Raw genomic sequence first — 57,331 nt, forward strand, 5'->3', positions numbered from 1 at the left:
GTCGCCGTTATCATCGGAGTGAGCGGTTGTACATTGTGCTGGACAACTTTTCCCCTCACCACCATAAGAAAGTCAAGACTTGGGCCCGTGAAAACAACGTGGAGTTGATCTATACGCCGACATATGCATCTTGGTTAAACCGGATTGAATGTCATTTTGGCCCGCTTCGCAAGTTCGTTTTCGAAGGAAGCAATTATTCATCTCATGATGAATTGGCTAAAGCCATCCAAGCATACATCCGTTGGCGCAACAAAAACAAACATCACGAAGCCATCTTAAAAGAACAAAACAAGATCAAGGTTGCCTGAAGGGGCACTAGCTCACGACATCGATTAACCCAATCGCGTGCTTCGCGCGCTTCAGTAGCGAGACATATTTCCGGGATTTGTTCTGCCGGCCAGCAGTAGCCGAGCAAACGCGCTACAGCGACTTGGAGTACGGTATGGGCCTCGGCTTTCGCTGGATGGCCGTGAAATGACCATTGAGTGAGATCTTGACATAAAATGTGCCTAGGATCATCCATCTCTGCCGCGATTCTTTGCCAATAATCGAAATCGAAAAGGGCGGATTCGATTGATTTAATAGCGACACTCACTTTTTTGTCGATCTTCCGAACTTCACGATTAAACTCCGAACTACTTGCAAATGCCCAGAGAGCTTTAAAATATTCTTCTTTGCGAGGAATAATAACTGCAGCCCCATGAGTGAACAACTGTCCTGTATACAAATTAAATGTAATGGTGTTTGGGCCGTATTTTAACGTATGCCTGATCATCGAAAACCCTTGAAATAACGCCATTTCTCAAGGATGAACCATCTTCTGTACAAAGCAATTCTCTCTCATTATCTGAGGTTCGTTTGCAATTTTGTTTGCAATTTCGTTTGCAGTTTTGTTTGCAAAAAGGCCGGGATCATCCCGGCCTTATATGTTTTAAGTTTCAATTCCTCATAGGTAACCTACAACTTAGGAGAGGGGGTACAAATACCTATCCCCGAGGAGAGAAGGGCAAAATGGACGTGCTCTTGTTCATCTTGGTTTCAATTCCTCATAGGTAACCTACAAACGGACCTTGGATGTGGCCGTGATGTTGGAGGGCGGTAAACCCGAGTTTCAATCCCTCATAGGCAACCTACAAACAGCGATGACAAACAAGAAGTGAAAGATGCCGTCTAAGTTTCAATCCCTCATAGGTAACCTACAAACATGCGCCTTGGGGGGTATAGATGGGAATTTTACGACAGTTTCAATCCCTCATAGGTAACCTACAAACCCTGAAAAAAGCCCGCCAAATTCATCATTTACATATTTACACTATAACCTTTGGGAATAATTTCGTCAATTGGGAAAATGGCTATTCCCCTTCTTCCACTTGGCTTTTAAGGGATTGGAAGAAAATGAAAGCGTCGTCGACCTCCAGGGGTTTTTGCATTATCGGAGGTCGACGACACCTAACTTGAACAATTCATCTCACTTAAACAAGCGGGAAAATCCCCGGCTTATTTTTGCTTCCCAATTTCCTCTATGGTCGATGCGATTTGATCCGTCAGGGCTTGCAGGAGCAATCTTCCCTTTTCTGCGGTTGCTCGAGTGGGAAAGCCAATTGTCCCGCTTTTGGTATATGGTTTCATTCCTACGGTTTCCAGGAAAGGACGATCAGGTGAATCACAATCGGATCGTTTGTCTTCTTTCACGGCTTTCGGCATCAGATGCATGATAAGCGAGGTCTCTCCCTCTCCGGCATGCATGTCCCGACTAATGGTCTCGGTGATCCCAGCCGCCTGATAAGCTTGTTCCCAGTGACGGCGGTTGGGAAACGGCCCCCATACCGTTCGTGGATCTTCGACATTCAATTCCTGAACAATATTCCTTAGAAGATGATTCCCGCCGTGTCCGTTGATGATAACGATCCTTGAAATGCCTGACCGTTTCAGCGATTGGACAATATCGGTGACCACCGCTGTCAATGTATGAACCCTAAGGGATATACAACCGGGAAAATCCGCGTGCTCAAAGGAAGCGGAATACGGCAACAACGGAACACAGAAAGAGGATTCAAACCGCTTGGAGAGCTGTTTTGCCAATGCCTCGGCGATGATTCCATCCGTGTTTATGGGAAGATGGTAACCGTGTTGCTCGATGGCTCCGATCGGGAGAAAGGCCAAGTTTACATCTGTCAGTTCGTTCCACGACGAAAAGGAATCCATTATTCACACTCCTGTATGGTGACAGGCTGAGTGTTATCCCATCTTTTCTTTTTTTTGGGATTTTTACTGAGGCGTTCTTATTGTGACGACAAAGGATCGGGGACTCTCCCCTTTGGATGGGAGTTTCAATCCTCTATACTGAGGTGTTCTTATTGTGACAGCAGATGCTGAATTTCTTGGTATAATTGGACTTCTACGCCATTTTGCGAACACCTCCGGGGTTTTGGCCGAAGCTCCCGGTGTTCGCAAAATTCATCCCTCATAGGTAACCTACAAACACGAGCAGATTAAACGGCTGGAGGAGAAAATCTACGTTTCAATCCCTCATAGGTAACCTACAAACGTGGATGATCCAACAGAGGAAGCAGCTGTAACCACAGTTTCAATCCCTTATAGGTAACCTACAAACTTGGTCGAAGTGCGATTGTTGCGGGAATCCTGAAGTGTTTCAATCCCTTATAGGTAACCTACAAACCCCAAATTCTCAAGCCCCGGATAATCGCTGGTGGAGGGTGTTTCAATCCCTTATAGGTAACCTACAAACGCGAAGCGCCGAGCGAGCGACGCAGACCCTTGACGAGGTTTCAATCCCTTATAGGTAACCTACAAACGGAAGCGGCCTCGTTTGTTATTGCAGACAGACTGTAGGTTTCAATCCCTTATAGGTAACCTACAAACGCTCCTAAATGTCGAGAACATTGATTTTAGCGTCCAATGACGTTTCAATCCCTCATAGGTAACCTACAAACCGGGTATGGCCAGGCGGGGCGGGAAGACGGCCAGCCTCGTTTCAATCCCTCATAGGTAACCTACAAACCCCCTGAAAAAGCCCGCCAAATCCATCATTTACATATTTACACTATAACCTTTGGGAATAATTTCGTCAATTGGGAAAACGGCTGTTTCCCTTCTTTCACTTGGCTTTTGGAGATTTGGAAGAAAATGAAAGTGTCGTCGACCTCCAGGGGTTTTTGCATCATCGGAGGTCGACGACATCTTAAGTTGAGTTGATTGAGAACCGTTCATTTTCCCCTTTACAGTAAATCCCCTTTTGCCCTGTATAGCTTGATCCCCTTGATTTCACCTTTTACTAAATTGTGGTTGGACATGCAAACATCAGCGTTACAATGGACATTTACTCTCATGTAATTCCGAGCATACAACGCGAAGCCGCAAAAATGTTCGATCAGATTCTGGATCAAGACGCTTTAACCGACTAAAGGTTAGAAATTCGTTAGAAGTCGGGCCGGGAAATAAAATGACGGGGGCTGAAAACCCCCGTCATTCTTGGTCGGGGCGGCCGGATTTGAACCGACGACCCCCTGGTCCCAAACCAGGTGCTCTACCAAGCTGAGCCACGCCCCGTAAGGAAATTTGATTTTTTGATAAAAAATTGCACCAAAGGCAAAACTGCTTGATTCGGACAAGGGATATGACGGGAACGATTTAAAGGCTTCCTTATTGTCCTCCGCATTATTCGCATAGAACATGATAACACAGGGGTCCAGGAAAGTGAAGCCCCAGAAATTTTCATCAAACGAGTATTCGATGGGGTGTCTTATAAACCAAATGAGACCGGTGTTCATCCATCCGGTATACGCCGGTTGAAGAGGGTAGGGTGCCTTCATCCAAAATGAGTCTGCCCATCGACGGGCGCACCGTTTTCATTCCACCCGATCCATCCAATCTGCCGCGGGAGGCCCGGCTCACCGCTTGATGTGAGGAATCGTAAGGGGACCCGATGGCGCCTTCCACCGAGAGGAGGTTTTCCGCAAAAGCGGCCGGGTTCCTTCTCTAGATCCCTTCGGTTCTCCGGACGGCGGTGTTCAGACGCTCTTCATGGGAGACTACAGGGCGCAAAAAATGGCCCGTTCCGGTTCCCGATAAGCTGTGGCGAAGATTGACCAACAAACCTGATGTCCTTGCTTTTTTGCAGTCAACCATCACAGGGAAGTCGGAATGGCGTGTATAAACAGAACGCAACTTGAACTGAGAAAGTGCCGGTGATCGCTTGCGATGCGGACAAAGAAGAAATCAATGCACGACAGACTGGAGTGATGGACGCTTTTGGCATGGGATAGAAAGGCGTGATAAATGTGTTTCGATCCCCGGATAGTCGTTCAAGGGGTTTAATTCTCCGGTGTCCGTTCCGAATTTGCAAGGCCCTGATTTGTCCCCTGTCTCACCTGTTTCCACACTTGCTCCGTGAACTTTTGTCGGTGGCCTGATCTCTGCCAAAAAAATCCCCCGACCCTTTTGTGTAAAGAAAAACAGGCCGAACGCCGAGCCTTGCGAAGGTGGGCTTGGCCGATAGGGTTTACCCGCCCGTCAACCGTCGATGTTTGGCCTGCGCAAGAATCCATTTTGGGCAAAATAAAATTGGGCTTCGAAAGCCCAATTTTAAACTGGTGCCGAAGGTGGGAGTCGAACCCACATGGTCGTAAGACCACACGATTTTGAGTCGTGCGCGTCTGCCAATTCCGCCACTTCGGCATGTCAGGTCTTGTGGTTGTTGGATTTGCCCCTGCTGCACCAGGAATGATCCTCAACCGGACAATGCATAATATAACACGACCGGATATGAAATGTCAACACCCCTCGACAAATCCTTTCCCTGCTTCGGGGTGATTTCCTGCGAAGGCTGCCTTTTTCGGCCACAAGACGCAGAAGTGTAAGGTACACCCTGCTCCCCTTTTACTACTTTTTGTCTAGTCGATTCGCGGTCGATCCCTTGATTTTGCGTCAGTACGCCGATTTCCCGGGCTTTTTTGCTTCACGGCACCGTGATGAACGGCTTCAACACGGATGAATATCTTTCGTCCGATTTGTGATTTCACATCTTGTCTGTTTCGACGTTTCGCATGGCTTCTGGAAAATGCAAGCATTCCGCTTTCGCGGCGCAGTCTTCCCTTCCCTGCCGAGGAAAATTTTTTTGCGACTTTAAAATAGGAAATTTGCGAAGAATGATCCATCCGGTTTTCAATAAATATTCATTGTATGCCCGACAATCTTATACTTACGTTGTATAGCCTATTCAAGGATAACGTGGTACCATGTACCCGGTGACACTGGGGTACTCGGCAGTACTCTTTGTAACGCTGTCGTTGGGGCAAATCCTTCATCCCAAACATCCGTAATTTCATACGTGACAGGCATCGATTCTCCAGAATGTGATCGATGAATCTTTTCATACACGCGTTGGTTCATGAAGGATTTTCCAGGTCCGATGGAGAAACTGAAGAGTGATCGTCCGGCGCAGAGCGCCGCGAGGCAAGGGGGATTTGGTACATGCGATTGAGGGATGAATACCTTTGTACCCTGACGGACTTCCACATTCGTGACGGCTTGGCGGTGGAGGAGCCCGTTTACCAGGAGCATCTGCAACGGTGCCCCCGCTGCCGGGAAAAAATCCGCCGGCACCGGGCGAGGGTGCAACCAAGACCGGCTCGTCGGACAAGCGGACAAGCCCGTTCGATCACCGTCTCCACGAGGCCCGCAGATCCGAAATACTGGGCGCTGCCTCCGCGGAAGGAACGCAGAAAACGCCAGAAAAAATGGGTTCTCGTCGGTTCGACCGCCGCTTCCCTGTTGCTGCTCCTGACGGGGTATTCCCACAACAATCAGGGGGCGTCGAATTACACCAATAACGCCCAGGCGAATCCCATCGTCACGGAAGACGATTTGGAGGGCCTGAACAATGCGGAACGGACCATTCTCATGACGGCGGCTCCGGGAGTCCGCGCGACCGGTACGCTGTACATCCTGAAAACCGACAACCCCGACGAGAAAAAACTGGCCATTGCCATTCGGGGATTGAAGCCGTCCTCCAACCACGTATATCAGGTGTGGAAACACTCCGGCGATCGGGTGGAATCCCTCGGAACCGTCGATCCTTCCGAGGACGGAACGGTCATGTTCGCTTCCCGGTTGACCGATTACGGCTCCATCGAGGGAATCACCATCACCAAGGAAAAACGGTATGAAAAGGAACCGATGGGGCGCGACATGCTCGTTGCCGCCCTGTCACCCACCTGGGAGAAAAACACGTTCCTCAACGGCCGTTATAAAACGGCGAAAAAGAAAAGCGAATCCGTCAGCCGGCAAGGGAAAAACCTCACCCAATCCATCGATGTCTCCCGGATGAGCGACGGCAAGGAAAGCCGGTATTCCTATTCCCACGGAGCGGGCACCCTGAAAAAGACCCGCAGCACCGGCACCAAACAATCCTTGAACCAGGCTCCTTCCCGTTCCAATCCGGTGCAACAAAAGCCGCAAGTGACGCAACCGAAAAACGACGCGAACCAAGCGGACAAAGGCAGCCAAACCACTTCCCCCACCAACAATACGAACAACACCACAAACACTGATAACAACAATACCAACAATAACAATACCAACGCCGGCAGCAACAACAGCGGGAGCTCTTCCAACAAGAGGCTGCTGGACATAAACCTGAATCTGGGCATTATCAAAGTGGGCATCAAGCTGTAAAAAAACCATTGAAGCCTGCTGACGCGATCGGCGGTCAGCAGGCTTATCTTTTGCAAAAAGAGGGGGAACCATCCCCCTCATTTCATCTCTTCAATGCGCCGATGAATTCTCTCCACCGGCAAAATCACCTGAGTAAACGTCCCCTCTCCCACGATGGCTTTGTCATGTTTGGCGACCACCCGGCAAACCACCTTGTTGGGCTTCACTTCCGTCGCCTCGGCAATAAAAGTGACTTGCTTCCCGATGGGGGCGGGAGAACGGTGCTCCACGGTGATGGAACCGCCCACCCCTTCTTCTCCTTCCTCGAGGAAGGGAAGGATGACCTTTCTCCCCACCCATTCCATGTAATAAACCATGGTCACGGTGGATAAGACGGGATGGATCATTTCCCCGCCGAAGGCGGCGGTCATATCCTCCGTCACCGTGATGCTCATCGTCTCCCGATGACCTGGATGAAGTCCCGGTTTCACAGGCCGCTCCCCCTCAAACGCCGAAGGGGTTGAGGGGCTTGGAACCGATGTAGGAAAGGACACTCTTGGTCTCGGTGTACAGGTCCAGCGATTCGATGGCCAGCTCCCGCCCGAATCCGGACTGTTTGTAACCCCCGAAGGGCAAGCCCGGGAAGGCGGAGAAGGGATTGTTGATCATGACCACGCCCGCCTTCAACTGTCCCGCCACGCGGTGGGCCCGGCTGAAATCGCGGGTCCAGAGGGAGGCGGCCAATCCGTAGATGGTGTCGTTGGCCAAGCGGATCACTTCCCGCTCGTCGCTGAACTTCATCACCACCACGACCGGACCGAAAATCTCCTCCTGGGCCACGCGCATGTCGTTGGTCACATCGACGATGACGGTGGGCATGTACCAGTGTCCCTTTTCAAATTCGGGACCCTCCGGCCGTTTTCCGCCGTAGAGCACCCGGGCCCCTTCCTTTTCCGCCAGGCGGACGTAGGAATCGATCACTTCCAGCTGACCCGCGGAAATGACCGCCCCCACATGGGTGTCCGGGTCCATGGGGTCGCCCACCTTCAATTTTTTCGCCTTTTCCACAAACCGCTCCAGGAACTCGTCATAAATCGCTTCGTGGACAAACAGCCGGGAACGGGCTTCGCAGGACTGCCCGGTGTTGTAATAGATGCCGAAGAGGGATCCGTTCACCGCCGCTTCCAGATCGGCATCCTCGAAGATGATGTTGGGCGATTTGCCGCCCAGCTCCAGGGTGACCCGCTTCAGCGTCTCGGAGGCCCGGGCCATGATGTCTTTCCCGGTCTTCGTTTCCCCGGTGAAGGCCACTTTGTCCACGCCGGGATGCTCCGTGAGATAGGCGCCCACATCGGTGCCGCTTCCGGTGATCACGTTGATCACCCCGGCGGGAACTCCCGCTTCGTGACAAATGTCCGCCAGCGTGAGAGCCGTGATCGGCGTCAGGGTGGCCGGTTTCAGCACAATGGTGCATCCGGCGGCCAGCGCCGGAGCCACCTTCCACGCCGCCATCATCAGCGGATAGTTCCAGGGCACGATCTGGGCGCAGACGCCGACCGGCTCCTTCACCGTATAATGGAAAAATCCGTTCGGAACCGGCTTGGTGCTTCCCGACAAGGTGGAAACCGCCCCGGCATACAGCTCGAAGTCCTCAATGGCCTGCATGATCTGACCCCTGGCGGCGGACAGGGCCTTGCCGCTGTTGATGACCTCCAGCTCCACCAGCTCGTTGAAGCGCTCCCGCATGATCGCCGCCACCTTGTTCAGGATCTGGCCGCGGCGGGAAGCCGGCCAACGGGCCCATTTGCTGTTTTCCAGAGCTTCGCGGGCGGCGGAAACGGCTTTGTCCACGTCCTTCCGCGTCGCCTTGGCCACCCGGGCGATCACCTCTCCGGTGGCCGGATTGTAGGTGTCAAAGTACTCGCCGGAAGAACTGGGAACGTGTTCTCCGTTGATCAGCAGGTGATACTCCTCTTTCAACAGTGCGGGCTTTTCCTTCAGCATCCAATCATCCTCCTCTTTTCCGGCTTCCAGCTCGGGCCGAAGCTCGGCCTTAAGATCACTTCCCCTCGGCGACTTCGCCGATCATCATCGTCACCAGGGAACCGGCGAATCCCATCAGATCCTTGGCCGCCGCCTTGCCCTCGGCGGAGGACATCGCCGCGTCCAGGGCCCCGCGGTCTTCGAAATACATCTCGGCCAAAAGATAATAGGGCGCCTCCCCGCCCATCGGCGTCCCCACCAGGCGGGTCACCTCCAGCTTTTTCAGCCCCGGCATTTTCTCGGCCAAGGGAGCGTGCACATTCCAATAATGGTCGTCAAAGGCCTTTTTGTCTTCGGGATGGCGGTAAAGGGCAATCAGTTTGACCATGACAGATCCCTCTTTCCTACGTAGGATGATGCTCTGTCCAATAAGGCAGCCGAAAATCCCTGCTTATCCCTTCATCTTCACCGGATTGCGCCGGTCGATCACCCGGACGGCCTTCCCTTCGCTCCGGGGAATGGTCCGTGGCTCACGCAGGACAACCTCCGTCGTCACGCCGAGCACATCCTTCAACTTGGCACGCAGGCGGAAGGAGAGCTTTCCGCAGGATTCGTGCTCCAGGGAGAAGGAGGGGCCCAGGTGGCGGACAAAGGTTTCCGACAACTCCACCTCGAGAACCAGCTTGTCCATCACCCCTTCCTTCGACACCACCAGCTGGTAGTGGGGCGCCACCTCTTCCATTCCCAGCACCACTTGCTCCACTTCCGAAGGGAAGACATTGACGCCGCGGATCACCAACATGTCGTCGATCCGCCCCTTGATGCGGGACATCCGGACATGGGTGCGCCCGCAGCGGCACGGCTCCGTGTACAGCGCGGCGATATCCCCCGTCCGGTAACGAATGACAGGGTTTGCCTCCTTGGTCAGGGAGGTGAACACCAGCTCGCCGAACTCCCCCTCGGGCAGCGGTTCGCCCGTCTCGGGGTCGATCACCTCGGGCAGGAAATGATCCTCGGCGATGTGCAGGCCGTCCTTCGCCTCCCGGCACTCGATGGAAACGCCGGGACCGATCACTTCCGACAGGCCGTAAATATCGATGGCGTCGATGTCCCAGGTTTCCTCCAGGGTGCGCCGCATTTCCTCGGACCAGGCTTCCGCTCCGAAGATTCCGTACTTCAGCGACGTGTCCCGGGGGTTTTTGCCCGCTTCGATCATCGCTTCCGCCAGGCTCAGCACGAAGGAGGGCGTCCCGCAGATCCCCCGGGGACGAAAATCTTGAATCAGGGTGACCTGCCGCGAGCGGTTGCCGCCGGACACGGGAACCACCGTCATGCCCAACCGCTCGCCGCCGTAGTGAAGACCCAGCCCCCCGGTAAACAGGCCGTAGCCGTAGGCGTTGTGGAGCACATCCCCGGGCTGACCGCCGGAGGCGACAATGGCCCGGGCGCACACGTCCGCCCAATGCTCGATGTCTTTGCGGGTGTATCCCACCACCGTCGGCTTCCCTTTGGTGCCGGACGACGCGTGGATGCGGATCACCTGCTTCAGATCGACGGCAAAAAGGCCGAAGGGGTACTGTTCCCGGAGATCCGCCTTGCGGGTGAAGGGCAGGCGGTGAAGATCCTCCACTCCCCGTATGTCCTCCGGAGTGATGCCCGCCTCGTCAAACCGTTGGCGGTAGAAGGGCACCCGGTGGTACACCCTTTCGACCACTTTCCGAAGCCTCTCCGACTGAAGCCTCCGCAGATCCTTCCGATCCATCGATTCCCATTCCGGTTGAAACACCCGACCATCCTCCTTTCCGGCACTCCCCCCCACTCCCCCATTTTTCCTATGATCTCTATACGGGTTTCATGCCTTCAAAGGGCTGGCGGCAACGCCTGCAGTAGAAAATCGAACGGCACGCCGTCGGCCCGAAAAGGTTGTGGATTTCTCCTCCTTCGGCGCCGCAGTAGGGGCAAGGAGGAACGATATCCATGGGATTTTCCCCGGCGGGACGGGGAGGAGCAATCCCGAAGGAGGCCAGGCGCTTTCTCCCCTCCTCCGTAATTCGATCCGAAGTCCAGGGAGGATCATACACGAACTTGACCTCCACGTCGGCCACGCCTTCCACCTGAAGGAGGCGGTTCCGCACGTCCCGTCGGATGATGTCCAACGCGGGGCACCCGACAAAGGTGGGCAAAATCTCCACCGTCACCCGGTCCCCCTCCACCAGCAGGCGATGAATCATCCCCAGGTCCACCAGACTGATCGTGGGTATCTCCGGGTCTTTCACCTCTTGCAAAGCCTGCCACAGGGCACTCCTGTTGTCGCTCATGCGGATCACCTCCTTCCCCCGATCACCACCGGGCGGCCGGATCCAACCGGAACACCTCCGTCATCGAATCCAGCAAGCGTTCCAAATCGGGGGTGTGCTGCCCCTTTCTCCCGTCCAAATCGGGCGCAGCCGGAGAACCCGGCCAGGGAAGCTTCGCCTCCTCAAAGGCGGGGCGCACCTGCTGCTCCCAACGCCTCTTGAGCTCGGCGGCTCCAAAGGGAATGATGCCGAATTCCAACAGCCGGCTCTCCGCGTCTCCCAGCGAAAAGAGTCCGCCGATTTCCGGCCACAAATCCCGAACCGCCCGGCGCATGCGCTCCGTCGCCTCCCCACCGGCCGACCCCAGCCGGGTGAACCACAGGCGCATGTGGAGGAGATGATAATGTTCCTCCCGCCGGATCTTGGTCACCCCATGGGCCAAGGGAACGTAACCGGAGGTCGAAAGCGCTTCCAATCGAATTTGATCAAACACATCGTAGAAGAAGTGACGGGCGATCGTATAGGCCCAGTCTCCGTTGGGACGCTCCAGCACCACCGCGTTGCGGCGCCGGTTCGCTTCCCGGCCAAAGGCGAGGCGGTCGGAATCGGTTTCCCCCAGTTCGTGGAGCCGCTCGTAGAAGTAAACGGAGTGTCCCACCTCGTCCTGGGCGATGGAGCTGAACGCCACATCCTCTTCGATATCCGGGGCCAATCCCAACCATTCGGAATCGCGGTGCCCCATGACGAGTTCGTCATCCGCCAGCTGGAACAACAGCTCGGTCAGCGCTTCCCGGTACCCACTGATTTTTGCCGCTTCTGACGCTGACTCCACACGCATCGGCCATCACCCCGCTCCCGCATATTCCTCGTGCAAAGCCCGGCCATCCCTTTCGGGAAAAAGCCCCGAAAGGCCCGGCGACAAAGCCCCCGGCGGGGGGGCGGAAGGCGCCGTTGACGTCCGCCTGCGGCGCGCCCTCCCTTCCCCCGCTTCAAAAACGGCCCCGCCGGGACCGTCCGGAATCCTTTTCCCCGTCCGACACGAGGAGGGACTTTCTCCTCTCCGCTTCCTTTTCCTCAAAGTAGCGGATCATCTCGTCGAAATCCGGATTCCCCTCCTTGAACATCTTCCACAGCCGCCCGTTTTCCGAATAACCGGAGACCTTCCGGTATCGGCGGTCCAGCTCCCGGGCGAAATAATCCCCTTCGGAGGGCGCGGCGTGGATGGATTCCCGGGGAACCACCCACAGGTTGACCGCCGGGTCGCGGCGCAGAAAATTCTCCCGGGCCGTAATCAGCGCCACATCCGGGGAAGGAGCGATCACGCTGCCCACATGCTGGTGATGATCCAGGGCCGACTTTTGGACGAACACCTCATAAACGCCGAACTCCAGTTTTTCTTCCCGCTCCTCCATGGCCGAACCCCCTTTCCCTGCTCAAACCGCGGCGGCCGCCCGCGCCGAACGGAGCATCGCCTCGCGCACCCAACGCTGCCCTTCGTGGGCCTGCCTGCGCAACTGGATCCGCTCCTGGGACTTGGGACCGCAATTTTTGCGCACGATCCGGGAAAACTTCTCCCAATCCGGCGGCGTGTATACCCACCGCTTCTTCTCTTCATCGTAGTGAAGCTCCGGATCCGGCACCTTGAGACCGAGGGCGCGGATTTGCGGGACGTACTTGTCCAGAAACTGCTGGCGCAGCTCCTCGTTGGTCTTGACCCGAATCCGGTATTCGAGCATCCGGCGGGCGGCGTCGGTGATCTGCGGCGGACCGAAGAAGAACAGCAGGGATTCCCACCAGCGGTTCAGGGCATCCTGCAGCATGTCCCGCTGCTTTTGGGTGCCCATCGCCATGGCGAGGATGATGTTTTCCCCGTGCTGCATGTGGAAGCTCTCCTCGGCGCAGATCCGCTTCAACACCCGGGCGTAAGGGGCATAGGAGGTCTCCAGCAGCGACACCTGGGTGATGATCGCCGCCCCGTCCACCAGCCATCCGATCAACCCGGCATCCGCCCAGGTTTCCGCGTCCATGTGGAACACGTTGTGAAACTTGACCCGGCTGAGAAAAATGTCCGTTATCAGGTCCTCCCGGTTTTTGCCGAGGGGGGCGGCCAGATCCTCCACCACCCGGAGAAGCAGTTGGCCGTGTCCCATCTCGTCCTGCACCTTGGCCATCAGGCTCAACTTGCGCCGGAGATTGGGGGCCTTGGGAACCCACTGCTTCTCGGGATACACCCCCATGACCTCGCTGATCCCGTGCATGTGGATCAGCTTGATGAGAAGTTGCCGGTATTCATCCGGCATCCAGTCCGTCGCTTCGATCTTTTCGCCCCGCCGAATCCGCTCCATGAACTGGGCATGGCGCTCATCGAGACTCATCCTTCTCCCTCCTTGTGGACAGCAATGCCCGACAGAATGATCTCCGCGAAGCGATCGGCGATCTCTTCCGGGGTCAAGGGCCCCTCCGGCTGGTACCACTGGTACATCCAGTTGGCCGCCGAAAGGACCAGGAGGCGGGCAAATTTGGGATCTCGCCCGCAGAACTCCCCCTTTTCGATGCCCTCTTCAAAGATGCGGGCCCAAAGGGATTCGTACTCGTCCCGTTTCCGTTGAATGATTTCTCTCCGCTCCTTCGACAGAGCCTTCCACTCGTGAAAGAAGACCGTCGCACCCTCCAGGTTGTCCGCCACCACCCTCGCGTGGGCCGTCAATCCCCGCCGCAATTTCTCCCGCGGCGATCCCGGCCCCTCGACAATGGGGCGAAGGGAACCGAGGAAGGCTTCCGCTCCCCGGTCGGTGATCTCGAAGAGCAGGTCTTCCTTCGAGTTGATATGGGCATACAGACTGCCGGACAAAATGCCGCTGGCTTCGGAGATGTCGCGGATCGTCGTTCCGTGATATCCCTTGGTGCTGAAGAAGCGCCGGGCCACCTCCAGTATCCGTTCTTTTCTCCCCACTCGAGGCATTGCAATGACTCCTTTGTCTAAAACAAGCGCTTGCTTGTTTTTAGAATATACCGATGATATTGATTCTGTCAATAAGAAATAACTGAAAAAAATAAAAGAAAAAAGAGGCGAAGGCGCATTTCCCTTTCGCTTTCCCCGGATTTTCTTTAGCGCCTTCATCGCCTCTCACCCGTCCCGGTCCCAGGAGCCGGTTGTCTCCCCGGGCGTCCCGGGGGACCCTTCATGAAAGGCCGCTTGCACCCGCCGGACGGCGCTTCACCGGCCTTGAACAAACGGCATCAGGGGCGGCGCAGGTCGAACTGCATCAGCGGCAGCATGCGTCCCGGAATGGCCGTCGAAGGAACCTCCCCCACCCGTCTCGCTCCCATCGCCCGATAAAAGGGCTCCGCATGGGGATCGCTGTGAATGAGAATCCGGTCGGCTCCCCGGACTTTCGCCGTCCGGACCGCGTGAAGCCACAGGGCCTTTCCGTACCCTTTTCCGATATCGTCCGGCTCCACAAACAGAAAGGACAATTCTTTCCGCGAACCCTCTCCGGTCAGCTCGTAAAATCCCCGTATCCTTCCCCCATCCTCCAGGACAAAAACCCTTCCCTCGGCAATGTTCTCCGGAGAAACCTTCAGGGGATCGCGGCACTTAGCCATAAATCCCTCATCGTATCCCCAGTGCGCTTTGGAGCGAAAAGCCAGGTCGCTGAGCCGCTTTGCCTCCTCCGGCCGCGCGGGGCGAATCCTCGTCCCGGCCCGCATCCATCCATCCACCTCCGAGCCTTTCCTTCTCAAGGGATTCGTGCATAGTTTCTTCCCCGCGCCGATGGCGGCCAAACCGTCTCAACGCGATCCCATCCGCACCGTTTTGGAAGGGGCGCTGAAGGGTAGGAACGAAGAAGTGATGGAAATCACGAAATCATCACCCTGGATCAAGACCAAGGAAGAAACAACGGAGGGATCACCATGACCAGGCCGATCAATCGCCAAATTCGACTCGTCCGCCGTCCCAAGGGAATGCCGGATGAGTCCTGCTTTGAACTAACCGAGGAAGCGATTCCCGAACCCCGGGAAAATGAGGTGCTCGTCCGGACGCTGTATCTGTCGGTCGACCCCTACATGCGCGGACGCATGAACGAAGGAAAATCCTACGTCCCCCCCTTCCCCCTGGGTGAAGTGATCGTCGGCGGGGTCGTCGGTGAGGTGGCCCTCTCCCGCCACCCCGACTTCGCCAAAGGGGATTTCGTGGTCGGCCAGCTCGGCTGGCAGGATTATTCCGTCGCTTCCGGCAAGCATCTGACCAAAATCGATCCCAACCTGGCGCCCATCACCACCGCCTTGGGCGTCCTGGGAATGCCCGGACTTACCGCCTATTTCGGCATGATGGACATCGGCAAGCCGAAGCCCGGCGAAACGGTGGTGGTCTCCGGAGCCGCCGGCGCGGTGGGAAGCGCCGCGGGGCAGATCGCCAAGCTCCACGGCTGCCGCGTGGTCGGCATCGCCGGATCGGAGGAAAAGATCCGGTACATCACGGAGGAACTGGGCTTCGATGCGGCGATCAATTACAAAACCGTCCCCGACATGAGAAAGGCCCTCTCACAGGCCTGCCCGAAGGGGGTGGACATCTACTTCGACAACGTCGGCGGAGACATCACCGACGCCGTCTTGACCAGGATCAATTATCAGGCCCGCATCGTCCTGTGCGGCCAAATCGCCCTGTACAACCTGGAAAAACCCGATGTGGGGCCGCGGAACTTCACCCGGTTGCTGATCAACAGCGCGATGGTGAAGGGATTCATCGTCTCCGACTACGCCGACCGGTTCCCGGAGGGGATGAAGCGGCTGGCCGAGTGGGTGTCCCAGGGAAAACTGAAATACCGGGAAACCATCATCGAAGGGCTGGAAAACACGCCCCGGGCCTTCCTCGGCCTGTTTCGGGGCGAAAACATCGGCAAACAGCTGGTCAAGGTGGCCGACCCGCAGGGGTGACATCCCGCCGTCAGGCGAGGGGCGGAAGCTCCCTCGCCCTTTTCACGCCGGCATCGGCAGGCAAAAACGGAGATGAGAACCGCTTTGACTGGAAAGAAACCGGTGGTCATGCTGGGACTGGTTACGGCGCTCTGCCTCCTGGGCGATTCCATGCTGTATATCGTGCTGCCCATCTACTGGCGGGAAGGGGGCATCGCCTCCCTCTGGGAAGTGGGGCTGATCCTGTCCGTCAACCGGTGGATCCGCCTGCCGATTCATCCGCTGGTCGGGCGGATGTATCGGAAAATCTCCCTTCGCGCGGGGATCCTTCTCGCCGTCGTCCTGGGCAGTCTGACGACCGTCGGATACGGCTTCGCCGACGGTCTGCCGGCCTGGCTGCTCCTCCGCTCGCTCTGGGGGGTGGCATGGTCGCTTTTGCGGATCGGTGGATACTATGCGATCATCCGCGCTGCAAGCGGGAAGAACCGGGGGGAAATGACGGGGACCTACAACGGTTTGTACCGTTTGGGAAGCCTCGTCGGGATGGCGGCGGGCGGCCTGTTGGGTCCCTGGATCGGCCTTCGGGACACGTCGCTGCTCTTTGGAGGCCTGTCCCTGGTCGGAATCTTCCTGCTCCTTTCTTTCCCTTCCGAAACGGTTTCCGGAAGGGAGGCCGAAGCAAAAAAAGAAAAACCGGCCCGCCATCCGCTCGGGTGGGGAAGGGCCTTTCCCGTACTGTTCAGCGTTTTTTGGGTGGCCCTGGTCTTTCAGGGGATTCTCCCCTCCACGCTGAGCGCCTTCATTCTCCGCTTCGGCGAAACGGTGACGCTTATGGGCTTCACCCTGGCCGCCACCGCCTGGTCCGGAATCCTTCAGGGCGCGCGATGGGGGTGGGAACCGTTCCTGGCGGGGCGAATCGGTCGCTGGTCGGACGGCACGTCGGGCAGGATCCCTTTGTTTGTGGCCTCGCTCATCCTTTCCGCCGCGGGGTTGTCGGCAATGTTGATCTCCTCGGCGTTTCCGCTGTGGACGGCGGCAACCCTTTTGGTTCTGCTGACGGGAACGTCCCTCACCACCCTCTCCGACGCCCTCGCCGCGGATGAAGCGGTCCGCACCCGCAACGATTCCCTGTTGCCCCTGACCGCTTTGGCCCAGGATCTGGGAGCGGCGGTCGGACCGGTCCTGGCCTATTTGCTGATGGAATCCGGGGCGGATCTCTGGCGGGTCTACGCGACAGCGGCCGCGGGCTTCGCCGCCATGGCCTGGTTCTGGCACCGGAGTCCATCCTGCGGGCGGGCGGGGAAAAAGGAGAGGGCCGGCGGAGCGGATTCCGCATGCTCCGCCGGTGTCGTCCGCGTCAACGAAATCACTCGGCGCGAGGAGAGAAAAAAGTGAAAGGAATCCGGACAATCGAAAGCTGCACCCGCAGGGGGACGGGCGATTGGAACGAAGACGGGCTGATCCTCCATCCACCCGCCCATCGATACGGAGTGGTGGACGGGGCGACCGGATTCGATCCCGTGCGCGATCCCCTCGGACGGACTCCCGGCCGGATCGCCATGGAAACGGTGGTGAGCACTTCTCTTGGGGAGAAGGATTCCGCTTCCCTCCGCTTTCTCACCCTGGAAGCCAACCGGAGGCTCCGGACCCTCATGCAGTCGTACGGGGTGGATGTCTCCGATCCGTCCCGCCGCTGGAGCGCGGCCCACGCCGTGGTTCAAATCCGGGGGGATCATTTGGAATGGGTGCAAAGCGGCGACTGCAAGATCTATGCCGCAAGCCGCGACGGCGAGGTCCTGTCCCTTGCCGAGGACCGGGTCAAACCCCTGGACGATCTGGTCCTTTCCCGGTGGGTGGAAGAATTCGAAGGGAGCCGACCGGATGGAGTCCTCCCGGAACCGATCCGGGAAGATCTGCGGAAAAACCGCGCACGGGCAAACCGTCCGGGGGGCTATCCCGTGATCAACGGAGATCCCGCCCTGGAGAAGCATTTGCAGTCAGGAACCCTGTCCCTCAAAGGCCTCTCCTTCCTCCTGCTCGTCACGGACGGCATGGTTCCCCGGCACAGGGATGAAGCGGAGTGGGTCCGAAGGATCGGGCAAGAGGGGTTGGCGACGATGATGGATGAACTCTTACGGGAAGAACGTCGGGACCCAACCTGCGCACGGATGCCCCGATTCAAGGTCTCCGACGACAAAGCGGGGATTCTGATCCGATTTGAATGAAAAGGGGCGGGCGCCGTCATACCGGGGGCGGAAAGGGACCTTCCTTTCTCCTCCGGCTTTTTTGTTCTCTCTTTGGCCCGGTTGGGCGACGGCCTAATAGGAATCAGAAATCGTGCCCTCGAGACATCACCGGGGTGAAGAGACGGCCATGTCTCATTTCCTTACCTGAAACGGGTTATACCTGTTGTAATAATAATGAAATTCAATTTATAATTATAAACGAAAGGAGTGGATAAAATGCCAAAAAAGCGGATTTTCACCGCATCGGAGATTCAAAAGTTTTGCTACTGCCAGGAACAATTTCGCCTGGAAAAGCTGGAGGAACAAGGAAAGCTGCATTGGCCGCAAAAGCCGGACACGCACCGGTTGGAAGAGGGAATTGAATACCACAAGCATTTCCGGCAAAGGGAGGCGGCCGTGCCGAAGAGCCAGGTCTTGCTGATCGGTTTGGGGGTTGTCTTCGGTTTGATATGCCTTTGGCTGATCACCCGTTAGGGGGGATGAGGATGGAACTTTTTCTTGCGCTCTTATTGATCGCCGTCCTGATCGGGTATTGGGTCCAAAAGGGAAGAAAACGGAAACCGAAGGGAAAGCTGCTTTACTCCGACATGAACGGATGCGGCCGCGCCTGGGTGGACCCGGAATGGGGAATCAAGGGGAAGCCGGACGAGGTTTGGGAAAACGACGGCCGCTTGCATATCGTCGAGATCAAATCGGGGGCTCCAAAGAAAAACACCGCCTATCGCGGCCACATCATGCAATTGGCCGCCTATATGCGGCTTGCCAAAGTTCGATTCGGCAAACCCGTCGAAGGCGGGGAAATCCGTTATTCCAACGGGAAAACCTTCCGCTACCATTGGGATGATCAAATGAAAAGGGAGCTCCTCGCCGTGTTGCAACAGATGAGACACGTGGAAGAGACGGGAGAAACCTTCGTATCCGCGACGGCAAACCAATGCAGGCGCTGCCTTTACAACCCCGTTTGCGAAAAGAAACGGTACGCATGAAAAGGGCGACAAAGCGCCAGAAGCTTTAGCGGCAGCGCCGTTTCGGGCAGGTTTGGCACAGCTGCCCGTCCCCGACTTCACAATAGAGACAGCAGGTTTTGCGGATCCGCACCGGCTGGTCGCATCCGGGAAGGCAGCACTTCTCGCAGAAGAACCGCTTGAGCGGATTTTTTCGTTCTCCGAACAGCGAAGGATGGGCGCTCAGCAGGCAGTGAAAATCCTCGTTGATGCGACTTCTCTTCTCCTCCCCGGCTTTCCCCGGCATGTAGGTTTCGTACATCCAGTAGAAGTAGATCGACGCATTCTCCCAGAGAACGGTGGGCGACAGGCCGGAGACCCGGGAAACCGTCCGGATCACTTTCGCAAGATGATCCCGGAACACCGCCCCGACAATTTCCTCCCGCCAGGAGGCGCGGTCGCTCCCTTCGGGAGAGGAGACCTCCCGCTCCTTCAGGTGCAATCGGGCCCGCCAGGCGCCTTCCCCGGGAAAAGTGACTTCCAACAGGCAGTTGTCCGCTCCGACCTTGAGTCCCTTATCCAACAGGGTCATGGCATACAAGGTCGGCATCAACAGGCAGTAACTGTATTGTTTGAGGAGCAGGGAAGCGGTGACGTACAGGGAAGGGAACCGCAGCCGGTCCGTCAAGTCGCGAAGCAAGTATGCCGCCTGATCCCCGTCCATCAAGGCGCGGGGGTCGATCCGGCCGGCGTCGGGTTGAAGCCGGACCGCCAGGTTGCAATCCTTTTCGAGGCGGATCACGTCCTCCTCACTGAGTGTCGACAGCACGAAGGTTTTCATCTTCCGCTCGTCTCCCTTTTCCGCATGGAATGCACAACGGTTTTCCGTAAACGGGATCCTTCATGACCAGGCATTCGATGCCGAACACCCTTTTCACCAGTTCCGGGGTGATGATCGACTCCGGTTTTCCGTGGGCATACACCGTCTTGTCGTGCACCACCACCATGTTGTCCGCATACCGGGCGGAAAGATTCAAATCGTGAAGCACCATGATGATGGTCCTTCCTTCGCTTCGGTTCAGTTCGTACAGCAGATCCAGGATGTCGAGCTGGTGGGACAAATCCAGATAGGTGGTCGGTTCGTCCAGCAAGATCGTGTCGGTCTCCTGGGCCAGCACCATCGCGATCCACACCCGCTGCCGCTGTCCGCCGGAAAGGGAATCCACCGTGCGCTCCTCGAAACCTTCCAGATTGGTGATTTTCAGCGCCCTTTTCACGGCCCGCTCATCCTCTTCCGACCATTGCCGCATCCAGTTTTGATAGGGATACCGCCCCTGCTTCACCAGCTGCAGCACCGTAAGGCCCTCGGGGCACTCCGGCGACTGGGGCAGAATGGCCAATTTCCGGGCCACCGCCTTGGTGGACAGGGTGGTGATCGCCTTCCCGTCGAGGATGACGGAACCCTTCCGGGGCTTCAACAGCCGCGCCAGGGAGCGGAGCAGGGTGGATTTTCCGCTGCCGTTCGAGCCGATCAGAACGCTGATCTTCCCCTTCGGGAAGCAGTGATCCAGATTTTCGATCACCGGCTGATCCCCGTAGGCCAATGTGAGGGATTTCGTTTCCAGCGCATTCATCCCCGACACCCCTTCAATTTCGACTCCGAATCAACAGATAGATGAAATAAGGTGCGCCGATCGCCGAAGTAAACACACCCGCGGGGACCTCCAGGGGAGAAAACGCCGTCCGTCCGATCCAATCCGCTCCCATGACCAACAGGCCGCCGATCAGCGCGGACACCGGAATCAGCGCCCCGTAAGAGGGTCCGACCAGCCTTCTCCCGATGTGCGGCGCCATCAGTCCGACAAAGCCGATTCCTCCGGCAAAGGCCACCGCTCCCCCCGCGAGGGCCGTGCTGCAGGCCAATAGAAGCAGCCGCTCCCGCTGAACCCTGCTTCCCACGCCCCTCGCGATATCCTCGCCCAGCTCCTGGACGTTCAGCTTTCGCGCGCCGATCCAGACGAAGGCGACCAGCAACAGCACCCAGGGAAGAAGGGTGGTGACGTGGTTCCAATTGGAACCGTTCACACTTCCGGTCGTCCAAATGTGAACCTGCGTGGCCAGATAGATCGGCCCGAAGATGATCATGATGGTGGTCAAGGCTTGCATGGCGTGGGTCAATCCGATGCCGATCAACACGAGCCGCAGGGGGGTCACCCCTCCCTTCCAGGCCAGCGCGTAGACGACCGCCCCCACGAGAAAGGCGCCGAGGAAGGCCGCCAGGGGCAGCCATTGGACGCTGACGGTCAGGGCGTTCGCCCGGTCGCTGAAGGCGGTGTAAAAACTGACCACCGCAAAAGACGCTCCACCGGTGATCCCCATCAGGTCCGGCGACGCCAGCGGATTGCGGATGATCCCCTGCAGCACGGCGCCGGACACCGCCAGCGCCATCCCCGCCAGCACGGCCAGGAGAATGCGGGGAAGCCGGAAGGAGCGGATCACCAATTCATGCATCCCCTCCCCCGCTCCGAAGAGGGCTTTGACCACCTCCACCGGCGGGATGGCCATATCCCCGGTGCCGAGGCTGAGGACCGCCACGCCGGCGACCAGGACCAAAAGGATCCCCAAAAGGGCGACCGCTTTTTTGTCCATCAGCAGGGAGACCCGTCTCAGGCGAAAGGGAAGATAACGGCTCATAACCGACTCAACCCCCTTCGCGCGATGTACACGAAGAAGGGTGTCCCGATCAAAGCGGTCATGACCCCCACCGGAACTTCATTGGGCATGATGACGTACCGCGCGCCGATGTCGGCGAGGAGCAGCAGGAGCGCTCCGAGCAGGGCGCTGTAGGGAATCACCCAGCGCTGGTCCATCCCCACCAGCCCCCTCGCGATGTGGGGGATCACCACGCCGATAAAACCCACGGGCCCCGCGACGGCGACGGACCCGCCCGCGAGCAGCGCGATGACGACACCGGCGAGAATTTTGACGATGACGGTCCGCTGCCCCAAACTGACGGCCACATCTTCCCCCATCAACAGCACATTCATCTGCCCGGCAAGCAGGAGCGCCCCCAGCCAGCCGGCGGCCAGATAGGGCAGGACCGCCAGGAGCACCTCCAGCTTTCGGCCCTCCACGGATCCCGCCAGCCAGAACAGCACTTCCTCCAGGGCCTTTTCGTTCAAAGCCAGCATCCCCTGGGTCAAGGAGGCGAACAGGAGCCACAGCGACGCGCCCGCCAGCGTCAGCTTCACGGGCGTCAGGCCGCCCTGCCCCGCGGCACCCAGCAAGTAGACGATGAGCGTGGACAAGATCGCTCCGAAAAAGGCGAGCCAGGCAAATTGATGAATGGATGAAACGGAGAAGAAGGTGGCCGACAAGACGATGAAGAAGCCGGCCCCCGCGTTGATGCCGAAAATGTCCGGCGAAGCCAGGGGATTTCTCGTCAGCCCCTGCAACAGGGCGCCGGCGACCGCCAGGCTCACGCCGACCGCCGCCCCGATCAACGCCCGCGGAATGCGGTTTTCCAGCACGATGATGTGCTCCTTGGAACCGTTGAAATCGGTCAGGGACTGAAGCGCCGTCTTCCATCCCACTTCAGTGTAGCCGTACACCACACTGCAGCATGCGAACAGGATGACCAAGGCGCCTCCCAGCACAAGGCCCGCAATTTTTTGCCGCGTGGTCTTGATCCATGCGCTCAACGGATTCGTACCTTTCTGTGAAAGATCTCACCACCAGTCTATACGGGTTTGTTACAACTGTCAATGATAATCATTATCATTTCCCCGTTGACAGGAATCATCCATGCGGTTTATTCTAGTCATCGTAAATGATATTCATTTTCAATTAAATTCAGGAGGGCTACACATGATATTCGGAAAATTTCGCTGGATGGCGGCATCCATCGCCCTGTTGCTGGCTTTGACCGCCTGCGGCACCAATACGGACACCGGTCGGAGCGATGCGGAGGATGCCTCCTCTTCCCTCGTCGTCGAACACGCCATGGGAAAAACGGAGGTCCCTGAGGATCCCAAACGGGTGGTCATCCTCACCAACGAAGGGACGGAAGCCCTGCTCGCCTTGGGAATCAAACCGGTGGGCGCCGTGAAATCCTGGCTGGGCGACCCCTGGTATGATCATATCGCCGATCAAATGAAAGGCGTGAAAGTGGTCGGAACGGAGAGCGACATCAATCTGGAAGCCATCGCCGCCCTGAAACCCGATTTGATCATCGGCAACAAAATGCGCCAGGAAAAGTGGTACGACCACCTCAGCCAGATCGCCCCCACCGTCTTCTCCGAAACCCTCCGCGGCGACTGGAAGATCAACTTCGAGCTGTACGCCAAAGCGGTCAACCGGGAGGAAAAAGGAAAGGAACTGATGGCGTCCTTTGATCAGCGGGTCGAAGAGATCCGGAAAAAGCTGGGGGATCAGGTGAACCAAGAGATCTCCGTCGTCCGCTTCATGCCCGGAAATGCGCGGATTTACTACAAGGATTCCTTCTCCGGGGTGATCCTGGAGCAAATCGGCTTCAAACGCCCGCCCTCCCACGACAAACAGGAATTTGCCGACGAGGTGACCAAGGAACGCATTCCCGACATGGAAGGAGACGTGCTGTTCTACTTCACCTATGAAACGGGGGACGGGGAAGCGGTCAAAACGGAAAAGGAATGGACCGGCGATCCCCTGTGGAAAAATCTGAAGGTCGTCAAGAGCGGAAACGCCCACAAGGTGAGCGACGCGATCTGGAACACCGCCGGCGGCATTCTCGCGGCCAATTTGATGCTGGACGACATCGAGAAGTTTTTCCTGGAAGGAAAGAAATAAGCGGCCAAAAAAGAGCGACCCGGATGAACCGGGTCGCTCCTTTTTCATGCCGCTTTTCCGGTCCGGCGGTCCGCCCCCACCGAAACCGGATAGACGAAGGCCAACAGCACAAAGGTGAAGAAAGCCGTGGCGATGGCGTAAAACAGGCTGCCCCCTCCGATATGATGGATGAGCAATCCGCCCACATAGGGCCCCATCATGCTTCCCACGCTGAAGTGGGCGCCGGCGATGGCATTCGCCTCCGGCAGATGGCTGGAGGGAAGGATGTCCGCCAGATAGGCCAGTCCCAGGGAATAGAGGGAGCCCAGCAGTCCCCCGATCAGGCTGAACAGCCCCAGCAAAATCACCGGCTGTCCGGTAAAGGAGGGTACCGCCGCCAATCCCGTCCCTCCCAGCAGACAGATCGTCACGAGCACGTTCTTCCGCCCGTACCGGTCGCTCAGCATGCCGAGGGGCATTTGCAGAATCAGCCCCCCGCAAACAAAGGCGCTCAGCAGCACGGAAATCCACCCCGTGCCCAATCCCTCCCGGTGACCGTACACGGGAAAGCTGGCCGCCAGCGAAGCGTCGAGAAACCCGTACAAAAAAGCGGGACACAGGGCGACGAGGGCCCAGCGGTAAATGTCCGCCCATTTCCCTCCGGCGCGCGCCTTTGCCTTCCCCTCCTCCGCCGGCGGTTTCCCCCGGTCCAAAAGCGCCGCCAGCAGCACCGCCGCCAGGAGGCACGCTCCCATGAGGGAAAAGGGGACCCACAATCCCCGGTCAAGCAGGTTGATGCCCAGCGGTCCCAAGCCGAATCCCGCCCCGAAGGCAAAGCCGTACAGGGTGATGTGCCGTCCGCGCATCTCGGCCGGACTGGTGGAGGTCACCCACAATTGCGTCGAAAAGTGGAGCAGATAATCCCCCACCCCGACCAGGAAAAGCAAAACGCTCCACACGGGGGGACCGTCAAAGAGCGGAAACAGAAACGCGCAGCAAGCGAGGGATATCAGCCCGGTCAGAATCGCCCTTTTGTATCCGATCCCCCGAACCACCCTTCCGACGAAGGGAGCCATAAGCAGCATGCCCACATAGAGGAAAGCGGCGTTCAGGCCGTTGAGGCTGGAACTGACTCCCCTCCGCTCCAGCATCGTCGTCAAAAGCGGAATCAACAGGCCCTGGGTCATCCCGGCCAGAGCGGTGATCACCAGGAGAATCCGGAACCGGCCTTGAGACCACTGATTCACCATGACTCCCCATCTCCCGTATGCGAACATTCGTTTGCTTTTTATTTTTGCATGTCACGAGTATAACGCTTTTTGTCCGATTCATCAATCCCTCCCCCGGACACACCGCCGCAGGCTGCGAAGGCATGGGCCGGAAGGCGGGACGATGCCCCTCGAGGCCGCCTCCGCCGGGTAGCGGAAGGATGGAAACTTTCCTCGCCCCGCCATATGCCACAGTCTGTTTCGGAAGCGGAAGACCAAAACAAAAGCCGCCCTTCCGCGCACCGCGGCGGCGGTGCCTGCGGAACGGCGGCTTTTCGGCGGCGTTTCGTCCGGGACTTATTCCGGCAAAAACGCCAGCTGCAGAATGAAGAGGATCATGAACAGGTACATCAGCGGATGGATCTCCCGGAAGCGGCCGCGGACCAGCTTAAGCAAGGGATAGGTGATGAACCCGAAGGCGATTCCCGTGGCGATGCTGAAGGTGAGCGGCATGCTCAACATCGTGATGAAGGCCGGAAACGCCTCATCGAAGTCGTCCCAGGCCACTTTTTTCAATCCACCCAGCATGAAGCAGCCCACGATGATCAGCGTCGGCGCAGTGATGGCCGGCAACGCGGCGATCGCCTGCACCAGGGGAGCGAAAAAGAGGGTGAGAAGAAGCAGGATGCTCACCACCACCGCCGTGAGCCCCGTCCTCCCCCCGGCCGCCACACCGGAGGAGGATTCGATGTAGGCGCTGGTGGGACTGGTGCCCATGGCCGCCCCGGCGGTCATTCCGACGGCGTCCGCCAACAGCGCCGACCGCATCCGGGGAAACGTGCCGTTTTTCATCAACTTGGCCTGCTCCGCCACGCCGATCATCGTTCCCGTCGTGTCAAACAGGGTCACCAGCAGGAAAGCGAAGATGACGGCGTAAAGCCCCTGGGAAAAAACGTCGGGAATCGCCACAACCGCCTTGCCCAGGGTGGGCGCCAGGCTGGGCGGCATCGTCACCCACCTGTCCGGCAGCTGAAACAGGTCGAACACCCAGCCGAAAAAGGCGGTGAAAACCATCCCGAAAAACAGCGCCCCGCGGACCCCGAGGGTCATCAGAATCAGGGTGACGAACAATCCCGCCAGGCTGAGCAGCGTCATCGGCTCGTGCATATCGCCGAGCCCCACCAGGTTCACTTCATCCCCCACGATCACTCCCGCCGACTTGAGGCCGATGAAGGCGATGAACAGCCCGATGCCCGCCGTGATCCCGTGCTTCAAGCTTTCCGGAATCGCCCGGATCAGCCCTTCCCGGAAGGGAGTCACACTGAGCAGGAGAAAGATGACGCCGGCCACCAGCACGGCCCCCAACGCCGTCTCCCAGCGGACGCCCGTCTGCCCCACCACGCTGAAGGCGAAATAGGCGTTCAGGCCCATCCCGGGGGCGATGGCGATCGGGTAATTGGCAAACAGCCCCATGATCAGCGTCCCGATCACGGAAGCAAACACCGTTGCCACAAAAACGGCGCCGAAATCCATTCCTGCCTGCTCGAGAATGGCCGGGTTGACCACCACGATGTACGCCATCGTCAGAAAGGTGGTCATGCCGGCGAGGATCTCCGTTCGCACCGTCGTTCCCCGTTCCTTCAACCCGAACAGTCGATCCACGATTCTCCCTCCTTTGCCGCCCGCGTAAAAATCATCCCTGTCCATCATAGTCCGTTCTCCAGTCCGTGACAACCATCCCCCGGCCGTTTTTTCATCCGCCCGGGGACCGCCAGGGAACGGGCAAAAACGCGGCATCCTGCAGGACCGGGCACCTGGGCGTCCTTTCAAAAGGCGGCGGGCCCTTTTTTATGGCCGGACCGGAAACGAAAACGCCTATGACCGAAGCAAAAACCTCCGGCGACCTTCTCGCCGCGGAACCGGTGCACCCTCTCCCGATCCGAGGGTCATTTTCTGGAGAAAAACCGCCACAGTTTGCGGGGGATGTCGTAAAAATAAAATTTCGGAAGCTCATACAGCCACTCCTTGAGCACGCCATACAGCCACAAAAAGGGAGAGGCCAAGAGGATCAGCAGCCACCTTCCCGCGATGCGCCAACCGTACTTCTTCAGGTAGCGCCGCGTCGCCCGCCTTTCCCTCGGATTGGTGGGGATGCCGAAGTTGCGGCGCAGGTTTTTCTTGAATTCCTCTTTTGAAGGAAACAGGGAATCGGAAGGTTTCCCCATAAAACTCCACCCCCTTCAAAATGACTCACCCGGATCATAAAATGATTGTCGCCAAAAATCCATCGGTCGCGCCGAAAAATGCGGCGCCCGCCCCAAGGCTCCTCCGGAAAAAAGGCGGCGCCGCATCCCGCAGGATGCGGCGCCGATGAAAAGCACTCTTGGCAGATGGGGCCCGGTTGATCCATTGCGTCAGGTCCGAAGGGTGCGGTTCGGCGTGCGGAACCCTTTGATCAGTTTCCGGAGATAAGGAAGGACATAATAGTCGAGTCCGATCTTGCCCGCATTGGCACCCGCGACGATGAGGAAGATGCTGAGCAGCACCATTTGCGGGTTGGTGCTGGTGGTGCCGCTGAACAGAAAGGCGAAGTTCATGACCATCCCGAAGAAGGTTGCAGCGGTGGTGAGGCAGCCGAGGATCAACCCCAGCCCGACCAGGAATTCTCCCCATGGCACAAGAAAGTTAAACAATTCCACGTTCGGGATCGCAAAGCCTTCCAGGAACGCGGCCCACCATCCCTGTACGGCCGGATGTTCCCCGACCGCTTTTTCGACTGCGCCATGCAAAAATCCCGTCGCATCAAATCCGCCCACAATCTTTTCCCAGCCTGCAACCAACCACGCATACCCGAGATACAGCCTGATCACCAACAGTACAAAGCTGGCTACAGTGCTTTCCCTCAAGAAGCGGAGCATGGTTGATCAGCCCCCGATTTTTGAATTGTGAAGCGGATCCCCTTCACACTTTCAGTATAAGAGACTCTCGGAAAAGCTTTTGTGAAATATATCACAATCAGGTTGAACAATCTTTGTCCGAAATGGGGAGGTTGAATGAACGCTCACCGCCCTTCGGAAGCATGTCCGCCGCAGGGCGCGGCGCCTTGCAAACTTCCGGCAAAATTGCTACGATGCTGTGGGTATGTACCTTAGGAGAAACCGGACAGGAAGGAATCGGAACATGAAACGACCCGTCATCATTGGCGTGGCCGGCGGAAGCGGATCCGGAAAAACCACCGTGGTCCGCAATGTCTGTGACCGCCTCGAAGGATGTGTCGCCGTCATCGAGCAGGACGCCTATTACAAGGATCAATCCCACCTGCCGATGGAAGAGCGGAAAAAAACCAACTATGACCATCCGCTCGCCTTTGACAACGATCTGCTCATCTCGCACTTGCAACAGCTGCTACAGAGGAAACCCATCGAAAAACCGGTATACGATTACACCCAACATACCCGGTCCCGGGAAACCGTCACGGTGCAGCCCAAAGACGTGATCATCCTGGAAGGGATTCTCATCCTGGAGGATGAAAAGCTCCGCTCACTGATGGACATCAAGGTCTTCGTCGACACCGACGCCGACATTCGCATCCTGCGCCGCATCGAACGGGATGTCAAGTCCCGGGGCCGTTCCCTCGATTCGGTGATCCGGCAGTACCTGGAGACGGTACGTCCGATGCATCAGCAGTTCGTCGAGCCGAGCAAACGTTACGCGGACCTGATCATCCCGGAAGGGGGCTACAACCAGGTGGCCGTCGACCTGCTGGTGAACCAGATCCGGACCATTCTTTCCGCAACCCCCTGACCGGCGGACCGCGCCCGGCTTCCGCCGGGCGCTTTTTTTGGAGGGGTTTTTCCGGAGGCGGCGGCAAAAAGACCCGTGGTATAATAGTTTCCAACGGGAGGGATGTGTGATGTATCACGTGACCGCCTACGACAACGAAGGAAAAAAACTGTTGGACGAGCCCCTGCAGGCGGAAAGCGACGCGGAAGCCCGCGAAAAAGGACTGTCTCTGCTGGCTGAGAAGGAGTATCTGCAACTTCCGTACCGGATCGTCCACACCTCGGGACGCCTCGTGGCCTTCAACAGTCACAAGGGAAAAGGCCCCCAGTGATTGGTGCATCCCCATAAAAAGAAAAGACCGGCTCCCGTCCGGAGCCGGTCGGGCTGTGAAAAAGCATCCGGGGCAGGCGGTTTTCCGCCCGCGCAACCTCCGCCGCGGAGTCGAGGCGGGAAAATCGCCCCCGCAAGTTCCGTCCGAAACCAGTAAGTCCCCTCGCCACGGCAATTCCCCCGCCTTGCCCTCCTCCGGCGGAAAAGCGTCGATCGCGTTTCATTTCTCCTCACCGCAGAAGCCGCAGGCCGTTCAAGATCACCAGGATGGTGCTGCCCTCGTGGCCCACGACGCCGAAGGGGAGGGAGATGTGCCCTCCGAAGTTGGCCAGGATCAGGGAGAAGATCACCAGGGAAGCAAAAACGAGGTTTTGCACGATGACGTTCCGGGTCCTTCGCCCCAGGGAGAGGGTTGTGGCCACCCGGTCCAGATCGTCGTTCATCAGCACCACATCGGCCACATCCAGGGCCACATCGGTGCCCGCCCGGCCCATGGCGATCCCCACGGAAGCCGTCGCCAACGCCGGGGCATCGTTTACCCCGTCTCCCGCCATGGCCACGCGTCCGTATTTTTTCTCCAGCTCCTGGATCAACCGCACCTTGTCCTCGGGAAGCAATTCCGCGTACACCTCGTCCACTCCGATCCGGTTCCCGATCGCTTCCCCCGTGCTGCGACGGTCCCCCGTGAGCATCACCACCCGGATTCCCATGCGCTTCAGACGGGAGACCGCCGCCTTCGCCTCGGGACGAATCCGGTCCTGCAGGGCGATCCAGCCGACCACTCCCTCTTCGGAAGCGATCCCGACCACCGTTTTCCCTTCTCGATCCAAACGGTCGATGATCCGGCCATTTTCTCCGGCCAACTCCCCGCCCTCCACAAAGGCGGGTTTGCCCACCTTCCAGGTTCCGCCGTTCCATTCGGCGACAACGCCCTTGCCGGGCATCGATTCGAAGCGGGAGGGCCGCTTCAGTTCCATGCCCCGCTGACGGGCCTGGGCGACGATCGCCTGGGCGATCGGGTGCTCGGAAACGCTCTCGATGGTGGCGGCGATGCGAAGGATCTCCTCTTCGCCATATTCCCCGGCGACGGGAATCACGTCGGTCACCTGCAGCCGTCCCTCCGTCAGCGTCCCCGTTTTGTCAAAGGCCACCACCTTGACGCCGGACAGCCCCTCGAGGACCATGCTTCCCTTAAAAAGCACCCCTTTTCGCGCACCGTTGGACATGGCCGACAGGACTGCCGGCATGATCGAAGCCATCACGGCACAGGGGGAAGCCACCACCAGAAAAACCATCGCCCGGTAGAAGGCATCGCTCCAGTTCCAGGAAAACAGCAGAGGGGGAACGGTCATCAGAATGCCCGTCACCACCAGCACGGAAGTGACATACCACCGCTCCAGCCGTTCGATGACCCGCTGCGAGCGCGGCACCTCGTTTTGGGCCTTCTCCACGAGGCGGATGATCTTTGAAAACAGACTCTCGTCGGCCAGGCGGGTCACCTCCACCAGCAGCGACCCTCTCCCGTTCATCGTTCCGGCGAACACCTCGTCCCCCTCCCCTTTATCCACAGGCAGGGACTCGCCGGTGATGGAAGCCTGATTGACCGCGGAACGCCCTTCAATCACCCTGCCGTCCACGGGAATGCGGCTTCCCGGCCGGATCAGCACGCGATCCCCGATGCGGAGCTCCTCGATGGGAACCACCTGCTGCCTTTGCCCGTCCACCCGAAGCGCCGTCTCCGGTTTCATCTCCATCAGCGACGACAAATCCTTCCGGCTCTTCCCTTCCGCCACCCGTTCCATGGCACCGCTCAGGGCAAAGATGAAGATGAGCACGGCCCCTTCCAGCCAGTAGCCGATGGCGGCGGCCCCCAACGCGGCGATGATCATCAGAAGGTTGACGTCCAATTTCCGCTCCTGGGAGAGGGTGAGAATCCCCTCTTTCCCCTTGGCATATCCTCCGACGGCATACGCCAGCAGATACAGAAGCGTTGACACCCATCCCAGCCTCGACTCGCCCAACCAGGCAACCAGGGTCAACACCCCGCAAACGGCTGCGGCAATGCCCTCTCCGTAGCGCATGAAAACACTCTCCCGCACTTCCTTCGGTTCTTTGGCAGAACGGAACACCGACGGTTCCGAACACGTCTTGGCCAATCCGTTCACGTTGCCCACCGCCTCCCTACGATTGATAATCATTCTTGCTCTCCCTGAAACGGGGCATGCTACCCGGTGACGGGTAGCACGCCAGATGAAAATGATTATTATTATTTTTATCACCATCAAACATTTTGTCTTCGGTAAACTTATTTATAATCATTATAATCTAGATCCTCCCAAAGGTAAAGGCGTTTTTTCACACGGTCGCTGCCAATTTCTTGCGGCTCGCATGGCTCCGTCCCCTCGCCCGAAGCGCCGCCGCGCAAAAAAGGGACGGCCCCAGCGGGGGCCGCCCCTCTCTTGCGTCCTGCGCTCAACCCGTTTTGGTCCGAAGGTTTTTCCGACGGCGTTCGTACACATGGGGACTGACGCTCGGATGAAACCGGACGGATCGCTCGATGTATATCTCATGCCACAGGATGAAGATCAGCAGCGTCCAGATCTGCCGGCTGTAGTCGAACCGGCCGTCCTTGTGCATCTCCAGCAGGCGGGCGGCCTCCGCCTTGTTGATCCAACGATCCACGCGGCCGCCCATCAGCGTTTCCCTCGCCCAGGCGTAAAACTCCTTCCTCAGCCACTGGCGGATGGGCACCGGAAAGCCCAGTTTTTTTCGGGAATGGATCTCCTCGGGGAGAACATCCTTCATCGCTTCCCTCAGCACCCACTTGGTCGTCCCGTCCCGGATTTTGTATTCGGTGGGGATGCGGGAAGCGACTTCAAAGACCTTGCAGTCCACAAACGGCACCCTGAGCTCCAGGGAATTGGCCATCGTCATCTTGTCCGCCTTCATCAGAATGTTCCCGCACAGCCAGGTGTGGATGTCCAAGTACTGCATTTTCGTCACGTCATCCATGGCGGCCACCCGGGCATAAATGGGCCAGGTCACTTCCCAGGGATGGTGATCCTTCAGGGCGGAGGGATCCGCAACAATCCGCCTTTTCAGGTCTTCGTCGAAAATGAAGGCGTTTCCGAAGTACCGCTCCTCCACCGTTTTGGAACCGCGAAGCAGAAATCCGCGCCCCTTCAGGCCCCGCGGCAGGCGGGAGGCCATTCTCCCCAGCCCCCCGCGGAGGGATTGGGGCATGCGGGAAAACATCCGGAGCGCCTCCGGCTCCCGGTAGATGTTGTAGCCCCCGAAAAATTCATCCGCCCCCTCCCCGGAGAGGACCACCGCCACATGCCGGCTGGCCAGCCGGGCGACAAAGTACAGGGCGACGGCCGAGGGATCGGCCACGGGTTCGTCCTGATGCCAGACGAGGCGGGGAAGCTCCTCCAAATACTGCCGGGAGCCCACCAGCAACTCATGGTGGTCCGTCCCCAGTTTGGAGGCGGTGCGGCGGGCGATTTCCAACTCACTGTACCCCTTCACGTCAAATCCGACGGTGAAGGTCTTCACCTCTTCATGCCTGCGCAAAAGGGCGGCGATCGAGGAGGAATCCACGCCGCTGGACAAAAAGGCCCCCCGCGGCACGTCGCTGATCCGGTGCTTGGCGACGGATTCCGCCAACACCTCTTTGGTTTTCTCGACGTGATGGGAAACGGTGTGATCCCGTTCCGGGAGAAACTGCGCGGTCCAATAGGGGGTGACGGTCAGCTTGTCCTTTTCCACCTTGAACCGATGGGCGGGGGGAATCTTGTAGATCCCCTGAAACATCGTATCCGGATCGGGAACATACTGGAACGTGAGGTAGCGATGGAAGGAGGCCGGATTCACCTCCCGGGAAACCCCGCGAAGCTCCAGCAGCGACTTGATCTCCGAACCGAAGGCGAAGGCCTCGGAGGTCTCCGTCCAATAAACCGGCTTGATTCCGAAATGATCCCGGGCCCCGAACAGCAGATCCTTCCGCCCGTCCCAGATGACAAATCCGAACATCCCCCTCAGAAACCGCGGACATTCAAAGCCCGTCTCTTCGTAAAGGTGGAGAATCGCTTCCGTGTCCGAATCCGTTTTGAAGCGGTGCCCCTTATGTTCCAGCGATCCCCTCAGCTCCCGATAATTGTAGATCTCCCCGTTGAAAACGATCCAAATCTCTCCGGTCTCGTTGGAAAGGGGCTGATCTCCCTTTTCCAGGTCGATGATGCTCAGCCGGCGAAACCCCAAACCGACCCGTTGATCCAGATGAAAGCCCTCGCTGTCCGGCCCCCGATGGAGGAGAACCCCCGTCATTTTTTCGACGGTTTTTCGCTCGACCGGCACTTCTTTTTTATTGAGCAAGGCGACAAATCCGCACATCGAGGCTCTCCCCCCCGGCAATTGAAAATGCTGCAATAGCGAGGGCACGCCAAAACCCTTAAGCCGCACGAAATGGATAATTTTGACCTTTTTTCCTTGTTTAATATATATAAGTCAAAACTGTCATTCAAGTGAAAATAGATGGTTACCATACCCTATGCGCTTTCCAAGGCCGATGGTTCCCGGGCACTTGCCCAATCCTTCACCGGTGAACCGAAGATCTCAGCGCGACGGACGCGGCAGAGCGGGAGAGGAAGATCCGCCTTCCCCGTCGCAAACCCGGACAGGTATCGCCTGCCTCCCGGGAAGGGGCCCCTCGGCGGACGCGGTTCCGTCCCGCCTGGAGCGGACATGATGGCGTTGATCCGCAGGCCGGCCACGCAGTTCACAGCCGGTGCCGCTTCAGCCAAACCCACCGGCTCTCCCCCGTGAAAAAGGCCGCAGGGCGGATGGCGGCGGAAATCGACCGTCTTCCTCACCACCCGATCCGGAAAAAGCTCCACCGGTTCGATTTCCCGATTAATCGATCAGGCACCCACTCCTCACATCCGGCCGCGCACCATCCTCCGCCTTTTCAGGTCGCGCACAGATTTCTTTCGAACCTCCCCATGCGCATCAAAAATATGCCATAATACCTGATTGTAAGGGCGCGGGGCGGACTCTTGAATCAAGGGAGATGTTCATGGGAAGAAATCAAGAGGAAAAAATGGTAAAGTATCAATGATTGCGCCTCCCTGAATCCGATCCGGGCTCAACACAGGGTGGAAAGGGGGATAGAGGATGCAACCGCCAGAACAGAAAACCGCAAAAGAAGAATACGTCCAAGAGCTGATCCGAAGCGGCCTGCTGCGGGAAAAGGAACGCTGGATCACGGAGATGATCCGGCCCGAACGCCTGATGCGCATGCACCAGGTGTTGAACCAACGGACCCGATACATTTCCGTCTTGCTTGAAGCGATCGATGACGGACACAACCAGGCGGCCGTCCTGCGGTCGGCGGATGCCTTCGGAGTCCAGAACATTTCCATCATCGAAGGGGACAAACCCTTTCAACCCAACAAAAAGGTCACCCAGGGCTCCCATAAATGGCTGACGATCCAGAAGCACCCGGATCTTCAGACGGCCCTTCAAAAACTGCGGTCGGAGGGATACCAGATCTGCGTCACATACCTCGGGGACGGCGCGGTCCCGATCGGGGAAGTCGACCTCTCCAGGCCCGCCGTGCTGCTGTTCGGCAACGAACACCGGGGAATCTCGGAGGAGGCGGCCCGACTGGCGGACCAGAAATTTTACATTCCCATGGTGGGCTTCGTGCAGAGTTTCAATATTTCCGTGGCGGCTGCCCTCACCCTGCAGGAAATGACGAAACGGGCCCGCGAAATCGCCGGGCAACGCTATTTTCTGACCGCCGAAGAAAAGCGGGAGCTGTTCCTGGAATGGATCATGCAATCCCTCCGTCCGCCCCTCAGGGACAAGGTGCAGCAGATCCTGGCAAAATCCAAGCGCCCCGGAGGCCAGAAAGAGGACATCCGCTTGTCCGTCTAACATCCGGCGAAGGTTTTAAGGGGCCCCATTTTCCGGGCGCCAATCCCACCGGGCGGAGGCCCGCTTGTCTCACGGGACCGGCGCCGGGTCGGCAAGGCGAAGGCCATCCGCGTGCGACAAGAAGGGGGTTGTGCAAAGGCACAACCCCCTCTTTCTGCACCGGGTCCGCGAAACCAAAGCCCACAATTCCTTGCCCTTTCCTCCCCTACTTTTCGTCGGTTTCCACAAAATCCTTCAACCGGGCGAGCCGGTCCTTCCAAAACCCTTCGAAATGGGAGAGCCACTCCTTCAGCTCGAGAAGGGGTTCCGACCGAAGGCGGTACCGTTTTTCCCGCCCCTCTTTTCTCTCCACAACCAGCCCCGCCTCCGCCAATATGCGCAGGTGCTTGGATACGGCCGTGCGGCTCATGGGGAAATGGGCGGCGATCCTGGTGACGGACATCTCCTGTTCCGCCAGCAGCTTCAGGATCTGCCGGCGGGTGGGGGCGGCGATCGCCTGAAACACATCGTGTTTGGCGGAAGTTCCCATGCTGCTTCCCCTGCCTTTCCTTCCCTGTCGGCCCGAATCCGGAACGGCTCATGACCCGTCCCTTACCATGATAAACGACTCCGGAGAAAAAGCGGAGGGGGGACTCCGCCGGGCGGTGAAAGATTTACCCTTCCACATAGTTGCGCAGATGCACCTGGACGATCTCCTTCCAACCGTGGTCCATCCGCTCGCGGATGACGGCATTCGTATCCCGCCCCTTCGCGATGATCTCCTCCGGGGCTCCCCAGCCGTCATGGACGAGGGTGAACTCCGTCTGATCCCCCCGTTCTTTCAATTCAAAAGTGACGCGCCACCCGGACGTATCCCAGGCGAAAACCAGCCGATGGGGCGGATCCAGTTCCAGCACCCTGCACGGCGACGGGCCGAAGGGCGTCTGCAATGTGAAGGTGCCGCCCGCCTCCGGTTGAAAATCGTTGGGCATGAACCAGGCGGCGATGCCCTCCGAAGTGGAAACGGCCTTCCACACCCGATCGATGAGGGCATTCAGGATCACCGTCTGGCGTATCGCCGGCAATTTTTGTCGATGGTCCATTCCATACCCTCCCGGTCGGATCAAATATGAAACCATTTGGTTTCGTTTCGATTATATGAAACCAAATGATTTCATGAAAACAGAAATTTTTTCCTCGGCTTATATCATTCCAATAAACGGCGAGGTCCACCCGTTTTCACCGTTTTGTACCCGCGGCGATCGGACCCGGCAACAAAAATTTACTAGCTTGCCCACATTGGATAAAATGACCAATAAGCCCGCTTGCCAAGGAAAGGGGGAATGGCAATGGACCACCGACACCTGTTGAAACAGGCGGTCGACATGGCCTGCGAAAACGTCCGCAGCGGCCGCGGCGGCCCCTTCGCCGCCCTCATCGTGTTGGACGGGGAGGTGATCGGCCGGGGCGTCAACGAAGTGACCGCGCTGAACGATCCCACCGCCCACGCGGAGATCCAGGCCATCCGGGAAGCGTGCCGGCGTTTGCAGAGGAGCCGGCTGGACGGCGCCATCCTGTACGCCAGCGGCGAGCCGTGTCCCATGTGCACCGCCGCCATCTATTGGGCGGGAATCCAATCCGTCTACGTGGCCTGCTCCAAACGGGAGCTGCTTGAGGCCGGTTATCCCGACGGACTTGCCCGCTATCATCAGGACATCCGGAAACCGCCGGAAAAACGGTCCATTCCCTTCCACACCATCCCTGTGGAGGGGTATCTGGAGCCGTTCCGGATTTGGAAAGAGCTTGCCGGCTCCGATTGATCCCGAAACCGCAACCATCCCGGTTTCCTTCGGAAACCGGGATCGCCGTATGTTTCCGCGACATCCTCAGCCCCGTCTTTCCAGGGCTTCCCGCAGCGCCTCCGGATCCGTCACCGGCGCCCGGCAGGCATAATTTTCACAGACGTAGGCGGCGGCTTTTCCGCCCTGCGCCCAATACTCCCGGACATAGGGGATGAGCTTCTCCACCTCCGCCGCTTCGGGCCCTTCGGGGCGGCACACCCACACCGCATCGGGCAAAAACATCCGCCCCACCGTCTCCAGCATGTTCCGGGTGTCCGCCTGCTCAGGATCGCCGGCTACGACGATCTCCCGGGTCGGACCCAGGGCGAACTGCACCGCCGTCAGGAAGAAGGTGTGAGCCATCGGCGCCTGCCGGATCGTGCCGGCAAAGGCCCGAAGCTGCCGCTCCGCCTCCTCTTCCAACCGGGGATCGGCCAGCAGCCGGGCCAGCCGGATCAGGTTGTACGCCGCCACCGAATTTCCGGAAGGGGTGGCCCCGTCATAAATCTCCTTGGGCCGGGTGAGCAGCTCCTCCCCGTCCGCGCCGTAGAAGAAAAATCCCCCTTCCTCTTTATCCCCGAACAGGTCGATCATCTCCCGGGTGAGATCCGCCGCCTGGCGCAGATAATCGATCCGCAGGGTGGCTTCATACAGCTCCATCAGCCCCCAGGCGAGAAAGGCGTAATCGTCCAGGAAGGCCAAAATGGCCGCCTCTCCGTCCCGGTACCGGGCCAGGAGCCGCCCGTCTTCCCGGCGCATCCTTCGCAGGATGAAGCGGGCAGCCTTTTCGGCGGCATCGGCGTATCCCTCATCCCCCAACACCCTTGCCCCGCGGGCCAGGGCGGCAATCATCAGGGCATTCCACGAAGTGAGGATCTTGTCGTCCCTGTGCGGGCGAACGCGCCGCTCCCTCGCCCGGAACAGTTTTCCGCGCGCCTCTTCCAGGATCCGTTCCAGTTCTTCCTCGCTCATCCCGTGCCGGGCGGCGACGGAGGAGAGGGAGATATCGATCCGGTGCAGAATGTTCTTCCCCTCGAAGTTGCCCGCTTCGGTCACATCGTAACACTCGCAAAACAAACGGCCCGTCTCTTCCCCCAGCACCTCGCGGATCTCCTCCGGCGTCCAGACGTAGAACTTTCCCTCCTCTCCCTCGGAGTCGGCATCCTCCGCCGAATAAAATCCCCCCTCCGGCGCCGTCATGTCCCGAAGCACATAGGTGAAGATCTCCCGGGCCACCCGGGAATACACCGCCTTTCCCGTCACCTGATAAGTCTCCAGATAGGCGAGGGCCAGAAGCGCGTTGTCGTAGAGCATCTTTTCAAAGTGGGGCGTGTGCCACCGCTCGTCCACCGAATAGCGGGCAAACCCGTATCCCAGATGGTCGTAAATCCCGCCCCGGCGCATCGCCTCCAGGGTTTTCTCCACCATCTTAAGGGCCCGCTCCTCCCCGGTCCGCTTAAAGTGGCGCAGCAAAAAGAGAAAATCGTGGGGGCGGGGAAATTTGGGCGCCTGGCCGAAACCGCCGTATCGCTCGTCAAACTGGGCGGACAGCTGCTGATACGCCTCCTCTAAAACCGCCTCCGCCAACTCCCCCCTGTCCGCGGAATTCATGTAGTCCCGGATCGCCTCCGCCACCCGGTCCCCCGCCCGCAGGAGGTCGCCCCGCCTCCGCTTCCAGGCGTCCGCGACGCGCTCCAAAATCTCAAGAAGTCCCATCCGCCCGTACCTGCTCCGCTTCGGAAAATACGTCCCGGCGAAGAAGGGTTTTTTCTCCGGCGTCATGATCACCGTAAGGGGCCATCCGCCCTGACCGGTCATCGCCTGACACACCGTCATGTAGACGTGGTCCACATCGGGCCGCTCCTCCCGGTCCACCTTGACCGCCACAAAGTCCCGGTTCAGCACCCGGGCCACCTCTTCATCCTCGAAGGACTCCCGCTCCATGACATGACACCAGTGGCAGGTGGAATAGCCGATGGACAAAAAGATCGGCTTGTCCTCCCGCTTCGCCTTTTCAAAGGCCTCCTCGCCCCAGGGATACCAATCCACCGGATTGTGGGCGTGTTGCAGGAGATATGGGGATTTTTCACGGATCAGACGGTTGGGTTTTTTCACGTTTTAGCCCCCCGCGTTCTGATTGGCATATCCTTCCACGTTACAAAGACTGTATCATCTTTTCGCGGTTCATGCAAAGTGCCGTTGCGGCGGATCATCTCCGGCGGTCTCAACCCGGCTCCCCAGGCCTCCCGACTGTCCGGGAGCGGCGTCATGGCCGATGGCCCCCGAAGCTGCGGCGGACGCGGAAAAGCCCGTCTGCGAAGTCGCGCCTCCCTCCCGATTCAGGTGTTTGAACAACTTGTTACCCTTTATAAACAACCGCCTATTTGTTCAATAAATCACATAAAAAAGACATTTTCTTTGCTAATATAAAAGGGGGAAGGAAAGAATGCACCCTATTGATTGTTTAATCTATCACAATAACAGAAATACCGAATGAGGGTCAGGAGACGGAGTTCATCATAAAGCCTTTGCGGTGCGGCGGATCATGCCTTGTCTTCGCGACAAAACTTTCCGGGACGGGGGGCTTCCTGCCGATCGCGGTCACCGGGCAAACATACCGCCCCCCTCTGCAGACGGGAGGGAGAATCGTGGGCACATGTGTCGAGGAGATCGCGCTGGAGAAGGAACGATCAGTCATTGACACCTGGTCGAGATTGTACGGCTTTCAAGAGGAAGATATCCGGAAAGCGATGAAAAAAACCCGGACACCCGTGCTCTGGATCAACGGACTGGACTGCACGGGATGCATGGAATCCTTCCTGCGGGGAATATCGAGCACCACCGAATTGCTGCTGGATTGGATCTCGCTGGAATACAGCGAATTGCTCTCTTCCGCATCCGGACACCAGGCTGAAAGTCACAAAGGAAGAATCTCGGAGGAGTACGACGGGAAATTTGTGCTGGTCATCGAAGGGGCCATCCCGTTAAAGGACGAATATCTGACGGTCGCCGGAAAGTCCGTCCGGGAAGAGATCATCGCCACCGCCCAAAAGGCGAAAGCGGTGTTGGCCTTCGGAAGTTGTTCGGCATGGGGCGGGCTTCCCGCGGCAAAACCGAATCCGACCGAATCGGTTTCCATCCGGGAACTGGTGCCGAACGTGCCCGTCGTCCTGGTCCCGGGATGCCCACCGATCGCCGATGTGATGATCGGGACGCTCCTGCACCTGGCGATTTACGGCGAAATCCCCGAACTGGACAACAAAGGACGGCCAAAGCGGTTTTACCGTCAAACCGTCCACCAGGTCTGCCATCGGAAACCCTTTTTCGACAAGGGCTTGTTTGCGGAGTCCTACGACGACGAAAAGGCCCTGAAAGGATATTGCCTGTTCAAACTGGGATGCAAGGGGCCCTCCACCTTCAACGCCTGCGAAACGCTGGGCTGGAACGGCATGCGCACCTCCCCCATCGGAGCCGGATTCGCCTGCATCGGGTGTTCGGAAAAAAATTTCTGGGACAAGGGGCCCCTGTGCCATCGCAAGGTTCGGGCGGGGGCGAAGATCAAGGCAAAAGCCAGATAAACATCCGGTCACACCAGAAAAGTGGAAACTTCCCTTTTTCCACTCCGCTTCCGCTTTCATTCCCCCCTCCGGCCAGGGCCCTTCCCCCTGGCGATTCCGACGCTGCCCGGCAAGCGTTGTGGGCTGCAAAATCGCCAGGCCTTGTTTTCAAACGGCAATATCCCGCCTGTCAAGCCCCCATTTTCCCCCTTGAACAGGCAAAGGCGAGGCCGCTCGGCCTCGCCTGCCCGATTTTCCTCCACAGCCCGGAACCGCAAAAAACCGGCGCTTACCCCCGGTTTCAAGCGTCCGCGCCTTGCTCGTTCAACATCTGAAACACCTGTTCCACGTCCTTGTCCCCTCTGCCCGAGAGGTTGACGAGGAGGATCCGGTCCCTCCCGAGGGTCGGCGCCAGCCGGATGGCGTGGGCAATGGCGTGGGCGCTCTCCAGGGCCGGCAGGATGCCCTCCGTTTTCGCCAGCAGCTGGAACGCCTCCAGCACTTCTTCGTTGGTGACGGTGACGTATTCGGCCCGTCCCGTCTCCTTCAGATGGCTGTGCTCCGGCCCGATGCCGGGATAATCCAGTCCGGCGGCGATGGAATAGGTGGGGCGCGGATTCCCCCGTTCGTCCAACAGAACGAGGCTCCTGAAGCCGTGAAGCACGGCGGGCACCCCTTCCGTCAGCGTGGCCGCCTGGTCCGGTTCCACGCCGATCAGCCGCACCTCTTCGTCCTCCAGGTAGTGGGCGAAGGCTCCGATGGCGTTGCTTCCGCCGCCGACGCAGGCGATGACGGCGTCGGGGAGGCGCCCCTCCTTCTCCAGGATTTGACGCTTCGACTCCTCACTGATGATCGACTGGAAATGCTTGACCATGGACGGGTACGGATGCGGTCCCACGGCGGACCCCAGCAGGTAGAAGGTGTCTTCGTAGTTGGCGACCAAATCGGCCAGGGCTTCATCCACCGCGTCCTTCAATCTTCCCTGCCCCTTGGACACGGGAACGACCTTGGCCCCCAGCAGTTCCATCCGGAACACGTTCAACGCCTGTCTCTTCGTATCCTCGGCGCCCATGTAGATGGTGCAGTCCATGCCGAACAAGGCGCAGGCGGTCGCCGTGGCCACCCCGTGCTGGCCGGCGCCGGTCTCGGCGATGACCCGCTTGGCCCCCATCCGCTTGGCCAGCAGAATCTGCCCGATCGCGTTGTTGATCTTGTGCGCCCCCGTGTGATTCAGATCCTCGCGCTTGAAATAGATCTTGGCGCCCTTCAGATGTTCCGTCAGATTCCGGGCGTAGGTCAGGGGCGTTTCGCGGCCGACGTACTCCCGCAAGTAATAAAGGTACTCCTCCTTGAAATCCGGATCGTCCTTGTACCGTTCGAACTGCTCCGCCAGGCGGTCCAGCACTTCCTGCAGCTCAGGAGATACGAAGCTTCCTCCAAATTGACCGAAATAACCCTGCTCCACCTCAACTCGGCTCATCTCGATTCCTCCTCGTCCTCTGACATCCTCTGATAAAAAGCAGGTGCTGTTTTTTGCATGATAGATCTTAAGCGCGGGAATGTCAACCGCCCGCAACTTCTTGCAACAGGGGCCGCCGCGCTCTTTTCACGGCCTCCTTGCCCCGGCGCAGCCTGAGAAAGGCCGGACCGACCAAAGGCTAACAAATCCGCGGGAGCATCATGCCGCTCATCCGGCTGAGCCTCCTCGTGCTTCCAAGGGTTGAACGCAGCAACAGCCGTCCCTGCTCCCGGCCCGTCACGCGGCCGATCACCGCCGCCTCCCGCCCCAGGGGGTGGCCGCGCAGAAGCTTCACCACCTTCTCCTCATCCTCTTGGGCGACAATCAGGACCACCTTGCCCTCATTGGCCAGATACAGGGGGTCAAAGCCGAAAATGTCGCATGCCCCGCGGACTTCCCGCCGGACCGGCAATGCGGCCTCGTCCAACTGCACCGTCACCCGGAAATCCTCGCAGATCTCCACCAGGGCGGTGGCCAGACCGCCGCGGGTCGGATCGCGCATGATGCGCACTCCCCGCACGGAGGAAAGCAGCTCCGAGATCATGCCGCTTAAGGACGCGCAGTCGCTGAAGAGGCCGGGAGAAAGGCCCATCTCCCCCCGCGCCGCCAGCACGGCGATGCCGTGGTCGCCGATCGTTCCGCTTATGATCACCGCATCCCCTTCCCGGATCTGCTCGGGATGAAGGCGCCGATCCGGGCGCAGGCGGCCGATTCCCGTCGTATGGACAAACAGTCCGTCCGCGCCGCCGCGCTCCACCACCTTGGTGTCCCCCGCCACGATCCGGACGCCCGCCCGCTTCGCCTCCTCGGCCATGGACCGCGCGATCCGGCGCAAATCCTCCACGGGAAAACCCTCTTCCAGAATAAACCCCGCCGTCAAAAAACGGGGCTCCGCCCCGCTGACGGCAATATCGTTTACCGTTCCCGACACCGCCAGCTTGCCGATGTCTCCTCCGGGAAAAAAGAGGGGCTTGATCACGAAGCTGTCGGTGGAGATGGCCACGTCGCCGCCTTCGAGGGGAAGCAGGGCGGCATCCCAACGCGCCTGCTCCTCATGCCCGAAGGCTTCGACAAACACCTCCCGGACCAGCTGGTGCGCCAGTTCACCGCCGTCTCCGTGAGCCAGGCTGATTTTCCCCTTCAACTTCCATCCCCCGCCTCCATGTAGTGATAATGGGCGGCACAGCTTCCTTCGCTCGAAACCATGCAGGGGCCGATCGGACGGGCCGGCGTGCACGCCTTCCCGAACAAGGGACATTCCGGCGGCGTCGCCACGCCCCGGATGATTTCCCCGCAGCGGCACTTCGTCTTACGCGGCTCTCCCACCTTTACGGAAAAGCGGCGCTTGGCATTCAGATGGGCATATTCCGGACGGATGTCGAGGCCGCTTTTGGGGATGACGCCGATCCCCCGCCAGGCTTCGTCCACCGGTTCCAAATACCTTTCCATCAATTGTTGCGCCCGGATATTGCCCTCCTCGCGGACCACCCCGGAATATTCGTTGACGATCTCCGCCCGGCCGGCGAGAACCAGCTCCAGCAGCCGGTGAATCCCCGCCAGAATCTGAACCGGTTCAAAACCGCTGATCACACCCGGCATTCCGTATTCCTCGGTCAAATAGCGGTATCCTTTTCGTCCGATCACGATCGAGACATGGCCGGGCAGGATCAACCCATCGAGGCGCACCTCCTTCGATTCCAGCAACACCCTCAAAACCGGCTCCACCAGCTTGGTCGTCATCCACATGGAAAAATTGTCCATCCCCCGCTCCTCCGCCGCCTTGAGCGTCGCCGCCAAAACCGGGATCGTCGTCTCAAAGCCGATGCCGAGAAAAATCACTTCCTTGTCCGGGTTTCCGGCGGCGATCTTCAGCGCATCGTCGGGCGAATACACCGGGCGGATGTCCGCCCCCTCCGCTTTCGCTTCCATGAGGCTGCGCCTTGAACCGGGAACCCGCATCATATCTCCGAAGGTGCAGAGGATCCGGCCGTCTCCGTCGGCCAATTGGATCATGGCGTCGATGTCTTTCTGATCGGTGACGCAAACCGGGCATCCCGGACCGGAGATGAGCTTCACGTGCCCCCGCAGAAGGGCTTTGATCCCCGTGCGCGCCAAAGCCATCGTGTGGGAACCGCACACTTCCATGAAGGCGGGCTCCCTCCCCGTCCGGTCCTTGTACTCTTCCGCCAGTTTCCGGATGCGATCCAGCAGCTTCCGGCCGAGGACCGGATCGGAACACTGCTCAAGAATCTCCCGCATCGGCGATCAACCTCCAGGCCTCCATGCTGGCTTTGGCGTACTCCTCGCTGATGACCGACATGGCCTGCCCCGCGTGGACGATCACATAGTCCCCGACGCGCACCTCGGGCACGAAGATGATTCCCACGCGCATCCGCGATCCCATCACATCCACCCATGCGTCAAAGTCCCCTCTTTCCACCACGCGGGCCGGAACCCCCATGCACATCGCCGCTTCCCTCCTCCTCCGAATGCGCCTTGTCCCGACGGGAGGCGATCACCAATTGCCCAAGCGCCAGCCCCCCGTCGCTCGGCGGCACCCGCCGGTGGGTGTACACCCGGAAACCGGCGCGCCTCAACCGGTCCGCAATCGCCTGCGACAGATATTCGTTGTGAAAACTTCCCCCGGACAGGGCGACACTGCGGTTCAGTCCGGGCCGCCTCTCGCTCCAGGACAAAACCCTCTCGACGCACACCCGGGCCACCGTCCGCTGAAACTTCTCCACAATCCTCGCGACCGGCACGCCGGAAAAGCGGTCACGGATCAGTTCCCTGAGCATCGGCGAAAAATCGATCTCCTCCAAACCGCCTTCGCCCGCCCTCAACGCATGCGGATAAACCTCATCCGCCTCGCCGGCCTCCGGATCCTCTGTTTTCCGCCCCAGCTCCGACAGGCGGATCGCCGCTTCCCCGTCGTAGCTGGAGGCGCGGCAAACGCCGAGAAGGGCGCTGACCGCATCGAACAGCCTGCCGCAGGTGCCCGCCAGGGGGCTGTTGATGCCCGAACGGGTCATCTGCGCGATCACGTCGATCTCCCTCATCCGCTCGGGAAACAGGCGTTTCGCCCATTCCACCCCCTCTTCCCCGAACAGATCGGCCAGCATGCCCGCGGCATTGCGCCAGGGCTCGCGAACCGCCCTCTCGCTCCCGGGCAACGGCGTATATCGGAGATGGGCCAGCCGCTCAAAGGAACGGGCGTCGCCATACAAGATTTCAAATCCCCAGATTTTCCCGTCCAATCCGTAACCGGTTCCGTCCAGAATGATCCCGAAACAGGGCTCGTTGACCCCGTTGTCCACCTGGCAGGCCACCAGATGGGCGTGATGGTGCTGAACCGGCACCACCGGGATGCCCATTTCCCGGGCCAAGGGCCAGGTGCTGTAGCCGGGGTGGAGATCCACCGCCGCCGCTTTCGGCCTGATGCCCAGCCATTTCAACAGGTGACGGAACTCCCGTTGAAAACGGTCGATCACTTGCAGACTGTCCATGTCGCCGATGTGGGGGCCGAGAAAAATTTGGTTTCCCCGGCCGATCGCAAACACATTTTTCTGTTGCCCGCCAAGGGCCACCACGCCGTCCACCGGATGCGGCGCAGGCAGGGGATCGGGCACAAACCCGCGGGAACGGCGATAAAAAAGGGGAACATCCCCGCGGACCCGCACCACCGAATCATCGATCGGGTGCAGGATTTCCCGGTCGGAGGAAAGGACCGCATCGGCGATATCCGCGAGATAATGGAACGCCTCTTCGTCCCTGTACAAAATGGGCAAGCCGGAGGGATTGGCGCTGGTCATCACCAGCGCCCGCAGGGAGCCGTCCGCAAACAGCAGATGATGCAGCGGGGTATAAGGCAGCATGACGCCGAGGGTCCCCAGGCCGGGAGCCAAAAGCTCCGGCAAACCCGCATCGCTTCGCCTGTCGAGGATCACGATGGGGGATTCCGGGGAAGCGAGCATCTTCTCCTCCGCTTCCGACAGCAGGCACAGGCGGCGCGCCTCCTCCAGGGAGCGCACCATCACGGCCAAGGGACGCCTGGGGCGCCGCTTACCCTCGCGCAGCCGCCGGACCGCCGCTTCATCGAAGGCGTCGCAGGCCAGGTGATATCCGCCCAGCCCCTTGACCGCCACAATCTCTCCCCGCTCAAGACGAATCCGCGCTTCCTGGAGAGCGCGCTCCCCCTCCGCCAATTTTTCGCCGCCGATGGTGAAAAGAATAAGCTTCGGGCCGCACTCGGGGCAGGCGATGGGCTGCGCATGATGGCGGCGGTTGCCGGCATCGTGGTATTCCGACGCGCACCGCTCGCACATGGTGAAGGATTTCATCGCCGTAAAGGGCCGGTCATAGGGCAATTCCTCGATGATCGTGTAACGGGGTCCGCACTGGGTGCAATTGATGAAGGGATAGCGATAGCGGAAATTTCCCGGATCGAACATCTCCTCCAGGCATTCCTCGCACACGGCCGCATCCACGGGAATGACGACGGAGGAATCGCCGCGCCGGTCGCTCTCCTGGATGACAAAGTCCCGATAACCCTTTACCGGCACCTTTTCCTCCAGCACCTGATCCACCCGCGACAGGCGCGGCGGGCGCTTCTTCAGCCGCATCAGCAAGCGGTCGATGGCGCGGGGCTCCCCTTCCACCACGATGCGAACCCCATCCATGTTGTTCTGGACGGTTCCCTTCAGCCCGAGCAGGCGGGCTTGTTCGTAGACAAAGGGGCGGAAACCCACCCCCTGAACCCTGCCCCGGACGGTGATCCGCCTCGCCTCAATCATGGGACATCCTCTCGCGGATCCAGTTCAGCCATGCCTCCATCCCTTCACCCGTCTTGGCCGAAAGGGGAAGCAGGCGGGAAGCGGGCTGGATGCCCCGCAGGTCGGCGGCGGCTTCTTCCAGATCAAACTCGACATGGGGGAGCAAATCGATCTTGTTGAGCAACACCAGCTCGGTGCGGCGGAACATCACCGGATATTTGGCGATTTTGTCGTTCCCCTCGGTTACGCTCAGCACCACCACCTTGTGGTGTTGTCCGAGATCGTACCCGGAGGGACAGATGAGATTGCCGACGTTTTCGATGAACAACAGGTCGAGGTCGTCCAGGGATAAATCGGGAAGCACTTTGGCGATCATCCGGGCGTCCAGATGACAGCCGCCGTGGGTGTTGATCTGCACCGCCTCCGCTCCCAGCGCCCGGATGCGGTCGGCATCCTTCTGCGTCGCCAGGTCTCCCTCGATCACGCCGATGCGGAATTCGGGCGCCAGCGCCTCGATGGTCCGCTCCAGGATCGTCGTTTTCCCCGAACCCGGCGAACTCATCATGTTGATCACGAGGGTGTCGGTGCGGTCAAACAGCGATCGGTTGAATGCGGCCGCACGGTTGTTGTCGGCCAACACGCTTTCATCCAGCATCACTTTCATTCCCATCATCTTCCTTCATAGGATCTCACGCAAAAGGTCTCTCCGGAGACGATCATTCCAGACGGCATGTTGCAGTGGGGGCACAGGGCGATCAGCCGCTCCGGCGCATATTCCCTGCCGCAGACGGTGCAGCGCGCCCGGGCCTCCTCGCGCACGATGACCAGTTCCGCCTCCGGATCGAGCATCTCTTCCCCCCGCCTCTTGTAAATTTCGAAGGCCATATCCAGCGCGCCCGGAAGCACGTTGCTCAACTCGCCGACAACCACTTCGATGCGTTCGATGGTGGAAAAATTTCGCTTCCGGGCATCCCGCCGAACCAGGCTCAGGATGTCGCCCATCAACGCCAATTCGTGCATGGTACCCCTCCCGGCACCGGTTTCTCATTCCCTCAACCCCACATACCACGTCCCGTCCTTTTTTTTCACCGGATATCGACGCAGCCGGAGATTCCCCGCCCCGTCGAGGGGAGACCATTCCTTCCCGCACAGAAAACAATGGAAGCGCTTCACGTGAGGGAGCCAGTGAACCACCGTCCGGCACTGGGTGCACTCGTTTCCGAAGGCGCCCGTCTTCTCCCCCGCCACCAAAAACAGGCCCTTCCCCTCGACAAACACCTCCTTCACCTGAAGGGCGCCCGCCGCTTCGCCTTCCAGGGCATGCTCCGGCAGCGGATGCCAGCGAATCCCCGAAATGCGGTCGATCACGCGTTCCATTTTTTCCAGATCGTCCTCGATCAAGGGATGGGCGATGTACGCCGCCGTCTGAAGCAGATCGTCTCTCAGCTGCCGCAAAAATTCTTTCCGGTTCATGGCCCGATTCCCCAACGCTCGATTTGTCCGACCACCGCGTCGATCAATGCCGGAACCGCCTGCCTCACTTCCTCCGACAACCCGATCCCAAAGGCCAAAGAGGCGGGCTCAATCCCGAACAGCATCACCTCTTTGGGCCCTTTTCCCCGCCATTGCGCGGCCTGCAGCACTTCCTGGAACCCGATCTGATGGATGGACAGTTTCCGCGAGAAATAGGCGGGGATGTCGCCGCCCTTCAGAACGATGATCGTCCCCGGCTCCGCCTCCGCCCGAATGGCGTCGATCACGATCAAATATTCGGCCTCCTCCACCGGCCCGAGCAACCGGAGACCGTCCGTGGCCCCCTCGATGATTTCCACCCGCTCCCGGCCGTGGAGGGCTTTCCGCAGCTCCGGCAGGATGTGAACGCCCAGCCCCTCATCGGAATGCAGGATGTTTCCGATCCCCAGCACCGTGACGCCTTTCCGCCGATCCGCCGGCCGGATCCCCCGCTCCGCCTTCGCCTCCGCCTCTTTCCTCATCGCCCTTCTCCTTTCGCGCGGCCTCATATTTGTAACCGGTGAATATGGAGGAAATCGTCGCGTTGCGGCTCAACCAATCCTCGCGAAACGCCATGTACACGTGGATCGGAACAAACAGGGCAAACCCCCAGGCGACCAAATGATGCCACGAGCGGACGGAGAAGCTGTCCCCGCCAAACAGCGCCGCAACCCGGGAAAACAGGCCGCCCGCGGCCGATTCCCATTGCGGTTCAAAATAGAGGACAAAACCCGTCAGCACCATGATCACCGAACCGAGGCCGATGAAGATCAGATAACTCAACTCGGCCAGGGGGTTGTGGCCGATGTAGTGGGGCTTTCGGTTTTTCAGGAACAGATAGGATTTCAGTGTCTCCACAAGCCCCCGCCAAAACGCGCGGCGCAGCGGATTGGTCCGGGCGTACCGGTTCCCCTTCAGGAACCAGTAGGCCCGCATCAACAGATTGGCCGTGAACAGGAAGGCCGCGATGAAATGAATGTAACGGGCCCACCCCATCAGGAAGAAGAAATGGGCTTCTTCGGAAACGGCCGGAACGACGAAGGGATTTCCGATGTACAAGCCGGTGGCGAACAGCACAACGATGCAGAGGGCATTGACCCAGTGAAAAACCCGCACCGGCAATTCCCACACGTATACGCTCCTTTTCATCCGCTCCACGGTTCATCCCCCCCATCCGATGCGGATGTCCACGGAGGCGGATCCGCTCACATCCGTCAGATGGACCGCACACGCCATACAGGGGTCGAAGGAATGGATGATGCGCAAGATCTCCAGGGGCTTTTCCGGATCAGTCACCGGCGTTCCGATCAGGGAAGCCTCATAGGCACCCCGGTTGCCCTTGTGGTCGCGGGGCGAGGCGTTCCAGGTCGTGGGCACCACCATTTGGTAGTTCTTCGTCTTGCCGTCTTCAATCTCCACCCAATGGCCCAGGGAACCCCGCGGCGCCTCCACCCAGCCGACGCCCCTGGCCCGTTTCGGCCAGGTTCCCGGCTCCCACTTGGCACTGTTGAAGGTGATCTGGTCGCCGTTTTTGATGTTTGTAAGCAGCTGGTCCATGTCCTGCCGCATCCAGCGGGCGGTCAGCCTGGTCTCCAATCCGCGGGCAAGGGTGCGCCCCAGGGCGGAACGGAGAGCCGAGAAGGGGATGTCCAGCCTTTTCAGCGCCTCGTCGACCAGCTCCACGGTCCCCTCGATTCCCGCAGCGTAGCTCACCATGATCCGGGCCAGCGGTCCGGTCTCCATCGGATGCTCCTTCCAGCGGGGAGCCTTCACCCAGCTGTACTTCTCCTCCGTGTTGAGACGGGTATAGGGCGGCTTCGGACCGCTGTAGCGAAGGGTGGTTTCCCCTTCCCAGGGATGGCGTCCCTTGCCGCCTTCGCCCTCATAGTCATACCAGGAACGATCGACGAACTCTTTCACCTGTTCCGGGTCTTTCAAATCGACCTCCAGCACTTCGTCCAGATTCCCGCCCAGAATCACCCCGCGGGGCATCCGATATTTGCTTGTGTCGCGGATGTCGCCGGTGGAAAAATCGCCGTAGCACAAGTAGTTGTCCAATCCGCCGCCGTACCGCCAATCCTTGTAGTGCGAGGCGATCGCAAACAGATCGGGAATATACACCTGCTCGACAAACTCGACGGCCTGATCGATCAGCTGGGAAACGTGCATCAACTGCTCCGCGTGCACCGCGTTGTCGCTGTCGATGTCGATGGGGGTGGCCATCCCGCCGACCACGTAGTGGGGGTGCGGGTTTTTCCCGCCGAGGATCGTGTGCACCTTGACGATCTCCTTCTGCCAATCCAGCGCCTCCAAATAGTGCGCCACCGCCAGCAGATTGACTTCCGGCGGGAGCTTGTAGGCGGGGTGCCCCCAATAGCCGTTGGCAAACAGGCCCAATTGCCCGCTCTCCACCACAGTCTTCACGCTTTTCTGCACATCTTTGAAATACCCCGGCGATGACTTCGGCCAGCGGGACAGGGACTGGGCGATCCGGCTCGTCTCCTCCGGATCCGCCTTCAAAGCGCTGAGGACGTCGACCCAATCGAGGGCGTGCAGATGATAAAAATGCACCACATGGTCGTGGACAAAAAGCGCTTCGTTCATGATATTGCGGATCAGATGCGCGTTGGGCGGAATCCGGATGTCCAGCGCATCCTCCACCGCGCGAACGGAGGCCAAAGCGTGCGTCGTCGTGCAGACCCCGCAAACCCGCTGGGTGTACGCCCAGAGGTCCCGGGGATCGCGGTCCCGCACGATCAATTCGATGCCCCGCACCGCCGTTCCCGAACTGTAGGCCTCCTTGATCCTGCCCTCGTCGATGTCCGCTTCGATGCGCAAATGCCCCTCGATCCGGGTGACCGGGTCCACCACAATCCGCTTACTCATGGGAATCCCCTCCATCCGCGGAAGAGCCTGTCCGCTTTTTCTTCACCGCGGTGATTGCGGCATGGGCGGCAATCCCCGCCACCGTCGCCCCTACCGTATACAGCCCGATCTTGTCCAAATCGGCCGTCGTCTGGGTTGCGGGAATCTTCGCTCTCCGCACAAACAACGGCCCGTTGTCCCAAAAGTTCTTCTCGGAGCATCCGATGCAGGGATTTCCCGACAGGATCGGAAAACCGACACCCCCGTTCCAGCGCATCTCCGCACAGGAATTGTAGGTGGTGGGACCTTTGCAGCCCAGCTTGTACAGACAATACCCCTGTTTTGCTCCCTCATCGTCGAAGGATTCGGCAAACAGTCCCGCATCGAAATAGGCCCGCCGGTTGCATTTGTCGTGGATCCGGTGGCGGTAAAAGGCCTTCGGCCGCCCCAGATGATCCAGTTCGGGCAGGCGGTCGAAGGTGATCATGTGGGCGATCACCCCCGTCATCACCTCCCCGATCGGCGGACAACCGGGAACGCGGATCACCGGTTTGTCGGTCACCAGATCGGCAACCGACACCGCCTCCGTCGGGTTCGGCTTGGCTCCCGCAATTCCCCCCCAGGAGGAACAGGTTCCGTAGGCGATGATCGCCTTCGCACCCCTGGCCGATTCCAACAGCAGCTCCTTCGCCGACACTCCTCCGATGGTCGCGCAGTATTCCTGCCGCGGAATGCTTCCTTCCACCACGAGCAGGTATTCCCCGTCGTGCTCCTTCATCACCCTTTTGCGCGCCATCTCCGCCTGGTGTCCGCTCGCCGCCGACAGCAACTCGCTGTATTCAAGGGAAATCATGTCCAATAAAACGCTGCCCGCCTTCGGATGGGACGAACGGATAAAGGACTCGGAGCATCCCGTGCAATCCTGCATCTGCAGCCAGAGGACCGGCACGCGCCGCTTCTTTTCCATTGCGCGGACCACTTTGTCCGCCTCCGAATAATGGAGGCCGATGGTCGCGGCCAGCATGGCGCACATTTTCAGAAAGTCCCTGCGCGACAGGCCGCCCTCCCTCATCCTCTCCGCGATGGTCTGTTCCCGAGCCAACCTGTACCCCCCTCATTTATGGCCTTTGTCCACTTTATATCAGTTGGTCGAGGCGGCAAACGATGAAAAAAATCACGTTCTCCCCGGGAAAACCCCGGACATTTCCCGAAACCGCCATGGGAAGGTGATCTCCCAACAGGGGAAAAAGCGGTTTCAGAAGGGGGAAGGAAGAACGCGGGAGCACAGGGCGCGTCTTTTTCAACCGCCACCCGTGAAGAAAATCTTTCCGCGGCCCGGTTGTTGATTTTTTTCACAGTTCTTCCGTCTCTCCGTTGATACAATGAAAACCCAACATCACCAGCCAGTCTGACGTTGGGAGTGCGGAAAATGAGAGGTTCTTGGTGGGCCGTTCTCGGCATCTTTTGTATCCTGGCCGCGGGATGTTTCCCTTCGGAACAACCCGCCCCCGGCCAAAAGAAAGACGAGCTGGTCCTGGCCATCGGGACGGAACCGGAGGACGGCTTCGATCCCACGACGGGGTGGGGGCGTTACGGTTCCCCCCTTTTCCAGAGCACCCTGCTGAAGCGGGATCACGCGATGAACATCACAAACGACCTGGCCGAGGAGTACGAAATAAGCGGCGACGGAACCGTCTGGACCGTGAAACTTCGGAAAAATGTCAGATTTTCCGACGGAACGCCCCTTACCGCATCCGACGTGAAATACACCTTTGAGGCGGCCGCCGAAAGCGGATCCATCGTCGATCTGCAGCAACTGGAAAAAGTGGAAGTCCTCGACGATCACACGGTGAAATTCACCCTGAAGGAGCCCCGGTCCACCTTCATTCATTCGCTGATCACCATCGGCATCGTGCCCCGGCACGCCCACGGCGAGGATTACGCGGAACATCCGGTCGGTTCCGGCCCTTACCGGCTGGTGCAATGGGACAAGGGGCAACAGTTGATCGTGGAGGCAAACCCGCACTACCACGGCACCCGTCCCTACTTCAAAAAACTGACCTTCCTCTTCTTAAGCGAAGATGCCGCCTTTGCGGCGGCCAAGGCGGGAAAGGTGGATGTGGCGTACATTCCCGCCGCCTTCGGAAAGGAAAAGGTGCCGGGAATGCGCCTGGAAAAGATCCGGACGGTTGACAACCGCGGCATCATGTTTCCCTTCGTTCCGTCGGGGGCAAAAACAAAGGACGGAAAGCCGGTCGGAAACGACGTGACGGCGGATGCGGCGATCCGGCGCGCCGTCAATATCGCCGTCGACAGGCAGGCGCTCGTGGAGGGCGTCCTGGAAGGTTTCGGCACCCCCGCCTATACCGTCAACGACCGCCTTCCCTGGTGGAACCCGGAAGCGGTGATCAAGGACGGCGATCGGAAGACGGCCGAAAAAATCCTGGATGAGGCGGGGTGGAAGGATCGCGACGGCGACGGCATCCGTGAAAAGGGTTCCCTGCGGGCGGAATTCAACCTGCTGTATCCGGCGGATGATGTCACACGGCAATCCCTGGCGATCGCCGTGGCCGACATGATGAAGCCGCTGGGCATCCGGATCCGCGTCGAGGGAAAAAGCTGGGACGCCATTGAAAAGCTGATGCACGCCAACGCCGTGCTGTTCGGCTGGGGAAGCCATGATCCGCTGGAGATGTACCATCTGTACAGCAGCGAATTTCGCGGCGTCGACCTGTACAATCCCGGTTATTACAAAAACCCCGTCGTAGACGCGTATCTGAAAAAGGCCTTGGCAACCCCGGACGAAAAGCGGTCGTTGGAATACTGGAAAAAGGCCCAGTGGGACGGCAAGACGGGCGTGAGCGCGAAGGGGGACGCGCCGTGGGCCTGGCTGGTCAATCTCGACCACCTGTATCTCGTAAAGGAAAACCTGGATATCGGCAAACAGAAAATCCATCACCACGGCCACGGTTGGCCCATCACCGACAACGTGGAGGAATGGAAATGGATCGATCGCCCATGAAACGGGGTGGGTTGGTTGCTGCGGATCGTCCTCCGGTTCCTGTTTGAAAAAATCTTGAAACTCCTTCTCCTGCTGTTTGCCGTCTGCACCCTTTCCTTCTGGATGGTCGAGCTTTCCCCGATCGACCCGATCCGGGCGTACGTGGGCGCGGACATGATGGTGGTCAGCCCGGAACAACGGGATGCGATCGCCCGGCACTGGGGCCTTGACCAACCTCCCGCCGAACGCTACCGGCAGTGGCTTTCGGCCATCCTCCAAGGGGATTTGGGAACGTCCATGATTTATCGGCGACCGGTGGCGGAGGTGATTTCCGAGCGCTTTCTGAACTCGCTGCCGCTTCTGTTCAGCGCCTGGCTGCTCTCCGGCCTGATCGGATTTGCCGCCGGCGTCATCGCCGCCGTAAAGAGGGATACGTGGATCGACCGCCTGATCAAAGGGTATTGTTATACGCTGGTGTCGACCCCCTCCTTCTGGGTGGGAATCCTGCTCATGATGATTTTCTCCGTGTGGCTGGGCTGGCTGCCCGTGGGATTAAGCGTTCCCATCGGCGTGCCCGCGGAGGAGGTGACCTGGTCCGATCGCCTCCGCCACATGATTTTGCCCGCCCTCACCCTGGGCCTGGTCGGCATCTCCGCCGTCGCCCTGCACACCCGGCAGAAAATGATCGACGTGCTCGGCAGCGAATATGTCCTGTTTGCCCGGGCCCGGGGCGAAAAGGGATTTGTCCTGCTTTGGCGGCATGGACTTCGCAACGCGGCCCTGCCGGCGATCACCCTGCAATTTGCCTCCTTGAATGAATTGTTCGGAGGAGCCGTCCTCGCCGAGCAGGTGTTTTCATACCCGGGACTCGGCCGTGTGACCATCGAAGCGGGATTGCGGGGAGACGTGCCCCTGCTGCTCGGGATTGTGCTCTTCAGCACCCTGTTTGTCTTCGTCGGAAACACGGCGGCCGATCTCCTCTACCGCCTCCTCGATCCGAGAATGAGGGAAGGGGATGCTCCATGAAACGCCCGGCCGCCGGAAAGAAGGGCGGACGGCTCCTCCTGCTCCGTTCCGGGAACCGCCGGCAACAAACCCTGCTTCTTTCGATCCTTGTCGGCCTGCTGCTCCTTTCCGTTTGGCTTTGGGGGATCCTGCTGGACGACGAAAAAACGGCGACGCGCCTTCAGGAGCACAACCGCCCCCCGTCCCTGGAGCACCCCTTCGGCACCGACTGGCTCGGCCGGGATATGTTTGTCCGCACGATCAAAGGCTTGTCCCTGAGCATCATGGTCGGCCTGTCGTCGGCGGCCGCCGGCACGTTGGTTTCCCTGTTGCTGGGCCTTGCGGCGGCCACGATGGGGAAGGCGGCGGATCGGATCATCACCTGGCTCATCGATCTCTTTCTGAGCGTGCCGCACCTCGTCTCGCTGATCCTGATCGCCTTCGTGCTGGGCGGCGGCAAAAAGGGGGTGATCATCGGCATCGCCCTCACCCACTGGCCCGTCCTGTGCCGGGTCCTTCGCGCCGAAATCCTGCAACTGCGTTCCGCGGAATTTGTCCAGCTCTCGCGCCGTCTGGGAAAATCCCGCTGGTGGATCGCCATGAGGCACGTGCTGCCCCACTTGCTGCCCCAGCTGATCGTCGGCTTTTTGCTGATGTTTCCCCACGCGATCCTGCACGAGGCATCCATCACGTTCCTCGGATTGGGATTGTCGCCCGACGAACCCGCCATCGGGGTCATCCTCTCCGAATCGATGCGGTATCTGTCCACGGGCCACCTGTGGCTCGCCTTTTTTCCGGGGTTGAGCTTGCTCCTCGTCGTCCGCGCTTTCGATCTTCTCGGGGAAAACGTGCGCCTGCTGATCGATCCGCATCATTATCACGAATGATTCCCGTCCCCATTTTTTCCGATCCGAGGTGATCCGGTGATGTCCGTCCTGGAAGTGAAGGGCTTGTCCGTTTCGCTTCTCCGATATCAAAAAGGATTGCGCCGACAGACCCAGCGCGTCATCGATGATCTCCACCTGTCGGTCGACGCCGGCGAAATCCTCGCGGTCGCAGGCGCCAGCGGCTCGGGCAAAAGCCTGCTCGCCCATGCGATATTGGGAATCCTTCCAGGCCATGCGCAGGTGTCGGGAGCGATTTTTTACCGGGGAAAGGAACTCAGCAGCCTCAGGCGGGCGGAACTGATGGGAAGGGAAATCGCCTATGTACCGCAGTCGGTCCTGTATCTCAATCCGCTGATGCGCGTGGGCAAACAGGTGAGAACGGCCGTCCGCACCGGAGACCCGGTCGCGGTGCAGCGGGCCGCTTTTGCGCGCTTTGGTTTGAGCCCGGCGGTGGAGAAGCGGTATCCCTTTCAATTGTCGGGGGGAATGGCCCGGCGCGTGCTGGTTTCCATCGCCGCCGTGAGCGGCGCAAACCTGATCATCGCCGATGAACCGACGCCCGGACTGGACCCTGCGGTGATTGCGGAATCGCTGTCCCTTTTTCGGGAACTGGCCGATCGGGGCTCCGCCGTCATGCTCATCAGCCACGACATCGGTTCCGTCTTGAAAGTCGCCGACCGGATCGCCGTCTTCTGCGCCGGAACCGCCGTCGAAATCGCCCGGGCGGAGGACTTTGAGGGAAACGGCGAGGCGTTGCGGCACCCCTATTCGCGGGCGCTGTGGAGGGCGCTTCCGCAAAACGATTTCACCCCCGCTCCGTGGCCGGTTCCTTCCTCCCCGGAGACGTCGCCAATCTGTCCCTTCGCCCGGGGGTGTGAGCGGGCAACGGACGCATGTTTCACCAACCGTCCGGAGCCGACATGGTTGGGAAACAGGATGGTGAGGTGCATCCATGGCTCTTGAGGGAAAAGGCCTGTCCTTTCGCTATCGTCGCGGCCAATGGCTGTTCCGGGGGTTTGATATCCGGATCCATCCGGGCGAAATCGTCGGCCTCACCGGTCCGAGCGGCTGCGGAAAAACCTCGCTTGCGCGCCTTCTTGCCGGTTATGCCAAACCCCTTTCGGGTCATGTTCGGGTGGACGGCTCCCCCCTTCCCCGATCCGGCTTTTTCCCCGTCCAGCTGATCTTCCAACATCCGGAAAAAGCGGTCAATCCCCGCTGGAACATCCGGCAAATCCTGAAGGAGGGTGGGGCGGCGGAGGACTCC

Annotated in this window: 56 protein-coding genes and 2 tRNA genes (1 of these 58 cut by a window edge); 18 read left to right on the plus strand and 40 right to left on the minus strand. The window is 59.3% G+C overall.

Translation table 11 applies throughout. The annotated features are described in order from the left end of the window. Positions 1–308 (plus strand): transposase (locus BM063_RS11575; RefSeq protein WP_177199125.1); only part of this gene is annotated, 308 nt, incomplete at its 5' end. Here the strand turns inward: BM063_RS11575 and BM063_RS17300 are convergent. From BM063_RS17300 to BM063_RS11590, 4 genes are all read right to left on the minus strand, one after another. Further along, complete coding sequence (locus tag BM063_RS17300) at positions 263–775, minus strand: hypothetical protein (protein ID WP_143085333.1); 513 nt, start codon at positions 773–775, stop codon at positions 263–265. The genes BM063_RS11575 and BM063_RS17300 overlap by 46 nt on opposite strands. Before the next feature lie 722 nt (positions 776–1,497). Continuing rightward, on the minus strand, positions 1,498–2,205 hold the full coding sequence (locus BM063_RS11580) for a creatininase family protein (protein ID WP_092039163.1): 708 nt from the start codon (positions 2,203–2,205) through the stop codon (positions 1,498–1,500). A 1,288-nt stretch (positions 2,206–3,493) separates the two neighbouring features. Then, positions 3,494–3,570: transfer RNA gene (locus BM063_RS11585), tRNA-Pro, on the minus strand. A gap of 1,041 nt (positions 3,571–4,611) precedes the next feature. Then, positions 4,612–4,698: transfer RNA gene (locus tag BM063_RS11590), tRNA-Leu, on the minus strand. Positions 4,699–5,493: 795 nt separating this feature from the next. Between BM063_RS11590 and BM063_RS11595 the strand changes: the two genes are divergently transcribed. Next, the gene (locus tag BM063_RS11595; RefSeq protein ID WP_092039165.1) at positions 5,494–6,696 is read left to right on the plus strand and encodes an anti-sigma factor; all 1,203 of its coding nucleotides are present in this window, start codon (positions 5,494–5,496) and stop codon (positions 6,694–6,696) included. A gap of 77 nt (positions 6,697–6,773) precedes the next feature. On the opposite strand, the gene BM063_RS11600 is transcribed toward BM063_RS11595, so the two are convergent. From BM063_RS11600 to BM063_RS11645, 10 genes are all read right to left on the minus strand, one after another. Beyond that, entirely contained in the window at positions 6,774–7,166 is a 393-nt protein-coding gene (locus BM063_RS11600) for a thioesterase family protein (RefSeq protein ID WP_092039167.1), read from the minus strand. Between the two features lie 13 nt (positions 7,167–7,179). Then, a complete protein-coding gene (locus BM063_RS11605; protein WP_092039170.1) occupies positions 7,180–8,679 on the minus strand; it encodes an aldehyde dehydrogenase family protein in 1,500 nt (499 codons plus the stop codon). A 55-nt stretch (positions 8,680–8,734) separates the two neighbouring features. Next, positions 8,735–9,046, minus strand: a complete 312-nt coding sequence (locus tag BM063_RS11610; RefSeq protein ID WP_092039172.1) for an EthD family reductase — start codon at positions 9,044–9,046, stop codon at positions 8,735–8,737. 63 nt (positions 9,047–9,109) lie between these two features. Next, a complete protein-coding gene (locus BM063_RS11615) occupies positions 9,110–10,420 on the minus strand; it encodes a phenylacetate--CoA ligase family protein (protein ID WP_092039264.1) in 1,311 nt (436 codons plus the stop codon). Positions 10,421–10,499: 79 nt separating this feature from the next. After that, a complete protein-coding gene (gene paaD / locus BM063_RS11620; RefSeq protein WP_092039174.1) occupies positions 10,500–10,976 on the minus strand; it encodes a 1,2-phenylacetyl-CoA epoxidase subunit PaaD in 477 nt (158 codons plus the stop codon). A 22-nt stretch (positions 10,977–10,998) separates the two neighbouring features. Beyond that, complete coding sequence (gene paaC / locus BM063_RS11625) at positions 10,999–11,793, minus strand: 1,2-phenylacetyl-CoA epoxidase subunit PaaC (protein WP_092039175.1); 795 nt, start codon at positions 11,791–11,793, stop codon at positions 10,999–11,001. Positions 11,794–11,944: 151 nt separating this feature from the next. Beyond that, on the minus strand, positions 11,945–12,367 hold the full coding sequence (locus tag BM063_RS11630; RefSeq protein WP_092039176.1) for a phenylacetic acid degradation protein: 423 nt from the start codon (positions 12,365–12,367) through the stop codon (positions 11,945–11,947). A 21-nt stretch (positions 12,368–12,388) separates the two neighbouring features. Continuing rightward, positions 12,389–13,330 carry a 1,2-phenylacetyl-CoA epoxidase subunit PaaA gene (paaA, locus tag BM063_RS11635; protein WP_092039178.1) on the minus strand — a complete coding sequence of 314 codons (942 nt, stop codon included), beginning with the start codon at positions 13,328–13,330 and terminating at the stop codon, positions 12,389–12,391. Next, complete coding sequence (locus BM063_RS11640) at positions 13,327–13,917, minus strand: TetR/AcrR family transcriptional regulator (RefSeq protein WP_092039180.1); 591 nt, start codon at positions 13,915–13,917, stop codon at positions 13,327–13,329. The genes paaA and BM063_RS11640 overlap by 4 nt, the downstream gene beginning before the upstream one ends. Before the next feature lie 278 nt (positions 13,918–14,195). Beyond that, positions 14,196–14,678, minus strand: a complete 483-nt coding sequence (locus BM063_RS11645) for a GNAT family N-acetyltransferase (RefSeq protein WP_245752245.1) — start codon at positions 14,676–14,678, stop codon at positions 14,196–14,198. 192 nt (positions 14,679–14,870) lie between these two features. Here BM063_RS11645 and BM063_RS11650 point away from each other — a divergent pair, with 192 nt between their 5' ends. From BM063_RS11650 to BM063_RS11670, 5 genes are all read left to right on the plus strand, one after another. Further along, positions 14,871–15,893 carry an NADP-dependent oxidoreductase gene (locus BM063_RS11650; protein WP_092039184.1) on the plus strand — a complete coding sequence of 341 codons (1,023 nt, stop codon included), beginning with the start codon at positions 14,871–14,873 and terminating at the stop codon, positions 15,891–15,893. An 84-nt stretch (positions 15,894–15,977) separates the two neighbouring features. Then, on the plus strand, positions 15,978–17,267 hold the full coding sequence (locus tag BM063_RS11655) for an MFS transporter (protein WP_177199127.1): 1,290 nt from the start codon (positions 15,978–15,980) through the stop codon (positions 17,265–17,267). Beyond that, on the plus strand, positions 17,264–18,097 hold the full coding sequence (locus tag BM063_RS11660; protein WP_092039188.1) for a hypothetical protein: 834 nt from the start codon (positions 17,264–17,266) through the stop codon (positions 18,095–18,097). Before BM063_RS11655 ends, BM063_RS11660 begins: the two co-directional genes overlap by 4 nt. Before the next feature lie 237 nt (positions 18,098–18,334). Next, entirely contained in the window at positions 18,335–18,592 is a 258-nt protein-coding gene (locus BM063_RS11665; RefSeq protein WP_092039190.1) for a hypothetical protein, read from the plus strand. An 11-nt stretch (positions 18,593–18,603) separates the two neighbouring features. Further along, complete coding sequence (locus tag BM063_RS11670; RefSeq protein ID WP_177199128.1) at positions 18,604–19,104, plus strand: CRISPR-associated protein Cas4; 501 nt, start codon at positions 18,604–18,606, stop codon at positions 19,102–19,104. A 25-nt stretch (positions 19,105–19,129) separates the two neighbouring features. On the opposite strand, the gene BM063_RS11675 is transcribed toward BM063_RS11670, so the two are convergent. The 4 genes from BM063_RS11675 to BM063_RS11690 are packed head-to-tail and all read right to left on the minus strand — an operon-like array spanning position 19,130 to position 22,763. After that, positions 19,130–19,903: an IucA/IucC family C-terminal-domain containing protein gene (locus BM063_RS11675; protein ID WP_092039196.1), complete on the minus strand. Its 774-nt coding sequence runs from the start codon at positions 19,901–19,903 to the stop codon at positions 19,130–19,132. Beyond that, complete coding sequence (locus BM063_RS11680; RefSeq protein ID WP_092039198.1) at positions 19,872–20,696, minus strand: ABC transporter ATP-binding protein; 825 nt, start codon at positions 20,694–20,696, stop codon at positions 19,872–19,874. The genes BM063_RS11675 and BM063_RS11680 overlap by 32 nt, the downstream gene beginning before the upstream one ends. A 13-nt stretch (positions 20,697–20,709) precedes the next feature. Next, on the minus strand, positions 20,710–21,756 hold the full coding sequence (locus BM063_RS11685) for a FecCD family ABC transporter permease (protein WP_092039200.1): 1,047 nt from the start codon (positions 21,754–21,756) through the stop codon (positions 20,710–20,712). Continuing rightward, positions 21,753–22,763, minus strand: coding sequence for a FecCD family ABC transporter permease (locus BM063_RS11690; RefSeq protein WP_425439159.1), 1,011 nt, complete (start codon positions 22,761–22,763; stop codon positions 21,753–21,755). The genes BM063_RS11685 and BM063_RS11690 overlap by 4 nt, the downstream gene beginning before the upstream one ends. 166 nt (positions 22,764–22,929) lie before the next feature. Between BM063_RS11690 and BM063_RS11695 the strand changes: the two genes are divergently transcribed. Then, positions 22,930–23,889, plus strand: coding sequence for an ABC transporter substrate-binding protein (locus BM063_RS11695; RefSeq protein ID WP_092039202.1), 960 nt, complete (start codon positions 22,930–22,932; stop codon positions 23,887–23,889). A gap of 44 nt (positions 23,890–23,933) precedes the next feature. On the opposite strand, the gene BM063_RS11700 is transcribed toward BM063_RS11695, so the two are convergent. The 4 genes from BM063_RS11700 to BM063_RS11715 form a co-directional block, all read right to left on the minus strand. After that, positions 23,934–25,118, minus strand: coding sequence for an MFS transporter (locus BM063_RS11700; RefSeq protein WP_177199129.1), 1,185 nt, complete (start codon positions 25,116–25,118; stop codon positions 23,934–23,936). A gap of 315 nt (positions 25,119–25,433) precedes the next feature. Beyond that, positions 25,434–26,729, minus strand: a complete 1,296-nt coding sequence (locus BM063_RS11705) for an NCS2 family permease (protein WP_092039270.1) — start codon at positions 26,727–26,729, stop codon at positions 25,434–25,436. A gap of 293 nt (positions 26,730–27,022) precedes the next feature. Next, positions 27,023–27,301, minus strand: a complete 279-nt coding sequence (locus BM063_RS11710; protein WP_092039207.1) for a hypothetical protein — start codon at positions 27,299–27,301, stop codon at positions 27,023–27,025. Between the two features lie 189 nt (positions 27,302–27,490). Beyond that, positions 27,491–27,994: a DoxX family protein gene (locus BM063_RS11715; protein WP_092039210.1), complete on the minus strand. Its 504-nt coding sequence runs from the start codon at positions 27,992–27,994 to the stop codon at positions 27,491–27,493. A gap of 262 nt (positions 27,995–28,256) precedes the next feature. Here BM063_RS11715 and udk point away from each other — a divergent pair, with 262 nt between their 5' ends. Next, positions 28,257–28,880 carry a uridine kinase gene (udk, locus tag BM063_RS11720; protein ID WP_092039212.1) on the plus strand — a complete coding sequence of 208 codons (624 nt, stop codon included), beginning with the start codon at positions 28,257–28,259 and terminating at the stop codon, positions 28,878–28,880. 109 nt (positions 28,881–28,989) lie between these two features. Continuing rightward, on the plus strand, positions 28,990–29,190 hold the full coding sequence (locus tag BM063_RS17305; protein WP_143085334.1) for a YhzD family protein: 201 nt from the start codon (positions 28,990–28,992) through the stop codon (positions 29,188–29,190). Between the two features lie 229 nt (positions 29,191–29,419). On the opposite strand, the gene BM063_RS11730 is transcribed toward BM063_RS17305, so the two are convergent. The 3 genes from BM063_RS11730 to BM063_RS11740 form a co-directional block, all read right to left on the minus strand. Beyond that, positions 29,420–31,387 (minus strand): heavy metal translocating P-type ATPase, encoded by a 1,968-nt coding sequence (locus BM063_RS11730; protein ID WP_092039215.1) that lies wholly within the window; start codon positions 31,385–31,387, stop codon positions 29,420–29,422. 274 nt (positions 31,388–31,661) lie between these two features. After that, on the minus strand, positions 31,662–33,581 hold the full coding sequence (asnB, locus tag BM063_RS11735; protein WP_092039217.1) for an asparagine synthase (glutamine-hydrolyzing): 1,920 nt from the start codon (positions 33,579–33,581) through the stop codon (positions 31,662–31,664). Between the two features lie 155 nt (positions 33,582–33,736). Then, the gene (locus BM063_RS11740) at positions 33,737–34,084 is read right to left on the minus strand and encodes a hotdog family protein (RefSeq protein ID WP_092039219.1); all 348 of its coding nucleotides are present in this window, start codon (positions 34,082–34,084) and stop codon (positions 33,737–33,739) included. Between the two features lie 277 nt (positions 34,085–34,361). On the opposite strand from BM063_RS11740, the gene BM063_RS11745 reads away from it, so the two are divergent. Further along, entirely contained in the window at positions 34,362–35,126 is a 765-nt protein-coding gene (locus tag BM063_RS11745; protein WP_092039221.1) for a TrmH family RNA methyltransferase, read from the plus strand. 205 nt (positions 35,127–35,331) lie between these two features. On the opposite strand, the gene BM063_RS11750 is transcribed toward BM063_RS11745, so the two are convergent. Together BM063_RS11750 and BM063_RS11755 are read right to left on the minus strand one after the other, a co-directional pair. Continuing rightward, on the minus strand, positions 35,332–35,655 hold the full coding sequence (locus tag BM063_RS11750) for an ArsR/SmtB family transcription factor (protein ID WP_092039223.1): 324 nt from the start codon (positions 35,653–35,655) through the stop codon (positions 35,332–35,334). A 124-nt stretch (positions 35,656–35,779) separates the two neighbouring features. Then, the gene (locus BM063_RS11755; protein ID WP_092039225.1) at positions 35,780–36,208 is read right to left on the minus strand and encodes an SRPBCC family protein; all 429 of its coding nucleotides are present in this window, start codon (positions 36,206–36,208) and stop codon (positions 35,780–35,782) included. 246 nt (positions 36,209–36,454) lie between these two features. Here BM063_RS11755 and BM063_RS11760 point away from each other — a divergent pair, with 246 nt between their 5' ends. Further along, entirely contained in the window at positions 36,455–36,925 is a 471-nt protein-coding gene (locus BM063_RS11760) for a nucleoside deaminase (RefSeq protein ID WP_092039227.1), read from the plus strand. 66 nt (positions 36,926–36,991) lie between these two features. Here the strand turns inward: BM063_RS11760 and BM063_RS11765 are convergent, their stop codons facing one another. Then, positions 36,992–39,061 carry a thioredoxin domain-containing protein gene (locus tag BM063_RS11765; RefSeq protein ID WP_092039229.1) on the minus strand — a complete coding sequence of 690 codons (2,070 nt, stop codon included), beginning with the start codon at positions 39,059–39,061 and terminating at the stop codon, positions 36,992–36,994. Between the two features lie 533 nt (positions 39,062–39,594). On the opposite strand from BM063_RS11765, the gene BM063_RS11770 reads away from it, so the two are divergent. Next, positions 39,595–40,524, plus strand: coding sequence for a hydrogenase small subunit (locus BM063_RS11770; protein ID WP_143085335.1), 930 nt, complete (start codon positions 39,595–39,597; stop codon positions 40,522–40,524). Positions 40,525–40,804: 280 nt separating this feature from the next. Here BM063_RS11770 and trpB read toward each other — a convergent pair whose 3' ends face one another. From trpB to BM063_RS11830, 12 genes are all read right to left on the minus strand, one after another. Next, on the minus strand, positions 40,805–41,983 hold the full coding sequence (trpB, locus tag BM063_RS11775; protein WP_092039231.1) for a tryptophan synthase subunit beta: 1,179 nt from the start codon (positions 41,981–41,983) through the stop codon (positions 40,805–40,807). Between the two features lie 178 nt (positions 41,984–42,161). Then, on the minus strand, positions 42,162–43,166 hold the full coding sequence (gene hypE / locus BM063_RS11780) for a hydrogenase expression/formation protein HypE (protein ID WP_245752246.1): 1,005 nt from the start codon (positions 43,164–43,166) through the stop codon (positions 42,162–42,164). Further along, positions 43,163–44,281, minus strand: coding sequence for a hydrogenase formation protein HypD (hypD, locus tag BM063_RS11785; protein WP_092039235.1), 1,119 nt, complete (start codon positions 44,279–44,281; stop codon positions 43,163–43,165). The genes hypE and hypD overlap by 4 nt, the downstream gene beginning before the upstream one ends. Then, positions 44,265–44,489 carry a HypC/HybG/HupF family hydrogenase formation chaperone gene (locus tag BM063_RS11790; RefSeq protein ID WP_092039239.1) on the minus strand — a complete coding sequence of 75 codons (225 nt, stop codon included), beginning with the start codon at positions 44,487–44,489 and terminating at the stop codon, positions 44,265–44,267. Before BM063_RS11790 ends, hypD begins: the two co-directional genes overlap by 17 nt. Then, on the minus strand, positions 44,443–46,815 hold the full coding sequence (gene hypF, locus BM063_RS11795; RefSeq protein ID WP_092039241.1) for a carbamoyltransferase HypF: 2,373 nt from the start codon (positions 46,813–46,815) through the stop codon (positions 44,443–44,445). The genes BM063_RS11790 and hypF overlap by 47 nt, the downstream gene beginning before the upstream one ends. Further along, positions 46,808–47,458, minus strand: a complete 651-nt coding sequence (hypB, locus tag BM063_RS11800; protein ID WP_092039274.1) for a hydrogenase nickel incorporation protein HypB — start codon at positions 47,456–47,458, stop codon at positions 46,808–46,810. The genes hypF and hypB overlap by 8 nt, the downstream gene beginning before the upstream one ends. 5 nt (positions 47,459–47,463) lie before the next feature. Then, complete coding sequence (locus BM063_RS11805) at positions 47,464–47,814, minus strand: hydrogenase maturation nickel metallochaperone HypA/HybF (RefSeq protein ID WP_092039243.1); 351 nt, start codon at positions 47,812–47,814, stop codon at positions 47,464–47,466. Positions 47,815–47,838: 24 nt separating this feature from the next. Continuing rightward, positions 47,839–48,267 carry a hypothetical protein gene (locus BM063_RS11810; RefSeq protein WP_092039245.1) on the minus strand — a complete coding sequence of 143 codons (429 nt, stop codon included), beginning with the start codon at positions 48,265–48,267 and terminating at the stop codon, positions 47,839–47,841. Beyond that, positions 48,264–48,788, minus strand: coding sequence for a HyaD/HybD family hydrogenase maturation endopeptidase (locus BM063_RS11815; protein ID WP_092039247.1), 525 nt, complete (start codon positions 48,786–48,788; stop codon positions 48,264–48,266). The genes BM063_RS11810 and BM063_RS11815 overlap by 4 nt, the downstream gene beginning before the upstream one ends. Then, positions 48,685–49,455 carry a Ni/Fe-hydrogenase, b-type cytochrome subunit gene (cybH, locus tag BM063_RS11820; RefSeq protein ID WP_092039276.1) on the minus strand — a complete coding sequence of 257 codons (771 nt, stop codon included), beginning with the start codon at positions 49,453–49,455 and terminating at the stop codon, positions 48,685–48,687. The genes BM063_RS11815 and cybH overlap by 104 nt, the downstream gene beginning before the upstream one ends. Positions 49,456–49,467: 12 nt before the next feature. Continuing rightward, complete coding sequence (locus BM063_RS11825) at positions 49,468–51,192, minus strand: nickel-dependent hydrogenase large subunit (protein WP_092039249.1); 1,725 nt, start codon at positions 51,190–51,192, stop codon at positions 49,468–49,470. Beyond that, the gene (locus BM063_RS11830; protein ID WP_092039251.1) at positions 51,185–52,273 is read right to left on the minus strand and encodes a hydrogenase small subunit; all 1,089 of its coding nucleotides are present in this window, start codon (positions 52,271–52,273) and stop codon (positions 51,185–51,187) included. The genes BM063_RS11825 and BM063_RS11830 overlap by 8 nt, the downstream gene beginning before the upstream one ends. 327 nt (positions 52,274–52,600) lie before the next feature. Between BM063_RS11830 and BM063_RS11835 the strand changes: the two genes are divergently transcribed. The 5 genes in view from BM063_RS11835 to BM063_RS11855 are tightly spaced (at most 39 nt apart) and all read left to right on the plus strand, a layout consistent with a single transcriptional unit that may run on beyond the window. After that, on the plus strand, positions 52,601–54,193 hold the full coding sequence (locus BM063_RS11835) for an ABC transporter substrate-binding protein (protein WP_092039253.1): 1,593 nt from the start codon (positions 52,601–52,603) through the stop codon (positions 54,191–54,193). Positions 54,194–54,208: 15 nt separating this feature from the next. Further along, a complete protein-coding gene (locus tag BM063_RS11840; RefSeq protein WP_425439160.1) occupies positions 54,209–55,198 on the plus strand; it encodes an ABC transporter permease in 990 nt (329 codons plus the stop codon). Continuing rightward, positions 55,195–56,064: an ABC transporter permease gene (locus BM063_RS11845; protein WP_092039255.1), complete on the plus strand. Its 870-nt coding sequence runs from the start codon at positions 55,195–55,197 to the stop codon at positions 56,062–56,064. The genes BM063_RS11840 and BM063_RS11845 overlap by 4 nt, the downstream gene beginning before the upstream one ends. Positions 56,065–56,103: 39 nt before the next feature. Then, complete coding sequence (locus BM063_RS11850; protein ID WP_092039257.1) at positions 56,104–57,027, plus strand: ATP-binding cassette domain-containing protein; 924 nt, start codon at positions 56,104–56,106, stop codon at positions 57,025–57,027. After that, a protein-coding gene (locus BM063_RS11855) for an ABC transporter ATP-binding protein (protein ID WP_092039259.1) crosses the window boundary here: on the plus strand, positions 57,017–57,331 show its 5' end (the start). The gene runs 321 nt beyond the window's last position; 315 of the gene's 636 nt are visible here — the first part of the coding sequence; it begins with the start codon at positions 57,017–57,019; its stop codon lies off the right edge, out of view. The genes BM063_RS11850 and BM063_RS11855 overlap by 11 nt, the downstream gene beginning before the upstream one ends.

It is taken from the genome of Planifilum fulgidum (genome assembly GCF_900113175.1).
GTDB lineage: Bacteria > Bacillota > Bacilli > Thermoactinomycetales > DSM-44946 > Planifilum > Planifilum fulgidum.

Coding starts and splice junctions, on each gene's coding strand:
- BM063_RS17300 (WP_143085333.1), bottom strand. CDS start 775: ATGATCAGGCATACGTTAAAATACGGCCCAAACACCATTACATTTAAT.
- BM063_RS11580 (WP_092039163.1), bottom strand. CDS start 2,205: ATGGATTCCTTTTCGTCGTGGAACGAACTGACAGATGTAAACTTGGCC.
- BM063_RS11595 (WP_092039165.1), top strand. CDS start 5,494: ATGCGATTGAGGGATGAATACCTTTGTACCCTGACGGACTTCCACATT.
- BM063_RS11605 (WP_092039170.1), bottom strand. CDS start 8,679: ATGCTGAAGGAAAAGCCCGCACTGTTGAAAGAGGAGTATCACCTGCTG.
- BM063_RS11610 (WP_092039172.1), bottom strand. CDS start 9,046: ATGGTCAAACTGATTGCCCTTTACCGCCATCCCGAAGACAAAAAGGCC.
- BM063_RS11615 (WP_092039264.1), bottom strand. CDS start 10,420: ATGGATCGGAAGGATCTGCGGAGGCTTCAGTCGGAGAGGCTTCGGAAA.
- paaD (WP_092039174.1), bottom strand. CDS start 10,976: ATGAGCGACAACAGGAGTGCCCTGTGGCAGGCTTTGCAAGAGGTGAAA.
- paaC (WP_092039175.1), bottom strand. CDS start 11,793: ATGCGTGTGGAGTCAGCGTCAGAAGCGGCAAAAATCAGTGGGTACCGG.
- BM063_RS11630 (WP_092039176.1), bottom strand. CDS start 12,367: ATGGAGGAGCGGGAAGAAAAACTGGAGTTCGGCGTTTATGAGGTGTTC.
- paaA (WP_092039178.1), bottom strand. CDS start 13,330: ATGAGTCTCGATGAGCGCCATGCCCAGTTCATGGAGCGGATTCGGCGG.
- BM063_RS11640 (WP_092039180.1), bottom strand. CDS start 13,917: ATGCCTCGAGTGGGGAGAAAAGAACGGATACTGGAGGTGGCCCGGCGC.
- BM063_RS11650 (WP_092039184.1), top strand. CDS start 14,871: ATGACCAGGCCGATCAATCGCCAAATTCGACTCGTCCGCCGTCCCAAG.
- BM063_RS11665 (WP_092039190.1), top strand. CDS start 18,335: ATGCCAAAAAAGCGGATTTTCACCGCATCGGAGATTCAAAAGTTTTGC.
- BM063_RS11670 (WP_177199128.1), top strand. CDS start 18,604: ATGGAACTTTTTCTTGCGCTCTTATTGATCGCCGTCCTGATCGGGTAT.
- BM063_RS11675 (WP_092039196.1), bottom strand. CDS start 19,903: ATGAAAACCTTCGTGCTGTCGACACTCAGTGAGGAGGACGTGATCCGC.
- BM063_RS11680 (WP_092039198.1), bottom strand. CDS start 20,696: ATGAATGCGCTGGAAACGAAATCCCTCACATTGGCCTACGGGGATCAG.
- BM063_RS11685 (WP_092039200.1), bottom strand. CDS start 21,756: ATGAGCCGTTATCTTCCCTTTCGCCTGAGACGGGTCTCCCTGCTGATG.
- BM063_RS11695 (WP_092039202.1), top strand. CDS start 22,930: ATGATATTCGGAAAATTTCGCTGGATGGCGGCATCCATCGCCCTGTTG.
- BM063_RS11700 (WP_177199129.1), bottom strand. CDS start 25,118: ATGGTGAATCAGTGGTCTCAAGGCCGGTTCCGGATTCTCCTGGTGATC.
- BM063_RS11710 (WP_092039207.1), bottom strand. CDS start 27,301: ATGGGGAAACCTTCCGATTCCCTGTTTCCTTCAAAAGAGGAATTCAAG.
- BM063_RS11715 (WP_092039210.1), bottom strand. CDS start 27,994: ATGCTCCGCTTCTTGAGGGAAAGCACTGTAGCCAGCTTTGTACTGTTG.
- udk (WP_092039212.1), top strand. CDS start 28,257: ATGAAACGACCCGTCATCATTGGCGTGGCCGGCGGAAGCGGATCCGGA.
- BM063_RS17305 (WP_143085334.1), top strand. CDS start 28,990: ATGTATCACGTGACCGCCTACGACAACGAAGGAAAAAAACTGTTGGAC.
- BM063_RS11730 (WP_092039215.1), bottom strand. CDS start 31,387: ATGATTATCAATCGTAGGGAGGCGGTGGGCAACGTGAACGGATTGGCC.
- asnB (WP_092039217.1), bottom strand. CDS start 33,581: ATGTGCGGATTTGTCGCCTTGCTCAATAAAAAAGAAGTGCCGGTCGAG.
- BM063_RS11745 (WP_092039221.1), top strand. CDS start 34,362: ATGCAACCGCCAGAACAGAAAACCGCAAAAGAAGAATACGTCCAAGAG.
- BM063_RS11750 (WP_092039223.1), bottom strand. CDS start 35,655: ATGGGAACTTCCGCCAAACACGATGTGTTTCAGGCGATCGCCGCCCCC.
- BM063_RS11755 (WP_092039225.1), bottom strand. CDS start 36,208: ATGGACCATCGACAAAAATTGCCGGCGATACGCCAGACGGTGATCCTG.
- BM063_RS11760 (WP_092039227.1), top strand. CDS start 36,455: ATGGACCACCGACACCTGTTGAAACAGGCGGTCGACATGGCCTGCGAA.
- trpB (WP_092039231.1), bottom strand. CDS start 41,983: ATGAGCCGAGTTGAGGTGGAGCAGGGTTATTTCGGTCAATTTGGAGGA.
- hypD (WP_092039235.1), bottom strand. CDS start 44,281: ATGCGGGAGATTCTTGAGCAGTGTTCCGATCCGGTCCTCGGCCGGAAG.
- BM063_RS11790 (WP_092039239.1), bottom strand. CDS start 44,489: ATGTGCATGGGGGTTCCGGCCCGCGTGGTGGAAAGAGGGGACTTTGAC.
- hypF (WP_092039241.1), bottom strand. CDS start 46,815: ATGATTGAGGCGAGGCGGATCACCGTCCGGGGCAGGGTTCAGGGGGTG.
- hypB (WP_092039274.1), bottom strand. CDS start 47,458: ATGAAAGTGATGCTGGATGAAAGCGTGTTGGCCGACAACAACCGTGCG.
- BM063_RS11805 (WP_092039243.1), bottom strand. CDS start 47,814: ATGCACGAATTGGCGTTGATGGGCGACATCCTGAGCCTGGTTCGGCGG.
- BM063_RS11810 (WP_092039245.1), bottom strand. CDS start 48,267: ATGAACCGGAAAGAATTTTTGCGGCAGCTGAGAGACGATCTGCTTCAG.
- BM063_RS11815 (WP_092039247.1), bottom strand. CDS start 48,788: ATGAGGAAAGAGGCGGAGGCGAAGGCGGAGCGGGGGATCCGGCCGGCG.
- cybH (WP_092039276.1), bottom strand. CDS start 49,455: ATGAAAAGGAGCGTATACGTGTGGGAATTGCCGGTGCGGGTTTTTCAC.
- BM063_RS11825 (WP_092039249.1), bottom strand. CDS start 51,192: ATGAGTAAGCGGATTGTGGTGGACCCGGTCACCCGGATCGAGGGGCAT.
- BM063_RS11835 (WP_092039253.1), top strand. CDS start 52,601: ATGAGAGGTTCTTGGTGGGCCGTTCTCGGCATCTTTTGTATCCTGGCC.
- BM063_RS11845 (WP_092039255.1), top strand. CDS start 55,195: ATGAAACGCCCGGCCGCCGGAAAGAAGGGCGGACGGCTCCTCCTGCTC.
- BM063_RS11850 (WP_092039257.1), top strand. CDS start 56,104: ATGTCCGTCCTGGAAGTGAAGGGCTTGTCCGTTTCGCTTCTCCGATAT.